This window comes from Sphingobium sp., assembly GCF_049304695.1.
Taxonomy (GTDB): domain Bacteria; phylum Pseudomonadota; class Alphaproteobacteria; order Sphingomonadales; family Sphingomonadaceae; genus Sphingobium.
In genome coordinates this window covers 56,931-114,601 of sequence record NZ_JBAQOK010000096.1, presented here as the reverse complement: position 1 = coordinate 114,601, position 57,671 = coordinate 56,931, and the positions used below count along the sequence as shown (strand labels likewise).

Below are 57,671 nucleotides of genomic sequence, written 5' to 3'. Positions count from 1 at the left end.
GTCCCCTTGCGCCCGGCGTGCCGCCTCGCCATCTGTCGGATCGATGTTCAACGACCTCTCCTCCCCGCTCGCCCTTCTCCAGACCCGCCGCTCGGGCAAGCCACGCGACCTGGTCGCACCCGGCCCGGACGACGCGCAGTTACGCCAGATATTGGAGGTCGCACTGCGCACCCCGGACCATGGCAAACTCGCTCCCTGGCGCTTCGTCATCGTGCCACAGGACAGGCGCGCTGCGCTGGCAGAACTGCTGACACATGCCTATCGCGCCGAAAAGCCGGATGCCGGGCGGCTGGAGATCGAGACGATGGAGCAGTTCGCCCATCAGGCGCCAACGCTGATCGTCGCCCTGTCCGCGCCGGTCGCGGGGAGCAAGATACCGGTCTGGGAACAGGAACTGTCAGTCGGCGCGGCGATCATGAACCTGCTGCATGCGACCCATGCACTGGGCTTTGCGGGCGGATGGCTGACTGGTTGGCCGACCTATAATTCCGATGTGCATGCGGCCTTTGGCGAGGAAGGCCAGAATCTGGCGGGATTCATTTTCATCGGAACGCCGGGACGTCCGCAGGACGAACGCCCACGGCCAGATTATGACGCAGTGGTTTCCATTTGGGACAGATAATTACGCAGACAAATGGTTAAACGTAACGTCGCTGCTTGACCCGCATAGCTGTATTATGGCACTGACGCACTATGTCCGATGAATCCAAACCTGTCTATCTCCGCCTGCGCGAGATTATCGCCGCCTCCATATTGGACGGGGCCTTTGCGGATGGCGACTTACTTCCATCCGTTCGGGCGTTTGCTGCGCAGCAGGGTGCCAACCCCTTGACGGTAGCAAAGGCGTATCAAAGTTTTCAGGATGACGGACTGGTACTGGTGAAGCGCGGCGTAGGCATGTTCGTTGCCCATGGCGCAGTCCGCAAATTGCGCATGGCCGAACGCGAACGCTTCATGGAAAGCGTCTGGCCGCCAGTCGCTGCCCAGATGCAGCGCCTTGGCATCCGGCTCGACGATCTGGACCTGCAAAAGGCCTGAGCGGCTATAGTCGGGCGAGTGCCTCGCGCGCGTCTTTCTGCCCGACAAAGCCCTGTATTGCCGCCGCCCGCCCTAGCGCGAGCTTCGCCTCTCCTTTGCGCCCAGCGGCAGCATAGGCTTGCCCCAGATGCAATTGCAGCAAGGGAATGCCCGGTGCCATCGCAACCGCCTTTTCCAGCATATCTACCGCTTTTGGCCCGGCCGCGCCGGTGCGCATCAAAATCCAGCCATAGATATCGGCCATCATAGGATTGCCCGGCATCAGGCGATAGGCGTGCGCGGCATAGGCCAGAGCGCGCGTCCGATCACCGCTTTCCAGCGCGGCGCGTGCGAGATCGCTCATCAATATAGCATCATTGTCTCCCACCTGCGCCCACACCGCCTGAAGCAGGCGTAGCGCCCCGCGCCAATCCTGCATGTCCAGCATGACGTTGGCGCACAGCCGTCGCGCATCGACATCATCGGGGTTTTGCGTCAGGAACAACTGCACCACCTGTCGCGCCCGTGCGCCATTACCCGCCCGCACCAATGCCCCCCCCAGACGCAGCGCTACGTTGCGGTCGAACCGAATATTGGCCGCCATCTCATAGGCACGCGCCGCTTCGCCAGTCTGTCCCGCCACCCCCAGCGCATCGCCGCGAATGATCCATGCGTCGGGCACGCCGGGATTGGCGCTGCTCAGCATCTCCGCACGGCGCACCGCCTCCTCCGCCTGCCCGGTACTGAGCAGTGCTCGGATATAGGGAATATTCTCCCGCGCCGTGGCGCTGTTGTCCGGCGGCGCGGCGACCAGCGTCCCATCGCGCGGGCTGGCGAAGGCGTCGGCGCGCGCGCACCGGCCATGCAGCGCGGATCAGCATATCGTCGGCCAAGGCCCGGTCGCCCAAACCTTCCTGCGCTCGCGCCGCCAGCGTCAGCACATAGGGGTCGGCATCCCGCTGGGCGACGATGGGCGCCAATATTGTCGCCGCAGACGCGAAATCGCCCGCCATATAATAGGCGCGCGCCAATAATGTCCTGGCGACGCGATTGTCCGGCTGATCCTCGACCAGAGGAACGAGCGCCTGTGCCGCCAGCACGCCATTGCCATCCTCGATATGCAGCACCCCGCGTAGCAACCGGGTGGCCGGTTCGCCATCCAGCCGCCCCTGAGTGCGCGCCAGCAATCGTCGGGCCAGGTCATAATCGTCTGCTCGCGCTGCCATCACCGCCTGCATCATCCACGCGCGCGCATTGCCCGGATCCAACCCCAGTATGCGGCGGGTCAGGCTCAACATGTGCTCTGCCTGCCCAGCATCAGCCAGCGTCGCAGCATATTGCTCCAGCGCGGGCACGGAATCAGGATTGGCCTTTAATACACGATCGAACCAGGGCAGCGACGCAGTCAGGCCATATTGCGACCGCACCAGTTCCGCGCGTAGCGTCAGCGCCTTTGCATCATTGGGCGACAGCGCGACCGCCCGTTCGGCCGCGCCGATCGCGCCTGCCTGATCTCCAGTTGCTAACCTCAGCCTGCCCAGATCGATCCAGCTTTCGGCATCATTCGGGTTGCGAGCCAGCGTATCGGCCAACATCGCCTGCGCCCGCCCGGTATCGCCCAAAGCCATCGCTGCGCGAGCCGCGATGCGCGCGGCGGGTAGCTTCTGCCCGTCAGCAATATCATTTGCCTGCGCTTCCTCCATCGCGGCCTGTCCATGCCCTTCCAGCAACAAGGCCTGTGCCATCACCGCGCGCGTCTGAGCCGGGCTGGCGCCCAAGGTCCGCGCACGCGCTACTTCCGTTTGCGCGCCTGCGCCATCGCCCAGTTCAGCCAACGCCCTAGCCTGCGCTACGCGCGCGGCGACTGATCGCGGATTGCCCTTGATCGCGTTCATCAACTCGATCCGCGCCGCGCGCGCATCACCCTTGTCCAGCGCAACGAGACCACGCTTCAACGCGGCGCGACCGTCCCGTTCATGCGCGCGCCATTGCCACAAGCCGGATACAGCAAGCAGCGCGAGCACGATTCCGCCAAGAATGATTAGCCGCAAACGGGTCATGGCCTCACGCCTGCATCTGATATTGTTTGAGCAGGTCGTAGAGCGTGGGCCGACTGATCCCCAATATCTTGGCCGCGCCGGAAATATTGCCGTCGGTGCGCGCGATCGCGTGGCGGATCGCCCGACGGTCTGCCATTTCGCGTGCAGCCTTCAGGTTCACCAGTTCGCCGCCCTGCCCACGCTCACCGTCCAGGTCGAGGTCGGCGGCCGTCACCAGCTTGCCGTCGGCCATGATAACCGCGCGCTTCACACGGTTTTCCAGCTCCCGCACATTGCCGGGCCAAGTCCACATGTCGAGCGACGCCAGCGCATCGGGGGCCAGCCCCTTGACCTGCGGGTTCATATCGCGCGCGAACCGCGTCAGGAAATGCCGTGCCAGCAAGGCAGGATCGCCCGGTCGGTCCTTGAGCGCCGGAATACGGATGACGATTTCGGCCAGCCGATAATAGAGATCCTCACGGAAAGTACCCGCCGCAATCATCTCCTCCAGATTTTGATGCGTGGCACACACGATCCGCGTATCGACCGCGATCGTCTGCCGCCCGCCGACGCGTTCGATCGTGCGTTCCTGAATGAACCGAAGCAGCTTGACCTGGAGCGCGAGCGGAATGTCGCCCACCTCATCCAGAAACAGCGTGCCGCCTTGCGCCTGCTCGATCTTCCCCGGCGTCGTCTTGATCGCGCCGGTGAAAGCGCCCTTTTCGTGGCCGAACAGCTCGGATTCGAGCAGCGTTTCTGGGATGGCGGCGCAATTGATGGCCACGAATGTGCCATCGCGTCGGGGGCTGGCGTCATGCAGCCCCTGCGCCAGCAATTCCTTACCCGTTCCGCTCGCGCCCAGCAGTAATACGGAAACCTCCGCGCTGGCTACTCTTTCGATAGTCCGCGCGACCTTGGTCATTTCCGGCGCGGCACTGATCAGCCTGCCCAACACCCGGCTATCTGGCGGCGCACCCTGCGCAAGACGGACATTTTCGAGTTCCAGACCATGAACGTGGAAGGCCCGGCGCACGATCAGGCCCAGTTCGTCTATGTCCACCGGTTTCTGATAGAAATCATAGGCTCCGCCGGAAATTGCGTCGAGCGCACTTTCACGTGCTCCGTGGCCTGATGCGACGATGACCTTGGTATCCGGTTTGATCCGCAATATTTCCGCCAGCGTGGCAAAACCCTCACTCGTACCGTCGGGATCGGGCGGCAGGCCAAGGTCCAGCGTGACGACATCGGGCGTCTCCGCGCGCAGCATCTCAATCGCCTCCTCACGATCGCCCGCAATGAAAAGCTGATAATCCTCATAGGCCCAGCGCAACTGCCTTTGCAGGCCCGGATCATCCTCGACGATCAGCAATTTTGGGCGGGTATCGCTCATCAGGCAGCCTTCTCTTCAGTACTTATATGCGGTGCATGGGGCAGGTACAGGATGAAGCGGCTGCCGACGCCGGGCCTGCTTTCCACGTCGATCCGGCCACCCATCGCTTGGGCGAGCGCGCGCGCCTCGAACGCGCCGATGCCGAACCCGCCCGCCTTGCTGGACGAAAATGGCTTGAAAAGGTCGCGGCGAATATATTCTGCGCTCATGCCCCTACCCCGATCGACAATCTCAACCATTATGTCGGTGGCGTCGGCGGACAGGCAAAGATCGACGGGACTGGATGGCGCACTGGCGTCGATCGCATTTTGCAGCAGATGCGTCAGTATCTGTTCGACCCGCGCGGGATCGGCAAGCGCGAGCGGCGCATCGCCCCTGACAACGATCGGATGCTGCCGGGCGCGGCTACGGGCGACCTGATCGATCACATCGCGCAGCGCAATCGGGTGCGGCTCTTCCGCGCGGCCCTTATTATGCTGCGACAGGCGCGCGAGCATGTCATTCATCTTGCCGACCGAATCCTTGAGCGTCAGCACCATGTCGGCCCGAAAGTCCGGGTTGTCGGCATGGCGTTCGGCATTGCGCGCGAGCAGCGACAACTGGCTGACCAGATTTTTGACGTCATGCATGATGAAGGCAAAGCGGCGGTTGAACTCGTCGAAGCGCTGCGCATCGTCCAAAGCCTGCTGACCCTGCGCTTCACTGATATAGGTCGCCGCCTGCCGCCCGGCCGCGCGCAACATGTCGAAATCTTCCCAGTCCAGTCGCCGGTCGATCGCCGGACGCGCCAGCAGGATTGCGCCGATCATCCGGCCATAATGATTGAGCGGCGCCAAAGCCCAGGCGCGCGCATCTGCGATCAACCATTCAGGCAAGCGCAGCGCTCCGTCGCCCATGCGCGGCCGACCCAGATCAATGATCCACCCCGTCTGCTCCAGCCGCGTAACGACGTCAGCGGATATTGTGCCGCCATCGGGTAAATCGCCGCCCCAGTTCCAGTGCGTTTCGACCATCAGATCGCCGCGATCAGTGCGCAGCAGCAGGATAGCAGCCGGGGAATCGGTAATGTCGGCTACCGCCTTGGCCACACGCTCAGCCAGAGGAGCGGGGTTTTCGCCTGGCCGGCCGATCGTCTCGCCAAAGCGCATCCATTCGGTGCGATAATCGTAGCGATGCTGAAAGAAATGCTTGGCGACCTGTACTTTCCAAAGCGCGCGCATCTGAGGCGAGGGCAGCAGCACTAAAGCAGTCACGGCTGTAAAAAAGACCGCGCCTATTTCCACCACGCGCGCGTAAGGACCGGCGATCAGTTCGATTAACACGGCCATCGCCGTCAAGACCACGACATAGAGCGCCAGAGCGACGACCGAGAGCGATTGGAACGTCAGAGTGCGCGACAATTGCACGCGACCCGACAGATCCTTGCGCATGCCAACCGCGATCACGGGCGCGAGCAGCGCCATAAGTGGGCCGCGCAAGGCGTAGAGTTCGCTTACCTGATCGGGCGTGAAATAGCATATCGCGTAGAGCGCAAGATCATAGGTCCACATCGCCGCCAGCGATCCCAGCAGCAGCGCAACCCCGCCCCGCTCGCGTGAAGGCCAGGCGGTATAGAGATGGTGGATCAGCAGCAGGCTGCCGATCGCAGTCATCATGCGCAAGATGGACGATATGACGACCAGCGCGTGATGCAACTCACTGAGCGGCGACAATTGCCGCCACAACAGGTCAGTCGACGTCTGAAGGAGAAGCAATCCGCCGAGCACTGCATAAATCGCGAATACGGCCATTGTCGGGGCCGCTCGGCCTACCGGGCCACGCCTTAGCATGACGAACATCGTTAAAAGCCATGCCGCATTACGGATGCTTTCGCCGATCCCGGTCAGCGGTTTCGAGACGCCGCCAAAAGACACATACAGCGCCCAGCAGGACGTTAGCAGCAGCGCGGCAGCCAGCATCCGAGGCTCGATCGCGTCGTTGCGCCGCCTCAGGATGAAGATGCCCAGTGCCGCGAACAGCACTGCCGCCAGGGCATGGCCCCAATCGCCGACAAATTGCAGGAGAGCGCCCATGCCCCCTAGCGCCTTAGCGCGCGCCTTCGGGCCACAGGACGACCCTCAGCGTCTGGATCAGGATCAGCAGATCCAGAAACGGCGTGTAATTTTTGGCGTAATAGAGGTCATATTCCAGCTTGTGCCGCGCATCCTCGATCGACGCGCCATAGGGATAGTTGATCTGCGCCCAGCCCGTGATGCCGGGCTTTACCATATGCCGTTCGGCATAATAGCGCAGATGCTGTTCCAGATCCTCGACGAACTGACGGCGTTCCGGTCTTGGCCCGACGAAGCTCATTTCCCCCTTCAACACGGTCCAGGTCTGGGGCAGTTCATCAATGCGCAGCTTGCGTAGCCAATAGCCAAGCCGGGTGATGCGCGGATCATCCTTTTCCGCCCAGACCGCCTGCCCCGCCACTTCTGCATCAAGCCGCATGGTGCGCAGCTTCACGATCCAGAACTCCTGCCCGAACAGGCCAACACGCTGTTGCCGGTAGAAGGCCGGGCCTTTGCTGTCGAACTTGACCATGATAGCGGCCAGCACGATCACCGGCCCGGTCAAAAGCAGCAGAATCAAGCTGGCGATGATGTCGAACAGGCGCTTGGCAAAGCTGGACAAGCGACGACCGGCGGAAAAGCCATCGGAAAAGATCAACCAGCTTGGATTGACGCTGGCCAAATCGACACGCCCTGTTTCGCGTTCCAGAAAGGTCGACAGGTCGTTGACATGGACGCCCGTCGTCTTGATGCGCAGCAGATCGGACATAGGGACGGCGTTACGCCGTTCCTCCAGCGCCAGGACGACTTCGCTGGCATTGAGCCGCACGACGAAATCGGACAGGTTGAAAATGGCGCTTCGATTGATCGCTTCCTGCACGACCTGCGGTCCGTCATTCATGGCGATGAAGCCGACGACAAGGAAGCCCGCACCCTTCTTGCTTTCCAAGTCGCGGATGCGCGCAGCCCGATTGCCTGCGCCCAGGACGACCAAGCGCCGCTTGAACGCTTCCCCGCCCAGCATGGACCCCAGCATCAGGCGCACCGCGACCAGCAGCCCCATTGCCATGCCCATGGCGTAAAGCGAATTGGAACGCCAAAGCGTCATGCCCGGCAGCAGAAAATAGAGGACGGAGAGGAAAATCACGCCGAGCGAAACAGCGACCAGCAATCGGGCAAAGGCGAAGCGGATCGACTGTAGCGCTTCTGTTCCATACACCCCGACTGCAATCATCGCCGTCTGGATCGACAGGGCAAAACTGAGCAATGGCCCAATACGCGTCGATACATGATCGATGTCCATGCCAATCTGACGCGCACGCAAAATCCAGCCACCCTCGGCGGCGCAGAGCAGGAGCGCGAAATCAAGCAGGCCCAACAACAGCACGGCATGCGGGACATAATGTTTGAACAGCCTGATCATCGTAGCTCTATCGATCCCACGGACCTGTCCAACCAGCGGACAGATAAAGCCGGACCAGCTTACAATTATATGTAAGAAAATCCGACAGGATCACACCCTGCCCGAAAATGGCAAAGAAATCCTGAATCGACTGTTATCGGAGATGACATGAAATCACCTCAAGGCTTCCGAGATCGGCTATATAGTCAAGCCGTGCATTTCCGGCTTGAAAGTGCAGAGATGATCAATCTTTATCGAGCAGCCTGTTGCCAGCTTTGCGCGCTGATTCACCGATATGCGCAGCCTGATCGCCCACAGCAGCTACTGCCTGTACCATCGCGTCGGCACGATTATCTTCCCGAACCTCTTTGGTCATATAGAAAAAAGCAATTGCCAGGACCAGCGATAGCGAGACCAAGAAAAAGACGATGCCGCTACCTTTGGACGCCCGAACAGTAGAAATATGGACGGGTGGGTCGCTTTGCCCGGTTGGATCATAACGCATGATTTTATCTCCATCCGCCTTAACCAGCGAACGGAGCAGATCGTTCCTTATTCCGACCTGCCGCCATGGTCCCGATTGCGGCTCAACCGATCGACATCGTCCATAATCTCGTCAAGTACCGCCGTATCTGTGGTGGCCTGAAGCCGACGCGACGGCAAATCGCCATTTTCCAATATTTGCTCAAGCGCAGCGCGACCGCGTGCGACACGGCTCTTGATGGTGCCGACAGCCACACCACAGATTTCAGCAGCTTCTTCATAGGCAAAGCCACCCGCACCCACGAGTATCAATGCTTCACGTTGAGGCTGTGGTAGCTGCAACAATGCCCGCTGCATGTCGCTCAATTCGACATGTTTGTCCTGCCCGGCAGGCGCAGCGAGGATGCGATCCGCCGTGAGGTCGTCCCACTCACCACGAAATCGCGAGCGGCGCATCTGCGACAGATAATGATTGCGCAGGATGATGAAGGTCCAGGCGCGCATGTTCGTACCTGCCTGAAAGCGCTGGCGTGCCGCCCATGCCTTAAGCAGAGTTTCCTGCACCAAATCGTCCGCGACATCGCGATTGCCTGACAAAGACCGGCCAAAGGCGCGAAGATGGGGAATGACGGCGGCAAGTTCCCGTTTGAAATCGCTGTCGGACAAAGCCGCGCGCTCTTCGGGATGGCCGATCTCGTCTACGCTCACTTCATCCATGGGAACGTCCCCCGTGCTGGCCGCCGCCTTCGCCGCATGAACCGACGTCATTGAAACCATAAATGCGCTCACATCCTAGAATGTTTATTATCAAATACCAAAATGTCGCACGAGGAAACATCGATACCAAATATATCAGAAAATCTCGCAATGATGACGAGCATCAAATGGCGCAACATACCTAATGCGCATGGATATGGTATCGATGCAAACGCGGTGGCCGTCATTACAGATATCGACCATTACCACCCTCCCGATCGTTACGCCTGTTCAACGCAAGGATCGACCGGGAGTTCCTTCATCCTTTTGAAGCCCTTCCAGGTCAGGCGGGCGCCGTCGCTTCATCGAAGAATAATGCCTGCGAAATCGCCGCTTTCACAGTCGATCGCTGGAACGGCTTTGTTATCAGAAAAGTCGGCTCAGGCCGTTCGCCAGTCAACAACCGTTCGGGGAAGGCAGTGATGAAAATCACGGGCACGGAAAATTCCGCAAGGATATCCTTGACAGCATCGATACCGCTGCTGTCATCCGCTAGCTGAATATCCGCCAGTACGAGACCAGGACGATCCGCCATTGCTTCACGCACCGCGTCTTCGCGCGTCACAGCGATCGCGGTCACATCATGACCAAGATCGCGCACGATGGTTTCGATATCCATCGCGATAATTGGCTCATCCTCAATTATCAACACCTTGGCTCGAGTCTGCGCCTCAATCTCTTCCAACGCTTCTTCGACAAGTGCTTCGACATCGATGCTATCCACATTGATCAGATAGCTTACATCGTCGATGGTAAAACCTTCCAGCGCCGTCAACAGCAGCGCCTGACGGGGCAGCGGAGTCAGCCGAGCAAGACGCGCCTGAGCTACGGCCTCACGGCTGCTATCGGAACTGACCGGAATATCCTCGAGATGCGACGAGGACCAGATGGCGTGAAACGTCCGATACAAGCCAAGCCGCGGATCGATTTCTGACGGAAACTCATCTGGCGCTGCGACGATCGCTTCCAGCGTGGCACGAACATAAGCGTCGCCGTGAGTTTGGCTGCCGGTCAGCGCACGGGCGTAACGCCGCAGAAACGGAAGATGGGGGTGCAGTTGCTGTCCAAGCGACATCGTCAGATCTTCTCCCTGCCCAACTGGGGCGTGCTATTCATAAACATCGGCGCCCTCACATGCTGGCGACGGAAAGATGGAATGTTGATGCGCTTATAGCAACCCCTATCCCCCAACTCCGTCATCAAAGACGGCCAAGCAAAAAAAGCATCGCCTGGGGGAACTATCAACCGCTCGATTTGTTTCGCTGCCATCGGGTTTTTTCGACATATGCATATTTTTATGCCGGTTTCAGCCATCGACGAATTGACCTTCGTTAAGAAAGTCGCAAAACGGGGCTGACTGGCGTATCATAATTGCTTCAGAGGGGCTGATTTTGGTTTCTTCATCTACGGAACAAATGGCGGCTGACGGGGGTGGGTTAGCTGGCATTGGTCAGGACGACATCGTGAAGGCACCCCCATCGCCTCGCAAGCGCAATACGGAAACGAAAGAAGAAACGCATGTGTCGCAAGCGCTGCGTACCGTATACCAGCGCGCCGTGGAGGAAGATATTCCATCTGAAATGCTGGACCTCCTGAGCAAATTAGGCTGATAATTAATCTAATCGGGGACGGTTTCCTTCGACAATCATATCGGAAACAACCGCTTCGTGCTTGATACCACCTCCAGCTTTTTTCGTTCTACCGGCGTCAAGATGTTCCTGATTCTGACGTTGGCCCTTCTACCGCTTGGATTGATCGCGCTCGTCGCATCGCTTCAGGCCATCCGCACCGCCGATCTTGAAAAGGAATCGTTGCTGCGTGTGGCCGTCATGCAAAGCGCCCGCAAACTCACTGCAGACCTGCAATCGGACCGCACCGCTCTGGAACTGGCGGTCAACACACTGGCTGGCTTGCGCGAGGGTGACGCTGGCATTTGTCACAGGTTAGGCCTGTTTCTGACCTCTCATGACAGCGATAGCGGCCATTTCTACATTTACGACCGCCAAGGAAAACGGCGCTGTGGATCGCCCGAGTCAGAACCGGCAGGCGTGGATAGGGTAAACCGCTTCGTGGGCAGGGGCGCCCAGATTCTGCCTCAATCCCAATATCTCCTGATCCGTGTGCGCAGTCGCGACGATAGCCTTGTCGCTCTCGCTTATTATTCCCGCGCGCATCTGGAAAGCGTAGCCGATCCCGCGACGGCACTGCAAAATCGGCAGTTGAGCCTGCGGCAGGGCAATGAACGCCTGATGATAGGACGCCCCGGCATGATGCCGATCACCGCCAACAGCGCCAGCCTGTCGGCCCGGCTCGACCCGCCCGACATCCTGTTGACGATGACCGTACGTGAGCCGCCCGCGACGATCGCGCGCATGCTGTCATTATTTCTGCCCCTCGTCATGTGGTTCGCCGCCGCGGCCATTGGGTGGTTCGTCGTCAACCGCCTACTGATCCGCCCGCTGGTGCTGCTGCGCCGCACGGTCGCCGCCTATCAGCCGGGCGAGGTGCTCCAACCCATGGAGCGGATACGTACCCCGGCACAGGAAATCGTCGCTTTGGGCGAAACATTTCGCGAAATCAGCGAAGATGTTGCCACGCATGAAGCTGAAATGGCCGAGGGGCTTGAAACCCAGCGGAAATTGACGCGCGAAGTGCATCATCGGGTCAAGAATAACCTCCAAATTATAGCCAGCCTGATCAGCCTGCATGCGCGATCGGCACAGGAGCCTGAAGCAATCGAGGCCTATTCCTCCATTCAGCGCAGGGTCGATGCCCTGTCGGTCGTCCATCGCAATCATTTTGCCGAGTTGGAGGAAAATCGCGGCGTGGGCGTGCGCCCATTAATCAGCGAACTGTCCGCCAGCCTGCGCGGAACAGCGCCTGCCGGGGCTAGGCGTTTCGCCATCCAGATCGACAGCGACAACCTGCATATCAGTCAGGACGTGGCCGTGCCGATCGCGTTCCTCCTCACAGAGCTGGTCGAACTGGCTATGATGCTGGCGCCGCAAAGCGCGATGCGAATTTCCGTGCAGTTGCAGTCCGATCGCGAAGACCGCGCGATCCTGAGCGTCGTTTCGGCCGGGTTGCGTGCATCGCCCGATATGACCTCCCTGCTGGAGGAACGCTATGGCCGGGTGCTCACTGGCCTGTCGCGCCAACTGCGTGCGCCACTGGATCATGACGGGGACGTCGGCAGCTATTCCATCGCCATCACCGTCATTCCCTAAAGCTCACACGCGCTGATAGTCCCGGCGAAAATCTGCCGCGAAAGTAGCGAATTCGCCGGCCGCGATGCTGTCGCGGACCTCCTGCATCAATTGCTGGTAAAAATAGATGTTATGCTGGGTCATCAACATCGCGCCCAACATTTCCCCTGCCTTGACCAGATGGTGAAGATAGGCCCGACCCCAAGTGGCGCACACCGGACAGCCACATCGCACATCAAGCGGCTCCATATCTTCGGCAAAACGGGCATTGCGGATGTTGAGTGGCCCCGCCCACGTGAATGCCTGACCGTTCCGACCACTTCGCGTAGGCAAGACACAATCAAACATGTCGATACCTCGCTCGACCGCGCCGACAATATCGTCGGGCTTGCCTACACCCATAAGATAGCGCGGCTTGTCCGTGGGCAACATGTCCGGCGCGAAATCCAGCGTCGCGAACATAGCTTCCTGTCCCTCTCCAACCGCCAGCCCGCCCACGGCATAACCATCGAAGCCGATGTCGATCAGCTTCTGCGCAGATTCCTGTCGCAATTCCCGGTTCAGCGACCCCTGCTGTATCCCGAACAGGGCAGCGCGCTCCGCATGATCGCCCCCAGCATCGAACCCGTCACGCGATCGTTTGGCCCAGCGCATTGATCGTTCCATGGACCGCGCCGCTTCGTCATGCGTGCAACCGTTCTTAGTGCATTCGTCGAACGCCATGACGATGTCGCTATCCAGCATACGCTGGATTTCCATTGATCGTTCCGGGGTCAGCATATGATTCGACCCATCGATATGGCTCGAAAAGGCAACGCCCTGCTCGCTCAGCTTCGTCAGCGCGGAAAGGCTCATCACCTGATATCCCCCGCTATCGGTCAGGATCGGCCGGTCCCATCCCATAAATCCATGCAGGCCGCCCAGTCGCGCCATGCGCTCTGCACTTGGGCGCAGCATTAGATGATAGGTGTTGCCCAAAATGATATCCGCGCCTGCTGCACGCACTTCCGCCGGGCGCATCGCCTTGACGGTCGCGGCCGTACCCACTGGCATGAACGCAGGAGTGCGAATATCACCGCGCTGCATCTCGATGGTGCCCGTGCGGGCTTTGCCGTCCGTCGCGGCGATGGAAAATGAAAATCTGGCTTTGGTCACGTTTCGCGCTCTAAGATCGAACGCGCGTGCATACAAGGGCTCAGCCTGAGCGCTTCGCGCCGTCAAACAAAGCCATTGCGTCGATGTTGAAACCTTCAACACGGCGATAGGCGCCGATAAAGCGCATACAGTCTGCTGACAGGCGCAGCGACCATGCCCGGCCTGCGCCGTCCTGAAGCGACAGTGTAACAATTTGAAAGTCTTGACGGCGTTCGATCATGTGACGGGGATAATGCACAAAGGTTAATAGGGGTTTTCCTCCTTCGCTCACGGACAGAAAAAGAGGGGCAATTGTTGCAATTGCGCAACGTTAATTCTCAACCGCACTGTTTTCGGGCGGCGCGTTTGCAACAGTCTCAAACAAAAATGGTTAACGCACTATTCATCCAGCGCCGGTTGATTGCATGCTGTCACCAAGCCTGATCTGTTCATTCCTAATAAGAAAAAGGGGTCGCATATGATTGATTCAGGACGGTTTAATCCGATTGCAGATGATATGGAGCCAGTGGAGGATGAAAGCTTCGCGCTGCATGGCGATGCGGTCGAGGTTTCACTGACGGATGCAGGGCGGTCATCCCTGTTCGATCTTGGCCAGATCGATGTTCGATGGGATGCCGACCTAGCTACCCTGTGGGCATTTATGACGCCGCACGAGCGGCCAAATTCCAACATGGGCCTGATCAGAGACACGATGACCTGGCAGCGAGAAAGCAGCCGGGTTTTCGGTGGCACAAATGGTGCGCTTAAATTCATGGTTTTGGGATCACGCTTTCCTGGCGTGTTCAATCTGGGCGGCGACTTGGAGATGTTTGCCGAATGTATCCAGCGACGGGATCGCGCGACTTTGTTGAAATATGGCGTGGCATGTTGCGAGATCGTGGATCGCATCTGGCATTGCAACGACATGAATATCATCAACATAGGACTGGCACAGGGCGACGCGCTTGGCGGCGGACTGGAAGCGTTGATGTGCTTCGATGTCATCATTGCGGAGCGGCAGGCACGGTTTGGGCTACCCGAAGTGCTGTTCGGTCTTTTCCCAGGTATGGGTGCTTATTCCATCCTGTCGCGGCGGGTCGGTCCGGTCATGGCACGTCAGATGATGACCGAAGGGCGCATCTACACCGCGCAGGAAATGTATGACATGGGCATCGTCACGCAGGTCGTTGAAACTGGCGAAGGGGAAACGGCCACGGCGGAATGGATCAGGGATCATAGTGCCCATCATGCTGGCTATGTCGGCATCAACCGGGCGGGGCGGCGGGTCAACCCGCTTACGTTAGAGGAGTTGACCGACGTCGTTGAGATATGGACCGACGCTGCGCTGACACTGTCCGATCGCGACCTGCGCATGATGCGGCGGCTGGCGAGCGCTCAGGCTCGCCTACGTTGAAAGCAACCGCTTTCCATCCTCAGGGACGTCGGCGGCGCACGTGCAACACGGAATCGGGCCGCTGCTCACCTTCGAGCGGGCCAGCGGCGATCATTTCAGCAATGCGTTCGCTTGGAACCGGCCTGCTGAATAGATAGCCCTGAACGCTGGTAAAGCCGGCTTCGCGCGCATGGTTGAGTTGGTCGCGTGTCTCTATGCCTTCAGCAACCGTGCTCATGGACAAATCCCGAGCAAGGTTGCCGATCGCGCGGACAATAGCCCGGTCTTCGACATGAGCGCTGACTCCGGCCATGAAGCTCTGGTCCACCTTGAGCGTATCGAAGCGATAGGAACGCAAATAGGATAGCGAGGAATAACCGGTCCCGAAATCGTCAAGCGCCAGCCGCAACCCGATACGCTGCAATTCCCGCAATATGGTGCTGGTCTGGCCGCTATCATCAAGGAAGATGGATTCGGTCACTTCGAGTTCCAGACGGCGGGCAGGCATCCCCGTTTCCAGCAAAGCCGCGATAACATGGCCGGGCAAGTCGTGCGACTTAAGCGATGCGGGGGAAATATTTATGGCAATCCGCACTTCAGCAGGCCAAGATGTCGCAGCGATGCAGGCCTGACGCAAAACCCACGCCGTCATTGGCTCGATCATGCCGATGCTTTCAGCGATCGGGATGAATTCCGACGGCGGGATTGGTCCCAGCACGGGATGATCCCAGCGCAACAGCGCTTCGCATGCTTCTATATACCCCGTGTCCAGCGCAACGATCGGCTGAAACAATAATTTAAGCTCATTGCCGTCTAGCGCACGACGGAGGCCCGTCTCGATTTCGTGCAGGCGATTGAACCGCTCCTTGAGCGACCAGTTAAAGCTGGACGCACGGTTCCGGCCATCGCGTTTGGCCTCATACAGCGCCAGATCGGCATGCTGCATCAATTCATCCATGTCGCGGCCATCCTGCGGCGCGATGGCGTAACCGATTGACGCGGTCACTTGCAGATGATTGTCAGCCAGATCGAAACCGTGGGCGAAATAGCTTATGATTTCCTGCGCGATCTCCGCCGCGGTTACCCGGTCGGTATCGGGGCAGACGATGACAAATTCATCGCCGCCGAACCTGGCGATACGTCCCCGCTCCTGCACGACCTCGCTCAACCGCTCTGCGACACTACGCAGTAGCTGGTCGCCGACCATATGCCCCAGCGAGTCGTTGATTTCCTTGAACCGGTCGATGTCCATCCACAGGATCGCAACAGCATCATTGCGCTTTTCGCTATGATCGAAAATCTCGCGCAGGCGCATTTGCATCGCCATGCGATTTTCCAGGCCCGTCAGGCTGTCAAAGCGTGCCAGCCGTTCGAACTTTTCCGCGAGCAGCGACTTGTCGCGCTTGCCGATGAGCGCCTGCACAACGATGCGGTGAGTAGTCGAACTGATTTCGGCCAAGCCCAGCACCATCATGACCATTGCGATCGACAGCACGCGATAGCCGGTCGATCCGTCCAGCCACAGGCCCGTCGCGGTTGGCAACAGCGCCAGGCACACCTGACCGATAGCGATCTGCACTCGGCCCGCGTTGCGCCCGGAAATGCCGCCTGCATAGCCAGTAGCCATCGATACGCTGAGCATATGGATGACAGGATTGGCAGATCCGATCAGCGTGACGAAACTCATAAGCCCCAGCAGCCCGGCATAAGCCCATGCGCCCAGTTCATAGGCCAGTTCCCAGCGGCGTGAGGCGACTGCAGTGCCACGCACCAGTTGCCGGTGAAAGAATATCGCGGATACCACACGCAGGGCAGCGACCAGGCATACGGCCACGACCACCCCATGAATGGCCCGGCCGTTCGTCATGCTGCTGATCACAATACCAACCGCTGCGCCGGTGATCGCTCCGATGGTCAGCGATGCAGGTGAAGCATAGAGCGATTCGATCAGGCTGCGGCGCACGTCTGCATCCTGCACGGACTGACCTGCTTTGCGTCTTTCCAGAAATGTCCTCAAATCACGCAAAATGGCGGGTCTCCGGTTCCCTATCCGGTCATCGCAGCTTTCATTTATTTTTCGGTTAATATTTTCCTGACTGGCATCAGGGTGCCTCAACGAAAAAGGGCCGACGCATTGCTGCGTCGACCCTCTTGCGTTTTGCGTCAGGTAGCTGGGACTTAGAAGTCCATGCCGCCCATGCCGCCCATGCCGCCGCCGGGCATGCCACCCATCGGCGACTTGTCGTCGGCGGGCAGTTCGGCGATCGTGGCTTCGGTGGTGATCAGCAGACCAGCAACCGAGGCAGCGTTCTGAAGCGCTGTACGCACGACCTTGGTCGGGTCGATAACGCCGGCAGCAACCAGATTTTCATAGGTATCGGTCGAAGCGTTGAAGCCGAACGACGTGTCGTCCTGATCCAGCAACTTGCCCGAAACGACGGCGCCATCCTGGCCCGCATTGCTGGCGATCTGGCGAACCAGAGCGGTCAGCGATTTGCGGACGATGTCGATGCCGCGCGTCTGGTCGTCGTTGATGCCCTTGAGGCCATCAAGCGCCTTGGTCGCATAAAGAAGCGCGGTGCCGCCACCGGGGACGATGCCTTCTTCGACGGCTGCACGGGTTGCGTGCAGAGCGTCGTCGACGCGGTCCTTGCGTTCCTTGACTTCGATCTCGGTCGCACCGCCAACCTTGATGACGGCAACGCCGCCAGCCAGCTTGGCCAGACGTTCCTGCAGCTTTTCCTTGTCATAGTCCGAGGTGGTGTGCTCGATCTGCTGACGGATCTGCTCGGTACGGCCCTTGATCGCATCATGAGCGCCAGCGCCATCAACGATGACGGTGTTGTCCTTGTCAATGGTAACGCGCTTGGCGGTGCCCAGCATGGACAGCGTAACGGTTTCCAGCTTGATGCCCAGGTCTTCCGAAATCACTTCGCCCTTGGTCAGGACGGCGATGTCTTCCAGCATCGCCTTGCGACGATCGCCAAAGCCCGGTGCCTTGACAGCCGCGACCTTCAGGCCGCCGCGCAGCTTGTTGACGACCAGAGTCGCCAGCGCTTCGCCTTCAATGTCTTCCGCGATGATGAGAAGCGGACGGCCCGACTGGACCACGGCTTCCAGGATCGGCAGGATCGACTGAAGGTTGCTGAGCTTCTTCTCGTGAATCAGGATATAAGGGTCAGCCAGTTCGACCGACATCTTTTCCGGGTTCGTGATGAAGTAAGGCGACAGATAGCCACGGTCGAACTGCATGCCTTCGACGACGTCCAGTTCGAAGTCGAGACCCTTGGCCTCTTCCACGGTGATGACGCCTTCCTTGCCGACCTTTTCCATGGCTTCGGCGATCTTTTCGCCGACTTCACGGTCGCCGTTGGCGGAGATGATGCCAACCTGAGCGATTTCAGCGGTGCCAGCGACTGGCTTCGAACGCGCCTTGATGTCCTCGACAACCTTGATCACGGCCAGATCGATGCCGCGCTTCAGATCCATCGGGTTCATGCCGGCGGCAACCGACTTCATGCCTTCACGCACGATCGCCTGCGCCAATACGGTCGCGGTGGTCGTGCCGTCACCGGCGATGTCGTTGGTCTTCGAGGCTACTTCGCGCACCATCTGGGCGCCCATATTCTCGAACTTGTCCTTCAGTTCGATTTCCTTGGCGACCGAAACACCGTCCTTGGTGATGCGGGGCGCGCCAAAGCTCTTGTCGATGACGACATTGCGGCCCTTTGGCCCCAAGGTCACCTTGACCGCATCGGCCAGGATGTCGACGCCGCGCATAATGCGCTCACGGGCGTCACGCGAAAACTTTACGTCCTTCGCTGCCATGATCTTTTACCTCTATCTAAAATTGGAAAATTGCGAAGTTCACACCGTCACTGAGCAGAAATCATCGGCTGAATAAATTCAGGCGATGACGCCCAGAATGTCCGATTCCTTCATGATCAGCAGCTCTTCACCATCGACCTTGACTTCTGTGCCGGACCATTTGCCGAACAGGATGCGATCGCCGGTCTTGACGTCGAGCGGCGTAACCTTGCCATCTTCAGCCTTGGTGCCGGTGCCGACGGAGACGATTTCGCCTTCCTGTGGCTTTTCCTTGGCGGTGTCGGGGATGATGATCCCGCCGGCTGTCTTCGCTTCCGCTTCAATGCGGCGAACGAGGACACGGTCGTGCAACGGACGAAATGCCATGTTGATTGCCTTTCCCTTACGCTTGGGAGGGAGTGCCGCATCGAGCCGGAGGGGTTTGCCCTCCACAAACGCCCGATCCGTTCACCCTGCTCCCGTGAACCTGTGTTTGTTAGCACTCCTTGTTGGAGAGTGCTAGCGCGCCTTCATATGGTCGAGATCGAATTGTGGTCAAGGGCGTCATGCAGAAAAATTGCCGCCGGTCGAACATAATGGGACAGACGGGTGAAGGGCAGCGCCCGGCTGCTGCTAACACAGGCTTGTTACGCTTCCGTGCCATGCCCATCTCTCGCCCGAACCCTGCTTCTTCATCATGAGGATTTCAATCATGACTGACACGCCAGCCTATGCTCCGCCCCGCGTCTGGACCTGGGAAAAGGGCAATGGCGGACAGTTCGCCAACATCAACCGGCCGACCGCCGGGCCAACCCATGACAAGGACCTGCCGATCGGTAAACATCTGCTCCAGCTCTATTCGCTCGCTACGCCCAACGGGCAGAAGGTCACGATCCTGCTGGAAGAATTGCTGGAAGCAGGCGTCAGCCAGGCCAGCTATGACGCATGGCTGATCAAAATCGGCGATGGCGATCAGTTTTCCAGCGGCTTCGTCGCCGTCAATCCCAACAGCAAAATCCCCGCACTGATGGACCATAGCGTGTCCCCGCCGCAGCGCGTGTTCGAATCTGGCGCAATCCTGCATTATTTGGCGGAAAAGTTCGGCGCATTCCTGCCAACCGACGCGGCCAAGCGCACGGCGGCGCTGAGTTGGCTATTCTGGCAAATGGGCAGCGCACCGCTGCTGGGTGGTGGCTTTGGCCATTTCTACGCCTACGCCCCGGAAAAATTCGAATATCCGATCAACCGCTACGCCATGGAAGTGAAGCGGCAGCTCGATGTGCTCGACCGGCATCTGGCGACCAATGAATTTATGGCGGGTGATGAATATTCGATCGCCGACATCGCAATCTGGCCCTGGTACGGCGGACTGGTATTAGGCCGCGCCTATGACGCGGCGGAGTTTCTCGATGCGGCCAGCTACACCAACGTCCTGCGCTGGGCCAAACAGATCGATGCGCGCCCCGCCGCGAGGCGCGGACGTATGGTCAACAAGGTGAACGGTCCATTGGAGGAGCAACTGCACGAACGCCACGACTCCGGCGATTTCGCGACGAAGACCCAGGACAAGGTCGAAGGAGTGGCCTGACCATTCACCTCTCCTGCAAAGGGCCGCTCGCGAAATGAGCGGCCCTTTGCAGGAGGAATTTATCCCGCCGCCCGCACGATCGCCGCCCAATCCTCTTCGCTGATGACCTCTATCCCCAACGCCGCAGCCTGCTTCAGCTTCGACCCCGCGCCTGGACCGGCGACGACCAGATCAGTCTTCGCACTGACCGATCCTGCCGCCTTCGCGCCCAGCCGTTCGGCCTGCGCCTTGGCCTCGTCGCGGCTCATGGTTTCCAGCTTGCCGGTAAAGACGACGGTCTTTCCGGTGACGGCGCTGGCGGTGGTTTCCACGACATAGGGGGGCGGGGATACTTGCGACAATAGATCGTCCCACGCCGTGACATTATGGGGTTCATGGAAGAAATCGGCGAGCGCGTGGCCGACGGCGGACCCGACATTTTCCACGCCGATATGTTCGGCAATTGCCTTATCCATCCGATTGCAGGCCTTGCTCTCCTCTTCACCCTCCTGGGTCACGGCTGCGTCGCGCAGCGCGATGATCTCCAGCGCCAGCGCGCGCACCCCCTTCAGCGTCGTATAGCGTTTGAGCAGGTCCCGTGCAGTCACCGCGCCGACATGACGAATGCCCAGGCCAAAGAGCAGGCGTGCGGCGTCAGGTTCCCGTTTCGCCTCGATCGCGGCGAACAGATTATCGACCGACTTTTCCTTCCACCCCTCCCGCTCCAACAGTTCGGTGCGATGGCGCTTGAGGCGGAAGATGTCGGCAGGTTCGGTAATCCAGCCCAAATCGATAAATTCCTGGATCGACTTTTCGCCCAGACCTTCGATATCCAGCGCGACCCGGCTGACGAAGTGGCGCAACCGTTCGAACCGCTGCGCCGGACAGATCAACCCGCCGGTGCAGCGATATTCGACTTCGCCTTCCTCCCGGACCGCTTCGCTGTGACAGATCGGGCATTGCGCCAGAAAGACGTAGGGTTTGCGATCCTCATCCCGCGTCAGATTGTCCACCACCTGCGGGATCACATCGCCCGCCCGCTGCACGACCACGCGGTCGCCGGGCCGCACGCCTAGCCGCGCGATCTCGTCGGCATTGTGCAGCGTGACGTTGGACACGACCACGCCGCCAACGGTGACAGGTGTCAGGCGACCAACGGGGGTCAGCTTGCCGGTGCGTCCGACCTGAATGTCGATCGCCTCCAGCGTGGTTTGCGCACGTTCGGCGGGGAATTTATGCGCGATGGCCCAACGCGGCGCCTTTGCCACGAAGCCCAGCCGCTGCTGCCAGCCCAGCCGATCAACCTTATACACCACGCCGTCGATATCGAACGGGAGATCGGCGCGCGCCGTTTCAATCCCGCGATAATGAGCGATCAGGGCGTCCAAGCTGTCGACGCAAGCCAGGATGTCCGACACTGGCAGCCCCCATGCAGCAATCGCCTGCATCACGCCCAGTTGGGTGTCGGCGGGCAGCGCGGAATGCGCGCCCCAGCCATGGGCCAGAAATCGCAACGGACGGCTGGCTGTCACGCTCGCATCCTTCTGCCGCAGCGATCCGGCGGCGGCGTTGCGCGGATTGGCGAACTGGCGCGCCTTGTCCGGCTCGTCCGCTTCGGCCAGCAGTCGGGCATTGAGGGCGGAGAAATCCGCCTTGGCCATATAGACTTCGCCCCGCACCTCGAACAGGTCGGGGATGTTCGCGCCCTTCAAACGCTGCGGGATATCGCTGATGGTGCGGACGTTGGCGGTCACATCTTCGCCCGTCGCCCCGTCCCCGCGCGTCGCGGCCAGCACCAGTTCGCCCTTTTCATAGCGGAGCGAACAGGACAGGCCGTCGATCTTGGGTTCGGCGGTCATCGCCACGGGCGCATCGACGGGCAGTGCCAGGAAGCGGCGCACGCGCGCAATAAATTCGGCAATGTCCGCATCGGCAAAGCCATTGTCCAGGCTCATCATGCGGACGGCGTGAGGGATTTTCTTCAGGGCCGACGTCGGCGCGGCCCCGACCTGGGCATTGGGCGAATCGGCGCGGGCCAGATGCGGAAAGGCTGCTTCCAGCGCGTTGTTTTCCGCGATTAGCGCATCGTAGGCCGCGTCGCTGATCTGCGGCGCATCCTCGTCATGGTAAAGGCGATTATGCTTGGCCACTTCCCGCGCCAGACGCATCAGGCGGTTGGCGGCTTCAGCGTCGGACAGGGGGGCAGGGTCGGTCATTGGGATGCTTTAGCGACAGTAGCATGGCTGGGAAAGCGCCTGCGACATGTGCGGCGTGTTCCCACGAAAGCGGGAACACGGATGGCGACATCACTGGTGTTAAACCGTCTCCAGCAATCGCTCCGCCTGCGCGCGCGCTTCCGCCGTGATTTCCGCGCCGGACAGCATCCGCGCGATTTCCTCGCGCCGCTCTGCCACATCCAGAGCATGCACGCCTGTGCGCGTGACCGTGCCGTCGCTCGACTTGGCTATCAGCAGATGGCCAGCACCGCGCGCCGCGACCTGCGGGCTGTGGGTGACGACGAGGATTTGATTCGCCTGTGCCAGCCGGGCAAGCCGATCCCCGATGGCAGACGCCACCGCGCCGCCCACGCCACGGTCGATCTCATCAAAAATGAGCGTATCCGCCCCGCCCTGCTCCGCCAACGCGACCTTCAGCGCCAGGATAAAGCGCGACAATTCGCCGCCTGATGCAATCTTGGTCAGAGGGGCAAAGGGAGCGCCGGTGTTGGTCGAGATTTCAAACTCCACCCGATCCATGCCCTGCCCCGTCCACTGCCCCTCATCCAGCGGCGCGACAACAGTGCGGAACCGCGCGGCATCCAGCTTTAATGGCGCGAGTTCAGCGGCCACCGCCGCATCCAGACGCCCGGCCGCCGCCGTGCGCGCGTTCGACAAGGCCTGCGCGGCCGCACGATAATGTGCCGCTTCCTGCGCGACCTTGCTCTGCAGCGCGGCGATATGCTCTTCACCGCCCTCGATCGCGGCGAGCCGATCAGCCATTTCGTCGCGCAGTGCAGCCAGATCGTCCGGCTGCACCTGATGCTTGCGTGCCAACCCGCGCAGGTCGAATAGCCGGGTCTCCATATTGTCCAAACGCGCCGGATCGAAACTGAGCGCATCGCCAGCCTCCGCCAGACGGTCCTCTGCCTCCCCCGCTTCCACTACGGCCCGGTCCAGTGCTTCCAGCACGGCAGTCAGTAGCGGCTCTTCGCTCGCTATGCGGTCCAGCCTTCGCGCCGCCTGTCGCAACTGCGCCAGCCCGCCATTCGATCCGGTCAGGCAATCGCTCACCGCCGTCAGGTCGTCGGCCAGCCGCGCGCCCTTCTGCATCGTGGCGCGCTCCTGTGCCAGCGTCGCCTCCTCTCCCGGTTCGGGCGCGAATGATGTCAGTTCCTCAACCGCGTGCGCCAGATAGTCGCGATCGCGCGCCGCGCTATCGACGCTCTCGCGCGCTTCGGCCAGCGTGGCCGCTGCCTTGCGCCATGCGCCATGCGCCGCCGCCACACCCCTGGACTCGCATCGGCCATAAGCGTCGAGCAACGCCCGATGCCCGCGCGCATTAAGCAACCCGCGATCGTCATGCTGGCCATGGATTTCCACCAGCGATCCGCCCAGTTCCCGCAGCAGCGCCGCCGAACAGGACTGGTCGTTGACGAATGCCCGGCTGCCGCCGTCCGCCTTCACCATACGCCGGATGATGAGCGGTTCGCCCGGTTCCAGTTCGATACCGTTGTCGATCAACAAGGCTGACGCACGATGGCCCGTCGATGGCGGATCGAAAGTCGCAGTGACGCTCGCCTGCGCCTCTCCATTGCGCACCAGTCCGCTGTCCGCGCGCGCGCCCAGCGCCAGTCCCAGCGAATCGAGCAGGATCGACTTTCCTGCCCCCGTCTCTCCGGTCAGCACGGAAAGCGCCGCGCCGAACTCCAGGTCCAGCGCCTCGATCAGGACGACATTGCGGATGGACAGCGAAGTCAGCATGACAGGCTTCTACCCCTCAATGTACATAAGGGGAACAAGTAAAGGGGTCGCGTTACGCTTTCGACCCATGTTGCTGCATCAGCTTGTAGGACCGCTCATACCATTTGGAGCCGGGATAGTTCGCACCCAACACGGCAGCGGCTTTGCGCGCTTCGTCGGGGATGCCCAGCGACAGGTAGGATTCGACCAGCCGCTCCAGCGCTTCAGGCGCGTGAGTCGTCGTTTGATATTTGTCGACCACCATGCGGAAACGCAGGGTCGCGGCCAGCCACTGGCCACGCCGCTGGTAGAAACGACCGACTTCCATTTCCTTGCCGGCCAGATGGTCGTTGACCAGATCGATCTTCAACCGCGCGTCGGCAGCGTAGCGCGTGTCGGGATAACGACGGATCAGTTCGCCTAGCGAATCCAGCGCCTGTTTCGTGATCTTCTGGTCGCGGGTGACGTCGGCAATCTGCTCATAATAGCAAAGCGCGATCAGATAATAAGCATAGGGCGCGTCTTTGTTGCCAGTGTGGATCGACAGGAAACGCTGCGACGCCGAAATCGATTCGGCATAGTCGGTGTTCATATAATAGCTGAATGCCGACATGAGCTGCGCCCGCCGCGCCCAGGGCGAATAGGGATGCTGACGCTCTACCTCGTCAAATAGCGCGGCGGCGAGCTTATACTGGCCGCGGTCCAGCCGCTCCTTGCCGCTGTTATACAGCGTCGATACGTCGCGGGCGACATATTGGGTGTCGGCCTTGTTCTTCGATGTCGCACACCCGCTCAGCAGCGCGGCGAGCAGAATCGGGGCGGTCACCGCGCCGATGCGCGTCATGGTTTTGGTCAGCATGGGCCGGGTCATAGCCGAGCGGATCGCCGCCGCCAAGCGGCAGAATAGCACGGCGATCAACAGGCCGTTCGTGCGGGCAGGTGAAGCGACGCAACGGCCCCCTGTTCCGCGCCCGGCGAAAGCGAAAAACTGCCCCCCAATTGCCCCGCCAGCGCGCTGGCGATCCGCAGGCCCAGCGACCCGCTCTCGCCCAACCTGAACCCTGGGGCCAGCCCACAGCCATCGTCAATCACGCGCAGTATCAGCGCGCCGGCATCCTGTTTCAGCGTTACCGCAATCGTGCCTGCACAATCGGGCAGCCCATGTTCGATGGCATTGCTCACTGCCTCCGCCACCACCAGCGCCAGCGGCACCACGATGTCCGATTCGATCACGACGCCGTCTGGCGCGGACACCTTCACCGTGACGTCGGTGCGCCCGCTCGCTTCGACCACATCGTGGGTCAGGCTTTTGAGGAAGATCGCAATGTCCTGCCCCGCGCCCGATGGATCATAGAGCGCGCGGCTGATCCGGCCGACCAGCGCCACGCGCGACGATGCGTCGTCCAGCGCTCGACGCGCATCATCATGATCGACATGGCGACGCTGGAGCGCCAGCATTGCGGCGACGACCTGAAGATTGTTCGACACACGATGCTGCAATTCGCTGAAAAGCAGTGCGCGATTGTCGGCTAGCGTCCGGTTGCGTTCGCGCTCGACCGCCAGATGGAAATTGGCGCGCTGCATATAATGGATGAGCAATATGTCGATGCACACGACCATCATGTAGAAAATCATCGCGACCGCCACGGCCGGGTTCATCGCCAAACTGCCATAGGGCGGAATGAAACAATACCACGACAGCGCGCCACACAGAATCGCGGCGAATATGCCGGGCCTGATTCCGAACAGGAACGACGCCAGGATCACCGCCGGGAAGAAGGTAACGAACGGATAACCGGACGGCAGAAGCGGTTCGGCCCCATAGCGCAGCGCCAAAGCAGCGCCGCAAAATGCCGCTGTCAGGAGATAGCTATACCACGAGCGATGCAGCACGAGCGGCAGGCGTTCGACAAAGCGCTCGTTCCCTCGCTGCATGATACCCCCTGAAACTATAATCGATACACTAGCAGAACTTTCGCCCAGCGCCTTGATTCAAATCAGTGGATGGAAAGCGCGTAACAAAAAAGGGCGCTCGGATCACCGGACGCCCCTTTTTTAATTGCTGGCGAGGACGATCAGTCCTGCGTCAGGAAGTCAGGCAGACCACCGGGTGCCGGGCCGTCGTCATTGCCGCCTTCGCTGCGTTCACGACGAGGACCACGGTCTCCGCCATCGCGGCGCGGACCACGACTGCGGTCGCCACCCTCGCGACGCGGGCCACGGCCTTCGCCGCCGCCACCATCACGGCGTGGACCACGATCGCCACGGTCGCTACGCGGTTCGCGTGCTTCACGGGCAGGACGGGTGTCCTCCAGTTCTTCGCCGGTTTCCTGATCGACGACGCGCATCGACAGGCGAACCTTGCCGCGCGGATCGATTTCCAGAACCTTGACCTTCACGTCCTGGCCTTCCGACACGACGTCGGTGGGCTTTTCCACGCGCTCATTCTTCATTTCGGACACGTGGACGAGGCCGTCCTTGCCACCCATGAAGTTCACGAAGGCACCGAAATCGACGATGTTGACGACCTTGCCGTCATAGACCTTACCGACTTCCGCTTCCTGCGTGATGCCCAAAATCCACTTGCGGGCCGCTTCGATCTGCGCCGGGTCGGACGAGCTGATCTTGATCAGACCTTCATCATCAATATCGACCTTCGCGCCGGTTTCGGCGACGATTTCACGAATGACCTTACCGCCGGTGCCGATGACTTCGCGAATTTTCGCCTTGTCTATCTGCAACGTTTCGATGCGCGGAGCATGAGCGGACAGTTCGCTGCGCGTGCTGTCCAGCGCCTTGGCCATTTCGCCAAGGATATGCGCGCGGCCTTCCTTCGCCTGGGTCAGGGCAGCTTCAAAGATTTCGCGCGTGATGCCCGCAATCTTGATGTCCATCTGCATCGTGGTGATGCCTTCGGACGTACCCGCGACCTTGAAGTCCATGTCGCCCAGATGATCTTCGTCACCCAATATGTCGGACAGGACGGCAAAGTCCTTGCCTTCCAGAATCAGGCCCATGGCGATGCCGGACACGGGGCGCTTCAACGGCACACCGGCGTCCATCATGGACAGCGAGCCGCCGCAGACGGTCGCCATCGATGAAGAACCGTTCGACTCGGTGATGTCCGACAGAACGCGGATCGTGTAGGGAAACTCGTCCTTGCTCGGCAGCACGGGGTGCAGCGCACGCCATGCGAGCTTGCCATGACCCACTTCACGACGACCCGGCGCGCCGAAACGACCGACTTCACCGACAGAATAGGGCGGGAAGTTATAATGCAGCATGAAGTTTTCATAATGCAGGCCGGTCAGGCCGTCGATCATCTGCTCAGCGTCCTTGGTGCCCAGCGTGGTGGTGCAGATGGACTGCGTTTCGCCACGCGTGAACAGCGCCGAACCATGGGTGCGGGGCAGGAAGCCGACCATCGCTTCGATCGGGCGGATCTGCGTGGTGGTGCGGCCGTCGATGCGCTTGCCGTCCTTAAGGATGGCGCCGCGCACGATTTCCGCTTCCAGCTTCTTGGTCAGCTTGATGCCGGCCATCACGGTCTGTGCGTCGAGGCCATCAGCGGTAAACTTAGCCTTCGCCTTGGCGCGGGCTTCGTTCAGTGCATTGGAACGGGCCGACTTGTCAGTCAGCTTGTAGGCGGCGGCAATATCCTTGCCGATCAGCTTCTTCAGCTTCGCCTTCAGGTCGCCCAGATCATCGCTCTTGGCCATGTCCCAAGGATCCTTGGCGGCTTTTTCTGCCAACTGGATGATCGCTCCGATGATCTTCTTGCTCGCGTCATGCGCGAACAGGACGGCGCCCAGCATGACCTCCTCCGACAGCTCCTTGGCTTCGGATTCGACCATCATAACTGCGTCGTAAGTTGCCGCGACGACCAGATCGAGTTCGCCGGTCTTCACTTCGTCCAGCGACGGGTTGAGCTGATATTCGCCATCCTTGTAGCCGACGCGCGCGGCGCCAACCGGACCCATGAAAGGCACGCCCGACAGCGTCAGCGCAGCCGACGCGGCGATCATCGCCACCATGTCAGGCTCGCTTTCGCCATCAAACGACAGCACCTGAGCGATGACGTTGATTTCGTTGTAGAAGCCTTCGGGGAACAGCGGACGGAGCGGACGGTCGATCAGGCGGGAAACCAGTGTTTCCTTTTCCGTCGCGCCGCGCTCACGCTTGAAAAAGCCACCGGGGATACGGCCAGCGGCAGAATATTTTTCCTGATAGTGAACGGTCAGCGGGAAAAAGTCCTGGCCTTCCTTCACCGACTTGGCGGCGGTCACGGCGCACAGCACCACGGTTTCGCCATAGGTGGCCAGCACGGCAGCATCAGCCTGACGCGCAATACGACCGGTTTCGAGGGTCAGCGTCTTGCCGGCCAGTTCTATCGAAACTTTTTTAACATCGAACATAAAGTTTTTTCCTTCGCCCGCATCGGCCCTATTGCCGGGCGGGGCCTTTGGTGGGTCGCATGACCCATGATTGGAGAGCGGTTCACTCTCCTCCGTTCGCCCTGAGCAAACGGCGTGGGGGAGTACCCCCCAAATGTCTGCCACCCCACCGAATTGTGGAGCAGCCAGATAACTGTTCCCCGATGAAGACCGGGGTCCAGTTTCATGGTTTGAACCGGCGCGATGCGCCCGTTCCGCTAGAACCCGACTTTCGTCGGGATAACCCAATACGTAATCGGCCCGCCGAAGCGGGCCGAACGATTGGCTTACTTACGCAGGCCCAGCTTGCCGATCAGGTCGACATAGCGTGCCTGATCCTTCTTCTTGAGATAGTCCAGCAGCGAACGACGCTTGTTGACCATCATCAGCAGACCACGACGGCTGTGATTATCCTTGTGGTGACCCTTGAAATGCTCGGTCAGGTTGACAATCCGTTCGGTCAGGATCGAAACTTGGACTTCCGGCGAACCGGTGTCACCCTCAGCGCGGGCATATTCCTTGATCAGCGCTTCCTTGCGCTCGGCAGTAATCGTCATCTAGTCGTCTTCCTTCGACATCAGGTTAAAACCGCGCACTACCCGGATTTCTCCGTCCTGAACTTCGACCAGCGCGACAGGCATTTGCCCGTCGATCGCCAGATGCAGGCCAGCGGCAGCAGCGATCCCGGTCAGCACTTTCCCCTGTCGGAGCATCAGTGCCTGATCGGGTGAGACGGGGAGAGCCGGGATGTCGTCCAGCCCCGCCGTCAACGGGAGCATCAACTCGCCGATGCCGCGCTCGTTAGCAGCATCGCGCAATTTGTCCAGCGAAATCGCGGTTTGCAGCGTGAACGGCCCCGCCTTCACTCGCCGCAACATGGTGACATGGCCCACCGTTCCCAGCGCCATCGCGATGTCGCGAGCGAGGGAGCGGATGTAGGTGCCTTTCGAGACGTGAGCAGTAAGGGTGACGGCATCCAAATCCTCCCCTGCAAGGAGAGGTGGCAGGGCGCAACCCTGACGGAGGGGTGTCCCGCTCTCGATAGGGTCGATCAGGTCGGTCATGCCCCCGGCATGACCTTCAACTGCCGGGGGCAGTTGAACCTGGTCGAACCCCTCCACCGGCTCCGCCGGTCCCCCTCCCCTTGCAGGGGAGGATTTCAGGGTAAGGCTATGAACCGTCACGTCGCGCATCTTCATCGCCACCTCCTCCCCCCCCTTGCGGGCAAGGTCATAGGCGCGCTGCCCGTCGATCAGGATCGCGCTATAGGCAGGCGGTGACTGCTCGATCGGGCCGACAAAGCGCGACAACACGGCCTCTACCTGCGCCAGCGTCGGACGCACGTCGCTCGTCGCGATCACCTTTCCTTCGAGGTCCAGCGTATCTGTCTGCGCACCGAATGCCACAGTGAAGTCGTAAATCTTGTCGCTGTCGAGCATCCGCCCGGCCAGCTTCGTAGCCTCCCCCACCGCGATCGGCAGGACACCGGTCGCCAGCGGATCAAGCGTGCCGCCATGGCCGACCTTGCACTTGCCAGCGCCGCTGTCGCGCAGCGCGCGCTTGACCGCAGCGACCGCCTGGGTCGAGCCAAGGCCATGGGGTTTGTCGAGGATGATCCAGCCGTGCATGGCGGCGGGCCTTAGCCCTCTCGCCCCGCGCTGTCAGCCCTTATCCGCACATGGGCTATTTCGCCACGACCCACGCCGCGTTACATGGCCTTACATGACGATCAAACTCATCTGCCTCGACGCTGACGATACGCTTTGGCACAACATGCGCCATTTCAACGCCACAGAGAATGCGCTGCTCGATATGCTGCGCCCATTTGCGCAGGAGGATGTGACGCGCGAGCGGTTGATCGCCTGCGAAACGCGCAACCTGCCGCTCTATGGCTATGGCGCGAAAGGGTTCACGCTGTCGATGATCGAAACAGCTGTGGAGCTCGCTGGCGATTCCCTGCCGACAGCGACCATCCGGGACATATTGGCGGCAGGTCGGGCGCTGCTAGGCCATCCAGTCGAGCTATTCGATGGAGTGGAGAATACGCTCCGCACACTGGCGGACATTGCGCCGCTCGTGCTGGTGACCAAGGGCGACCTGCTGCATCAGGAAAGCAAACTGGCGGCATCAGGCTTGGGTGACCTGTTTTCGGGCATCCAGATCGTCAGCGACAAGAACCCCGATATATTTCGCGCCCTCTTCGCGCGATTTGAAGTTGCTCCGCAAAACGCGGTGATGGCGGGCGATTCCATGCGATCGGATATTCTGCCCGCGCTGGCGGCCGGTGCCTGGGCCGCCTTCATTCCGCAGGATGGCGCATGGTCGCATGAAAGCGCGAACGCGCCGTCCGACCATCAGCGCTTCACCCAATTGGCAGCGCTGGCGGACCTGCCGACATGGATCAAAACTATCGCCTAAGTTGCCATGCCCATCTGCTCAGCGAAATGGCGGCGGCACAGGGCGACATAGCGGTCATTGCCGCCAATCTCCGTTTGTACGCCTTGCCTGATCGCTCGTCCCTGTGCATCGACGCGCAGGTTCATCGTCGCCTTGCGCCCGCAATCGCACACGGTCTTGATCTCGCTGAGCGTATCAGCCAGCCCCAGAAGATGCGCGCTACCCTCAAACAATTCGCCCTGAAAATCGGTGCGCAGTCCGTAGCATAGCACCGGCACGCCAATCCGATCGGCAACGCCCGCCAGTTGCCACACCTGACCCTTGGTCAAAAACTGCGCTTCGTCCACCAGCACGCAGGACAGGGGCGTGGCCGCATGCTGGCGCGCGACGGCGGCGAACAGATCGACCTGCGGATCGAACAGATGCGCCTCCGCCCCCAGCCCGATACGCGACACCACCCGGCCATGACCGTAGCGATCGTCGATCGCGGCGGTCCACAGCATCGTCGCCATGCCCCGTTCCTGATAATTGAAACTGGATTGCAGCAGCGTGGTCGATTTGCCCGCATTCATCGAGCTATAATAAAAATAGAGCTTGGCCATCTCCCGACCTCTTACCGGATGCTCGGCGCAACGCCGGACAGGAAGCGCACCAGCGCATCAGCCAACGCGATCCGCTTGTCGGAAAAGCTGTGATCGGTGGGCCAGACCATCAACCGCGCCGACGGATTGGCTGCCTGCGCATCGGCAGCGACCTTGCGCGCCTGCGCCCCGATGCCCTTTTCCGCGCCCAATATCGTCAGTGGTCGGCGACCATATCCTGCAAGCTGGCGGCCAAGATCGAACTTTTCGCTATTGCCCCTGATCTCCGCCGTCAGGCTATCGTAAGTCGCGCCCGATAGCGGCGGCAGGTCGCCCGCCACTTCCGCCTTCCAGTCGGCTTCCCCTGCCGGAGTCGCAAGAATCGCTGCAGTTTGCGAGGGATCCCATGGGTCGATCAGGAACAGGCCAGCGACGCGCGGTTCCGCAGCGGCCGCATCCGCCGCCATAAAGCCACCCATACTATGCCCGGCCACCACGATCGCGCTGGTATCGATGCGATATTTGGCCACCGTTGCGGGCGCTTGGAGAAATTGCAGCGCAGTAAAGGCATCCTGCGACGCATGTTCGAAGGAAAAACTGCCCGGACTGCCCCAAGAACCAAGATAATGCAGGGTCAGAACATGCCACCCAGCCCGCCGCGCGGCCTGCGCCAGGTCCAGATTCTGCTCGTTACCGGGGAAACCGTGGAGCAGCAGTAGAGCAGGATGTAGCCCTGCCCCCGCCGCCCGATACAGAACCGCATTCATCGCGCCACCTTCGGCCGGAATCACAAAAGCGTCCATCCCGGCAGGATAGGTCGCATCCGGTGCCGGATCGCTGATGACGGCGGGATGTATGGCGGGTTCCCGAGCGAAGGCTGGCGATAGACTGGCCAGAACTGCAGACGCACCCAACAGCCATATTTTCCGCATCATGCCACCCCCTTTTACACACACGGCCAAGAACGCCGTCAGTCCGCTGAACCCGTGCCCAACATGAAGGGAATAACAGCGTAAAAGCGGAGCATGGCGGATAAAAGAGCTTCCGCCAAGGACACTCGTTTTGACCGGGGCGGCCGGTCGAAGGCCAAGGCAATGCTCCGCCGATCAAGAGCGCCTGATGAAGTGAGCGTGATGACGCATCACCGTCATGCGGCAATTAATCTTCGCCTTGTTCATCCTTGATGAGATCCTGCGCAACCTTGGGCGCGCGCAGCAGCTTGTCGATGTGACTGCCTTCGTCGAAACTATCGTCGGCCAGGAATTTCAGCTTCGCAGCATATTTCATGCTAACCCGACCGGCGACTTCGCGCTGCAAATAGGCGGTGTTGGTGCGTAGCGCCTTGAGCACCGCTTCCTCGTCCTTGCCCAACAGCGGCTTGATGAAGGCGGTGGCGTGACGCAGGTCGGGCGACATCCGCACTTCCGTCACGCTCACGACATGGCTGGCCAGCACATCGTCATGCACGTCTCCGCGCGCCAGGATTTCCGACAAGATATGGCGCACCTGTTCACCCACGCGCAGCAGGCGGACGGTCTGACCTTCAGTTCGACTGGACATATATCATCCCCATGGCCCCGGCCAATGCCGGAGCCATGTCTTTCCTATCACAGCGTGCGCTGACGCTCTTCGACCTCGAACAGTTCCAGCATATCGCCGGACTTGATGTCGTTGGTGTCGAGCAGGACCGCGCCGCACTCCATGCCGGCCCGCACTTCGGACACATCGTCCTTGAAGCGCCGCAGCGAGGCGATGTTGGTTTGCGAAACGATGACGTCCGAACGGGTAAGCCGTGCCGACAGCCCCTTGCGGATGATGCCTTCCTGCACCAGCAGGCCGGCCGCCTTGTCTTTCTTGCCCGCAGGGAACACCTGAAGCACTTCGGCCCGACCAACGATCGTTTCGATGCGTTCGGGCGCCAACTGGCCCGCCATTTCACCACGGACTTCTTCCAGAAGGTCGTAGATCACGTCATAATAGCGCAGCGAGATTTTCTCCCGTACCGCCAGCGGCCGTGCCTTGGCATTGGGCCGCACGTTGAAGCCGATCAGCGGCGCACGGCTGGCCGCAGCCAGCGTCACGTCGCTTTCAGTGATCGCACCCACGCCGGAGCTTAGTATCCGCACCTTGATCTCGTCGGTCGAAATGCGGTTGAGCGCACTCACGATCGCTTCGACGGACCCCTGCACGTCACCACGGATGACGACCGGATATTCGATCATCGTGGTATTGAGCGCCGAGAACAGATGTTCAAAGCTGGTCGGCGCGCTGGTGGTGCGTTTGCGGGTGATCTGTTCCTGGCGATAGGCTGCCACTTCGCGGGCACGAGCTTCATTTTCCACGACCGTCATCTGGTCGCCTGCCATAGGCACGCCCGACAGGCCCAGAACCTCGACAGGCGTCGAAGGACCGGCGGACTTGACCTGCACGCCCTTGTCATTGACCAGCGCACGGACCTTGCCGCTTTCCGCGCCGATGACGAAGGTGTCGCCGACCTTGAGCGTGCCCTTGCGGACCAGCACGGTGGCAACAGCGCCACGGCCCTTGTCCAGCTGCGCCTCGATCACATTACCTTCTGCAGCGCGATCGGGGTTTGCGGTCAATTCCATCAGTTCGGCCTGAAGCAGGATTTTCTCGATCAGTTCGTCGAGGCCAGTCTTCTTGAGCGCGGAAACCTCCACATCCTGAACGTCGCCGCCCATATCTTCGACGACGATTTCCTCGCTCAACAACCGTTCACGCACCTTTTGCGGATTGGCGCCGGGCTTGTCGCACTTGTTGATCGCCACGATCATCGGCACGCCCGCAGCCTTGGTGTGGTTGATCGCCTCGATCGTCTGCGGCATCAGACCATCGTCGGCCGCTACCACCAGGATGACGATGTCGGTCACGTTCGCACCGCGCGCACGCATTTCGGAAAAGGCTTCATGGCCCGGCGTGTCGAGGAAGGTGATGAGATCGCCACTCTTCGTCTTCACCTGATAGGCGCCGATATGCTGGGTAATGCCGCCGCTTTCGCCTGCGACCACATCGGTCCCGCGCAGCGCGTCGAGCAGCGAGGTCTTGCCGTGATCGACATGGCCCATGATCGTGACGACAGGCGGACGAGACTGGAGCGTTTCGACCGCATCGGCCTCACCCTCTATCCCGATTTCCACGTCGGATTCGGACACGCGCTGGATGCGATGGCCGAATTCCTCGACCAGCAGTTCTGCCGTATCCTGATCGATCGGCTGGTTCAGCGTGACCGCCTGACCCATCTTGAACAGCGATTTGACCAGGTCCGCGCCCTTTTCGGCCATACGATTGGCCAATTCCTGCACGGTAATAACTTCAGGCACCACAACATCGCGGACCTGCTTGTCACGCGCCTTGTTCGCACCACCGGCATAATGGGCACGGCGTTCCTTTTCACGGGCGCGCTTGAGCGCGGCCAGACTGCGCGCACGGGCGCTATCGTCATCGGCCAATGCCTTGGTGACGGTCAGCTTGCCAGACTGGCGACGATCGTCGGCGCCCTTCTTGTTCCGATCCGGCTTGGCCGGTTCAGGACGCTTGACCGGCGTAACCGGGGTGAAGCGGCGCGGCGGCGGCGACGCGGCGGTCGTGGCGGCGGCGGGCGCTTCGTCCTGCGCTGGCGTTTCCGCAGCCACTGGCGCTACGTCTTGAGCCGCGACGGCTTCGACCACGGGAGCGGCAGGCGCAGACGGTTCGACTACAGTCTCAGCGGGCGCATTCTGGGCAGCTTCCGCGGCCAGACGGCTTTCCTCGATCCGGCGCTTTTCGTTTTCGGTGGCGGCCAGACGTGCTGCATCTTCACGACGGCGCGCATCTTCCTGCGCGTTCATGCGGGCTTCTTCAGCCTCCCGCAGCAACTTGGCCTGCAATTCCTGACGCGACATCAGGCTTTGTGGTGGCGCCTGACGCACGGGGGCAGGCTGCGGCGCGCGCTGCTGTGGCGGCGGTGCAGCGGGACGGGGCGCGGCGGCAGCAGGCGCAGCGACGGGATCGGCCTGCGGCGCGACAGCGGGCGCACCAGCGGTGGCTTCACCCGGCTTGCCCAGAACGCGGCGACGCTTCACTTCGACCACGACCGTATTCTTGCGGCCATGGCTGAACTGCTGCTGCACCTGGCCTGATTCCACGGTCCGCTTGATGCCCAAAGGCTTGCGACCCAGAACCGGCTTGTCTTCCTTGCTGTCACTCATACGACTGAACTTAACCCTTCACTTCATCTTCGACCGGCGCTGAGTCCGGCATATCATTCCATACGGTCTGGTGCGCCAGCGCGTGGGCGGAGCCTTGCTCCCCATGCGCGGGCGCCTCGACGGCGCAACCCAGATAGTGTTCCAAGCGGCCCAGCGCTGCGCGCAGGCGTAAAGCCGCGCGCGAGTCGGTTACCGCAATATGGACGACATTGTCGCGCCCCATTGCCATAGATAGGGCGTCCCGGTCCACAGGCAAGACGACACCGGCAAGATCCGTGCCTTCAGCATCCTGTCCCACGCGCAGCGCCTGATCCAATTTGCGGTTGCCGTCGGCCGCCGCGTCTGCAGCGTGGAGCAGCAATTTGACCAGCCCCTTGCGACAGGCGGTATCGATCTTTTCAGATCCCGTCAGCAACATGCCTCCGCGCGCTTCCAGCCCCAGCCGACTGAGCATATCCTGCCGCAGCGCCATCTCGATCCGTTCGGGCAAGTCGGCGTCGATTTGCAACGCGCCATCCTTGAACGAACGCGCGATGGCACCTTTCAGCTTGCCCTTGGCCAGCGCGGTTTCCAGGTCCGTGCGCGTGACGCCTATCCATGCCCCACGACCCGGTGCCTTGGCACGGACGTCGGGCAACACCTGGCCTTCCGGCCCGATCGCCAGACGGATCAGCGTGTCGGGGTCGGCGCGATCGCCGGTTAATATGCATTTGCGTTCGGTCATGACTGCCCCTCCGCGAAAACGGATGGTCTGGCAACCCCGACGCTGTGATGGGCGGCTAAAGGCTCATTGGGGAGAGACCGCAGCATTGGCGTCCTCCCTTGATGAGAGGGCAGCCGCCGGGCTGGGCGCGCGATCGGCGATCAACTGACCGCCAGCCCCGTAATTTTCCAAGCTAAGTTCCGTGATATTGATCTGCACGGCAGCCGCAGGCTTCCCCAGCCGCTCTACGAGCGACTGGGTGATGTCGGCGACCAGCGCAGCTTTCTGCTCACGGGTCGCACTTCCAGCCAGACGGATATCAACGAAAGGCATCTGGTCTTATGCTTCCTCGCCTTCAAACCAGTGCGCCCGCGCAGCCATGATGATCTCATTGCCCTGCTCATCCGACAGACCATAGGCCGAAAGGATGCCGCCCTTGTCCTCGGTCGTTTCGCTTTTGCGACGACGCTGATCGACGCGCTTCTTCTGTACCAGTTCGTCGGTAGCCAGATCAGCCAGATCGTCCAGCGTCTTGATGCCTGCCTTGCCCAGCGTCACCAGCATGGCTTCGGTTAGATGCGGGATTTCGGCCAGCGCATCCTCGACACCCAATGCCTGACGCTCTTCGCGCGAAGCCGCCTCACGGCGATCCAGCGCTTCCAGCGCCCGGCTCTGCAATTCGCCGGCCAGATCATCGTCAAAGCCTTCGATCGAGGCCAGTTCGTCGATGCTGACATAGGCGACTTCTTCCAGCTCGCCAAAGCCTTCGGCCACCAGCAGCTGCGACAGCGTTTCGTCCACGTCCAGTTCGTTCTGGAACAGTTCGGAACGGCTGACGAATTCCTTCTGGCGCTTCTCGCTTGCGTCGGCTTCGGTCATGATGTCGATCGCCTTGCCGGTCAACTGACTAGCGAGACGGACATTCTGGCCACGGCGGCCGATGGCGAGCGACAGTTGATCGTCGGGGACGACCACTTCGATACGCTCTTCTTCCTCATCGATGACGACGCGGCTGACCTGTGCGGGCTGCAGCGCATTGACGACGAAGGTCGCGGTATCTTCCGACCAAGGGATGATATCGATCTTTTCGCCCTGCATTTCCTGCACGACAGCCTGCACGCGGCTGCCCTTCATACCCACGCATGCACCGACCGGATCGATGCTCGAATCGCGACTGATGACGCCGATCTTGGCGCGGCTGCCCGGATCGCGAGCGGCGGCCATGATGGTGATGACACCGTCGTAGATTTCGGGGACTTCCTGCGCGAACAGCTTCTTCATGAAGTCGGGATGCGCGCGAGACAGGAAAATCTGCGGTCCGCGATTTTCGCGGCGCACGTTCAAAACGACCGACCGGATGCGATCGCCGACGCGAACGACTTCGCGAGGTATCTGCTGATCGCGGCGCACGACGCCTTCGGCGCGGCCCAGGTTCACGACCACGTGGCCAAACTCGACCGACTTGACGACGCCGGTGATGATTTCACCCACGCGATCTTTAAATTCCTCGAACTGGCGCTCGCGCTCTGCGTCGCGGACCTTCTGGAATATGACCTGCTTGGCCGACTGCGCGTCGATACGGCCCAAGTCGATCGGGGGCAGCGGATCTACGATGAAGTCGCCGACGACAGCGTCCTTTTGCAGCTTCTGCGCGGCCTTGATATCGACCTGCTTGAAATAATCCTCGACCAGATCGACCACTTCAACGACGCGCCACAGACGCAGATCGCCGGTATCCGGGTCCAGCTTGGCGCGAATATCGTTTTCCGCGCCATAACGTGCGCGCGCAGCGCGCTGGATGGCGTCTTCCATCGCCTCGATGACGATCGCTTTGTCGATCATCTTTTCGGACGCCACCGAATTGGCGATGGCGATCAGTTCGGCCCTGTTGGCGGAAATGGCGTTGGCCATGGAAAGAACCCTTATCCTTCGTTTTCGATTTCGTCCGCGCCTTCGGAAGACAGCGGCATGGTAGCAGAAATTAATGCGTCGGTCAGCACCAGCTTGGCACCGTCTATCAAAGCGAAAGGAATGACGACCTCACCGGCCTTCGTATCCTTGAACAATATGTCTTCGCCCTCGACCCCGCCAAGCATGCCCTTGAAAGTCTTGCGACCCTCCACGGCCTCAGTCACGGTGATGCGCGCTTCAAACCCGCCCCATTCGACAAAGTCGTGCAGGCGGGTGAGCGGACGGTCGATGCCGGGCGAACTGACCTCCAGCCGATAGGCTTCCTCGATCGGATCGACCTCATCGAACAGATCGGACAGGCGACGCGACAGGGCGGCGCAATCCTCGATCACCAACTGCTTGGTTTCGGGGCGCTCGGCCATGATCTGAAGCGTGCGATCGTCGCCCGACCCGAACAGCTTCACGCGCACAAGGTCGAAGCCCAGAGCCTTCGCCTCAGGTTCGATCAAAGCTGTCAGTGCGGCGATGTCCGCCATGCAATCTCCGTACAATATATGCGCTTAACCGTGCCGCAAGCGATCCGCTTGCGGCCCTGACATGTTTGACGATGTAAGGAAGCAATGCTGATATAGGCAGGAAGCGGGAAAGCTGCAACATTATTCGTCCTGCTGTATTCTAACGGTTCGGGCTGCGCGACGTCGAAGCCCTTAGCCCGAATGGAGTAACCCCAATGCGCGCCTTTATTGCCACCCTGCCCCTGATCCTCATCGCCTGCTCAGCCGACAACGCCACGGGGCAAGACGCCGCGTCCGCATCTGCCAAGCCATTCAAAACGTCGATCGTCGGCGATTTCGATTCGCCCTGGGCCATGACTTTCCTGCCCGATGGCCGCGCGCTCGTGACGGAAAAGAAGGGCGAGATGATATTGTTCGATCCCAAGAACGGCACGAAAATTCCTGTCGCGGGCATCCCGGCGGTCGATAGCGCGGGTCAAGGTGCGCTGATGGATGTCGTGCCATCGCCGAATTTTGCGCAGGATAAGGCCGTCTATTTCAGCTTTTCGGAAAGTCGGGACGGCGGCAAGGGCGTCGCGTTGGCCAAGGGCCTGTTCGCGCAGGCCAGCGACGGCACTACGAAACTAGACAAGGTGCAGGTCATCTTCCGCGCCACCCCCTATATCGAGGGCAACGGCCATTATTCCGGCCGCATCGCTTTCTCTCCCGATGGGAAATATCTCTTTTTCACAAATGGCGAGCGGCAGAAATTCGATCCCGCGCAGGATCCCAAATCGACGCTGGGCAAGGTGCTGCGCCTGAACCTTGACGGCACACCCGCCGCGGGTAATCCGCTGGCGGCCAAGGGGTTCAACCCCGCCATCTGGTCCTATGGCCATCGCAACCTACTCGGCATCGCCTTCGACAAGGACGGACGCTTGTGGGAGCAGGAAATGGGGCCAAAGGGCGGCGACGAGGTGAACCTTATCAAACCGGGCCTCAACTATGGCTGGCCCAAGGCGTCGAACGGCAGCCATTATGACGGCCGCGACATCCCCGACCATAAATCAGGCGATGGCTTCGAAGCGCCCAAAGTCAGTTGGAACCCGGTGATCTCGCCCGGCGGGCTGATCTATTATTCGGGCGACCTGTTCCCCGCGTGGAAGGGATCGCTGTTCATAGGTGGCCTGTCGAGCCAGAGCCTCGTGCGCGTCAAGCTGGACGGGGACAAGGCGGCCAAAGCCGACCAGTGGGACATGGGCGCGCGCATCCGCGAAGTCGAGCAAGGACCAGACGGCGCGCTCTGGGTGCTGGAAGATGGCGGAGACGGATCGCAGGGCCGTTTGTTGAAACTGACACCTGCGGGGTAATTGCCTTGGCCGGTGGAGAATAGCGTATCATCAATACGTCACCCCGGACTTGATCCGGGGTCTCGCTTCTTCTGCGACTTTTGAAAAGAAAAGCGGGATCCCGAATCAAGTCCGGGATGACGCACCTGTGATCGTCACCCCCCGAAAGCTGCGGTCTCAGGAGAGAAGACGCGCACGTCAACGCCAAATCCCGGCTTCTCCCGCAACGGATGTCTAAACCAACCGACTCTGCTTCACCGCAGCTTCGATAAAACTGGCGAACAAAGGATGCGGGTCGAATGGCTTGGATTTCAGTTCGGGGTGGAACTGCACGCCCACGAACCAGGGATGGTCGGGCCGCTCCACAATCTCGGGCAGCATCCCGTCAGGCGACATGCCCGAAAAGATCAGGCCGCCCTTTTCCAGTGGCTCGCGATAGCCCGCATTGACCTCATAGCGATGACGATGCCGTTCGCTGATGTTGTCCGTACCGTAAATGCCCGCGACCACGCTATTGCCGGTCAGCTTGGCGGGATAAGCGCCCAGACGCATCGTGCCGCCTAGATCGGTGTCGGCAGTGCGTTTCTGCAACCCTTCCTTGCCCATCCATTCGGTGATGAGACCGACGACCGGCTCGCTGGTTTCGCCAAATTCTGTGGTCGAAGCCTGCGCGATGCCTGCCGTATTCCGCGCACCCTCAATGCAGGCCATCTGCATACCCAAACATATACCAAAGAATGGAACGCCACGTTCACGCGCAAAACGGACCGAACTGATCTTGCCCTCTGATCCGCGCACGCCAAAGCCGCCGGGGACCAGAATTCCATGCATGGGTTCCAGGCCGGTGGCGATGTCCGCCCCCTCTTCCTCGAACAGTTCAGCGTCGATCCACTTGATGTTGACCTTCACCCGGTTGGCGAACCCGCCATGGTGCAGCGCTTCGTGCAGCGATTTATAGGCGTCGAGCAGGCCGACATATTTGCCCACGACACCAATCGTGACTTCGCCTTCGGGGTTCTGCTGCCGGTCCATGATGTCGGTCCAGCGGTCGAGCGCGAATGGGGCTTCATCAGCGATGCCGAACGCGCGCAACACTTCGCGGTCCAGTCCCTCGGCATGATATTGTACCGGCACGGCGTAAATGCTGCTCGCGTCGAGCGCAGGGATGACCGCTTCGGGCCGCACGTTACAGAATAGCGCGATCTTGCGCCGTTCGCTGTCGGGCAGCGGATGTTCGCAGCGGCACAGCAATATGTCGGGCTGTATGCCCAGCGATGTCAATTCGCGCACACTATGCTGCGTGGGCTTGGTCTTCAATTCGCCCGCAGCCGCGATATAAGGGACCAACGTCACATGAACGAAGATCGATTGCCCGCGATCCAGGTCGTTATGCAACTGACGGATCGCCTCCATGAAAGGCAGCGATTCGATGTCGCCCACCGTCCCGCCGATTTCACACAAGACGAAATCCAGGTCTTCGATGTCGGCCAGCGCGAACGCCTTGATCTCGTCGGTGACGTGCGGGATGACCTGCACCGTGGCGCCCAGATAATCGCCGCGCCGTTCGCGCTGGATGATCGTCTGATAGACGCGGCCCTGCGTCACATTGTCGCTTTGCCGCGCCGAAACGCCGGTAAAGCGTTCATAATGACCAAGGTCCAGGTCGGTTTCCGCGCCGTCGTCGGTCACATAGACTTCGCCATGTTGATAGGGCGACATCGTGCCCGGATCAACGTTGAGGTAAGGATCGAATTTCCGAATGCGGACGCGATAGCCACGCGCTTGCAGCAGCGCTGCAAGGGATGCGGCCATGAGGCCTTTTCCAAGCGAGGAGACCACGCCGCCGGTGATGAATATATACCGCGCCATGGGAGTGAAGGGTTAGCCTTTCGGAACAGCAAAGGGCAAGCGCGCGAATCCACGCACGCTTAAAAAAGATCGAAATAATCGGTGAGCGGTTTAGTTGGCGAGCGGAACCGCGCCGTTGGCCGCTGCGGCATTGCTCGCCGAATCAGCCGCGCCCGCCAGCGGGTCCGCATTGCCGGTCGCTGGCGCGCCCTGCGTCGCGGGCGCCTGTTTCACCAGCGACGTGTCGATGTCGCTGGGTGCATGCCGCACCGACGCGATCACTGCCATCACGATCGACAGGCTCACGAAAATGGTCGCCAGGATGGTGGTGGACCGGGTCAGAAAATCCGCCGCGCCGCGTGCCGACATGAAGCCCGCCGGGCTGCCGCCCACGCCCAGACCGCCGCCTTCCGACTTCTGCATCAGAATGACGGTGACCAGCAGGGCGGCCACGATGGCCTGCACGACGAGAAGAAATGTGAACATGCGAGCGGTTTTCTGTCCAGGACAAAGAGGTTGGTTGCGGCGCACATAGCGACGATGGAGCGCGGGGGCAACCGCGCCTTTCTTCCCCTCCCTTGAAAGGGAGGGGTTAATTTATTCAGGCCGCAGCAGCCGCCAGCGCGCCATCCGCAGCCTCGATGATCGGCGCGAATTTCGCCGCGCTCAGGCTCGCGCCACCGACCAGCCCGCCGTCCACGTCGGCGATTCTCATCAGGTCCGCCGCATTGTCGCCATTCATCGACCCGCCATAGAGGATGCGCACCGCGTCCGCTTCCGCGCCGATCCGGCTGGCCAGCGCCGCGCGCAGAGCCGCGTGCATAGACGCGACCGCCTCCATCGTGGGGATACGCCCCGTTCCGATCGCCCAGATCGGTTCATAGGCGACAGCCAGCCAGTCGGCCGACGCACCTTCGGGCAACGAAGCCAGCAACTGCGCGGACACCACATCCTCCGCCTGTCCGGCGTCCCGAATGTCAATGGTCTCCCCCACACACAGGATGACGTTGATCCCCGCCTCGTGCGCGGCGACCGACTTGGCGGCAATGTCGGCATCAGTTTCGCCGCGCGCTTCACGCCGTTCGCTATGACCGGTGATGACCCAGGTCGCCCCCGCTTCGGCCAGCATCTCCGCCGACAGCGAACCGGTATAGGCGCCGCTGATGTCCATGTGGCAATTCTGCCCGCCGATGAACGCCGCGCCGCGCCGTTCCGACCCCGCCATGATCAGCGTGGCGGGCAGGCAAAGGCCCACATCCACCGCCGGATGCGCCGCGGCCACTCGTCCGATCGCCTCCACTTCTTCCAGATGCGCGCGCATCCCGTTCATTTTCCAATTGCCGACAACCAGCTTGCGCCTGCCCATCAATCTATTCCCTTTTGACTATTATTGCTGCACGTCGCGCCCTCCCTTTTCGCGCCCGAACCATGGGTCCGAGGGATCTCCTCCAAAGAGAAGAGGGTGCTTGACGGATCGGATGGACGGCACTCACGCATTTGTCCAGCCCAAGCCTTGCCGCCGCGCGCTTCCGCGCTTACAGCGTGCCGCCATAACGCCTGTTGTTCGGACATATTCATGCTTGCTGTCTTTCGCCGCTTCATCAAATCCAAATTCGGCGCGATCTTCGCGATCCTGTTCCTGGGCGTTATTGCCGCCGCCTTCATCCTTGGCGACCTGACGGGCGGCCAGTTCGGCAATAGCCTGGGCGGTGGCGGCGGCACAGCGGCCAAGGCGAACGGTCAGCGCCTGACCCAGACCGAGTTTCAGGACCGGGTCCAGCGCGTGTTCGAAAATGCCCGCCGTTCCAATCCTGCACTGACAATTGCCGAATTTCTGGCGCAGGGCGGCGCAAGCCAGGTGTTCGACCAGCTCGTCGCATCACTGACGCTGCGCGCCTTTGCCGACGATCAGGGCGTGCATATCAGCAAGCGACTGGTCGATGCGCAGATCGCGCAGATTCCGGCATTTCAGGATGCGGCCGGCAATTTCAGCCAGGAAAGTTTCCGTGCGCTTCTGACGCGCGAACGATTGACCGAACAGGCGCTGCGTGACGACATCAGCCGCGAAATCCTGCAACGCCAGATGCTGGCGCCCGTCGGCCTGGGGGTCAAGCTATCCGACTCGATGGTCCTGCCCTATGCCTCGCTGCTGCTCGAAGCGCGTCAGGGCACCATTGCGGCCATCCCCGCCGTCGCCTTCCTGGACGACAAGCAGCCCAGCGATGCGCAGCTCGCCGATTTCTACAAGCGCAACGCTGAGCATTTTACCATCCCCGAACAGCGGCGCATCCGCTACGCCGTGATCGACGCAGCCCGCTTCGCGCAGGCGTCGCAACCGACCGACGCGGAAATTTCCGCCGCCTATAATCAAAATAAGGCGACCTACGCCGCCAAGCAGAACCGCAGCGTCGAACAGCTCGTGCTGCCCACGCAGGCCGCCGCCAACGCCATCGCCACGCAGGTGAAGGGTGGCAAATCCCTTGCGGAAGCCGCCAGGAGCGCGGGCCTTGCCGTTGCGACACTGTCCGACCAGAGCCAGTCCGCACTGACAGCTTCGACGGGCAAGGCAGTCGCTGACGCCGCCTTTACTGCTAAGCAGGGCGACCTGGCCGGGCCGGTGCGCGGATCGCTGGGCTGGGTCGTGTTGCGCGTCACCGCGATCAACACGACCGCCGCCAGATCACTGGACGCCGTGCGTGGCGAACTGGTCGAAACGCTGCGCGCGCAGAAAGAAAAAACGCTGCTGACCGAGTTCACCGGCAAGCTGGAAGACCAGATTGCGGACGGCGGCACGTTCGACGAAGTGATCAAGGATAACGGTCTGAAGCTGGAAACAAGCCCGTTGCTGGTGTCCAGCGGTAAGCAGGTTGAGGATCAGGCCTATGTCGCCCCGGCTGACGTACAGCCGCTGCTCGCTCCCGTATTCGGCATGAGCGCCGACGATGACGCGCAACTGGTGCCGATCACGCCAGATAAGCGCTATGCCCTTATAGCGCCGGGCGAAATCGTCTCCGCCGCGCCGCCGCCGCTGGCCAAGGTCAGGACGCTAGTCGTTGCGCAGTACAAGCTGAACGCAGGCAATGAGAAGGCGAAAAAGCTGGCCGAAGATATTCGCGCCAAGGTCGCCAAGGGAACGAAGTTGGCCGATGCCATAGCAGCAGCAGGCGTAAAGCTGCCCGCGCCGCAGGTGCTGGGCGGCCGCCGCGCCGACCTGATGCGTGGCGAACAACGCCCGCCAGCCGAAGTCGCCATCCTGTTCTCCATGGCGCAGGGCACGGTCAAGACCTTGCCCATCAGTCAAGGTCGCGGTTATTTCGTCGTGCAGCTGAATGCCATTCAGCGCGGCGACGCCAAGACCCAGCCGCAATTGCTGGGTCAGGTCCGCGATCAGCTCGCCGACGTGGTGGGTCAGGAATATGGCGAGCAATTCGGTCGTGCCGTCGAAAAGGAACTGGGCGTCACCCGCAATCCGCAGGCCATAACGCAATTGCGCGCGGCTCTGTCGGCTAACAATAGCGGCGGCCAGTAACATGGTCGCGACGGCGGGGAATGACGGCGTCACCGCTGCGCGTGACGCGCTGGCGCGGGGGGATTCCGCGCTGGTATGGCGGCGACAGATCGCCGACACCGACACACCCATTTCCGCCGCGCTCAAATTGTTCGAAGCCGATCGCGGCGACTTCCTGCTGGAATCGGTGGAGGGCGGCGCAGTGCGCGGGCGACATAGCCTGATCGGCCTCGCCCCCGATCTTGTCTTCCGCGCGCAAGGGCATGAGGCGCAGATCAACCGCCATTGGGCGACTGACCGTGACGCCTTCGTTACCCAGCCTGAAGACGCCCTCATGGCCCTGCGCGCACTCGTCGCTGAATGCCGGGCCGACATGGATCCCGCGCTACCCGCCGCGCTGGCGTGTCTGGTCGGCTATTTCGGTTATGAAACTGTTGGACTGGTCGAAAAATTGCCGCGTCCGGCTGACAACCCTATCGCGCTGCCCGACATGCTGTTCGTGCGGCCCACCGTCATTCTGGTGTTCGACCGGCTGGCCGACGCCCTGTATCTGGTCGCCCCGGTTTGGAAGGGCAGCTTTGCCGACGCAGATCAGGCCATCGATCAGGCACTGGAACGGATCGACGCGACAGCCGCGCGCCTCGCCGCGCCACTACCCGCAACGCCGGCCCCCGCCGACATCGCCGATGTCGCCGTGACGCCGGTGCTGGAGCCGGGCAGCTATGCCGCCATGGTCGATAGGGCAAAGGACTATATCGTCGCGGGCGACATTTTTCAGGTCGTGCTGGCCCAGCGCTTCACCAGCCCCTTTACCCTGCCGCCCATTGCTCTCTATCGCGCGTTGCGGCGGATCAACCCCTCGCCCTTCCTCTATTATCTCGACCTGCCCGGCTTCGCGCTGATCGGGTCCAGTCCGGAAATTCTGGTACGCGCGCGCGACGGCGAAGTCACGATCCGCCCGATCGCTGGTACGCGCCCACGCGGCAAGAACGCTGTGGAGGACGCCGCCAACCGCGAAAGCCTGCTCGCCGATCCCAAGGAACGCGCGGAACACCTCATGCTGCTCGACCTTGGCCGCAACGATGTAGGCCGGGTGGCGACCGCTGGCAGCGTGACCGTGACAGACAGCTACAGCGTCGAATTTTATAGCCACGTCATGCACATCGTGTCCAACGTCGTGGGCCGCCTGTCGCCCGACAAGGACGCGATCGACGCGCTGTTCGCTGGCTTCCCGGCTGGCACCGTATCCGGGGCGCCCAAGGTCCGCGCGTGTCAGATCATCGCTGAACTCGAACCCGAAACGCGCGGTGCCTATGCCGGGGGCGTGGGCTATTTCGGGCCGGACGGCAATATGGACAGTTGCATCGTCCTGCGCACTGCCGTGCTGAAAGACGGCGTCATGCATGTGCAGGCGGGCGCAGGCATCGTCGCCGACTCCACCGCCGAATATGAACAGCGCGAATGCGAGGCCAAGAGCGGCGCCCTCCTGGCTGCCGCTCGCGAGGCCGTGACATTGGCGCGGGAAAGCGGCTTCGGCCAGTAATATCCTCCCTGTCGCGCAGCCACCTCCCCATCGCTACGCGACAGGGAGAATCTTACTACCGGCATGCCCGTCCACCCATCGCCCCCCGCTCCGCCTGATCCAGATGAAAATGGTCCCGATGCGCCTTGTTATAATCGGGCGACAGGACAGTCGAAAACAGACCGCACGCCCCGTCCCGCACCGCGCGCAGGAAATCAGCGTCCTTACCCGTTCCCTTCCAGTCTTTCAGCACGCTGACCTGCCGCCCGTCCGCCAGCACGAAGGCGGCAACGTCCAGCGCATCCGCCGTCGCATGTTCGCTGAAATCGCCCTGGCTACGACCATAGATGCGGCGGCAACTATAGCTGCCGAAATGGCGGATGCGCGCGATCGGCTGGCCATAGATGCGCTGCGCAGCAGGCTGCACCACTTGCCATTCCCACAGCTTGAGCGCAGCGACCACCGGGCAGGACGGCGCGACCGATACAGGCGACAGCGCGATGGCGTCCGCATCGCCCCGCAACCGCACAGCGTCGGCATAGGTGCATTGCCCGCTTCCGCCCGGCTTCATCGCGACATAGTCCACGCCCGCCCGGTCCAGCAGCGCCTTGCACAGAGTGCTATCCTCCGTCAGCGCCGCCAGCTTACGCCCGGTGAACAGGCCGATCGGCTGGTTCAGATCCAGATCGGTCCATGGCAAATCCTGCGGCCTCTGGCGCAGAACGGCATAGGCCAACAGTGCAAAAGCAATGATGCTGCCCCACACAAGGAAACGGCGTATGATCAGGTGAAGGGCGCGCATCCCCTAACCACGCCGGACCCGTTCGAAAGGTTCCGATGTGACCGGATATCCCAGATGCGCCGGGATGCACAAATGCGTCTCACCGTCGCGCTCCTCCTTCCACGGGCGGATCGTTTCCACCGGATGCGCGGCGGCATGGGCAACCAGTTCAGCATAGCTGACATGTCGCGCCAGCCGTTCCAGATTGCGCCGGGTCGGGAAAATGATCTTTCCCTCGCCCGCGTCACACCGCGCCAGCGTCGCTATCGCGCTGCTCCAGAACAGATGCACATTCTCGGTCGTATCAACGCTGGCGGCCTGCCCATCGGGCGCACGCGTCAGATAAAAGCGCGTGTCATAGACACGGCGCACCTTATCCCAAACCGCCGGATGCCAGCGCGCGAAGGGTATGATCCGATCCAGCGCCAGGGCGACGCCATGCGCTTCCATCAGGTCGCCCAGCGTCCGCCCCTCATCCAGTCCAGCCCGGATCGCCGCCACCATCGCCGCATCGACCAGCCCCGCCAGCCCGATGCCCAGTCCGCTTTCCTCGATCGTCTCGCGGATCGCCGCAATGCGTGCAGCCGCTTCGTCCGCGTCCAGGCCATGGTCGATCCGCGCGGCCAGCGCATGATCGGACGGATCGACCGCGCCACCGGGAAACACCAGCGCCCCAGCAGCAAAGGCCATGGTCGACGCGCGTTCCATCATCAAAAATTCCGGCGGCCTATCAAGCCTCTCGCGCACGATCACCACGGTCGCGGCGGGCCGACCCGCCTCTTGTCCAATATCATCCATCGGCAAGACCTGTAAGCGTTTCAATCCGCATCGGCAAAGGGCGCATCAACTGGACCGGGTGGGATCGGTCATCCCATCGCCCATTTCGCGTGGATCAGGTCCACGACTGATCGGCAGCGATCCGGTCTGCCGCTCCAGCAACCGGTGAACGACGGGCGGGTTGGGACTGTCATGCAAGGCATGGATCGCCTCGCTATTGGCGATGTCGGCCACCGTGCGCCGCTGGTTATGCCGGACATAGTCCAGCCAGGTCGATACATGATAGCGTTCCACCCACAGGTCCGGTTCGCCGACATCGCGCATCAACGACCATCCATGTGCTCCATCGCGTCGCCGGATACGCCGCCTCTCGCTCATCGCGGAAAGGAACGGAACGACCGACCCTGCCGGAATGCGATATTCGATGGTCACGACAACCGGCCCGCTGCGTGGTTCCACCGGCACCTGCGTATCGGGTTCGCGCCAGCTGTTCTGTAGGTCCAGATTATCGTCACCCGTCTGCCGCAAGGGTCGCCACAGGCCGATCAGGGCCGCGACCAATTGCACGGCAGCCGACGCATGAAGGGCATCTACGACACCGTAAGTTTCAGCGATCCACCCGAATGTCCACGCGCCAACCGCCATGCCGCCGAACGCCGACATCTGGTACAGCGACACCGCCCGCGCCACGACCCATCGCGGCGCGGACATCTGCACCGACACGTTGAAGGTCGACAGCGCCATGACCCATCCTGCCCCTGCCAGCAGGTAACCTGCCAGCGCGATCGGCAACGCACTGCTCAACCCCGTAACCGACGTGCCAAGTGCCAGCACCAGCGCCGCCGATCGCACGATCGTTTCGATCGAATAGCGTGCGCGCAGGGGTCGGGTGGACAGCGCGCCTGCCACGGCGCCGACGCCAAACGCCCCGCTGGTCATGCCGAACGTCAGCGCCCCGCCCTGAAGCAGATCGCGCGCGACCAGCGGCATCAGCGCCGACACAGCGCTGGCCCCCACGCCAAAGGCGGCGCTGCGCAACAGCACCAGCTGGATATTGGGCGACATCGCGACATAGCGCACCCCTGCCCCCATCGCGACGCCCAGCCGTTCGCGCGGCAACAGCTTGGGCGGCAGGTCCGGTCGCCAGCGCGCCAGCACGGCCAGCAGCCCGATATAGGACACCGCGTTGGTCACGAACGCCGCAGCCGCGCCCGCCACAGCGACGATCACACCGCCCAGTGCCGGGCCAACGCTGCGCGCGATGTTGAACCCCATGGAATTGAGCGCCACTGCGTTGGGCAGCACTGAACGCGGCACCATGTCACCGACCGACGCCTGCCAGGCCGGGCCGTTGACCGCAGTCGCGCACCCCAGCACGAATGTGAAAGCCAGCAGCAGCCATGGCGTGATCGCCCCGGCCCAGGCCGCGACCGCCAGCGCCGCCGACACCAGCAGCATCGTCATCTGGCAGATGATCATCACCTTGCGCCGGTCCAGATTGTCGGCGACCGCGCCCGCCCACAGGGACAATAGCATGATCGGCAGCGTCGTGGCGGCGGGGACCAGCGCGATCAGTTGCGGCGACGCGCCCAGCGACGTCATCATCCACGCCGCACCGACCGACTGGATCAGCCCGCCGAAATTGGACGCCAGACTGGCTATCCAGATCGAACGAAAGATCGGGATGGACAAAGGCGACGGCGGCGGTGCGGACTGGAATTCTGACTCTGGCACGGCCCCCATGAAGCCGAATATGGCACGGGCGTCAAACCCCCGACTCAGCTCTTTTCATATCCTTACCGTGCGTCCAGATACGAACACCCGGTCGCGACTTCCTGAGTGAGGACCACAGCTCATCGCACTGTTGAACATATGCCCTTCCGCTACGGCGGGGGGATGCGCATGGGTTTGGCGGCATTTCCGCTTGCACTTTACGTAAACGTAAATACATTCATGCCCGTATCCGGCGCGCCTGACAGGGCGGCCCACGGAGAGGATTGTACGGACATGGAAGCCTATATCTACGATGCGGTCAGGACGCCGCGCGGCCGGGGCAAGGCCGACGGCTCGTTGCACGAAATAACCCCGATCCAGCTCGCGACGCAGGTGCTCGAAGCGATCCGCGATCGTAGCGCCATCGACACCGCCGACGTGGATGACGTCATCCTGGGCTGCGTCAGCCCCGTGGGCGAACAGGGCGCGGACATCGCCCGCGTCGCGGTGCTGAACGCCGATTATGCCCAGACCGTGCCGGGCGTGCAGGTCAACCGCTTCTGCGCTTCGGGGCTGGAGGCAGTGAACATCGCGGCCGCCAAGGTCTATTCAGGCGAAGCGCAGTTCGCAATCGGCGGCGGCGTGGAATCCATGAGCCGCGTGCCCATGGCGTCGGACGGCGGCGCATGGGCGATGGACCCGGCGGTCGCCTACAAGACCTATTTCGCGCCGCAGGGGATTGGCGCAGACGTGATCGCCACCAAATTCGGCATCAGCCGTGATGACGTCGATGCCTATGCCGTGGAAAGTCAGCGCCGGGCCAAGGCCGCGTGGGACGCGGGCCGCTTCGCCAAGTCGATCGTCCCGGTGAAGGATGTGATCGGCCAGATCGTCCTGGACCATGACGAACATATGCGCCCTGACGCGACGATGCAGTCGCTCGGCAGCCTCAAGCCCGCTTTCACCGCGCTGGGCGAAGACATGCCCGGTTTCGATACCGTCGCGCTGCTGCGCTATCCCGAACTGGAGCGGGTCAATCATGTCCATCATGCCGGGAACAGCAGCGGCATCGTCGATGGCGCTGCCGCCGTGCTGGTCGGCAGCAAGGATATCGGCGACAAATATGGCCTCAAACCCCGCGCCCGCATCCGGGCGATGGCGTCTGTCGGGTCCGAACCGCTCATCATGCTCACTGGCCCGGAGTTCGTCGCGGGCAAGCTGTTGTCGCGTGCGGGCATGACCACCGCCGACATCGACCTGTGGGAACTCAACGAAGCCTTCGCCAGCGTCGTGCTGCGCTACATGCAGGCGATGAACCTCGACCACGACCGGATCAACGTCAATGGCGGCGCGATCGCCATGGGCCATCCGCTCGGCGCGACCGGCGCGATGGTGCTGGGCACCGCGCTCGACGAACTGGAACGGACGGGCAAGGGCACCGCGCTCATCAACCTGTGCGTGGGCGCAGGCATGGGCACCGGCATCATCATCGAACGTATCTGACCCCCTTTCCCGTTCGCCCTGAGCCTGTCGAAGGGCCTTTCTTTCTTCAAGAAAAGTAGAAGGCTTCGACAAGCTCAGCCCGAACGGATTTTCAAGAGGCAGCATCATCATGCAGACCATCAATTTCGACATCGACGCCGACGGCATCGCCACCCTGACCATCGACGTGCCGGGCCAGTCGATGAACGTTATCGGCCCCGACTTTCTGGCCGACCTGGATACCGCCATCACCCGCATCGCTTCCGAGGACGGGATCAAGGGCGCGGTGATCGCGTCGGGCAAGGACAGCGGTTTCATGGCGGGCATGGACCTGAAATATTTCGGGTCGATGCTGGCCAATGAGGGCGGTTCCGCCCCAGCCCCCGCCGCCATCTTCGACAAGGTGTTCGTGCTCAACCAGCTGTTCCGACGCCTCGAAACCTGTGGCAAGCCGGTCGCCTGCGCGATCGAGGGGACGTGCGTGGGTGGCGGCTTCGAACTCGCGCTCGCCTGCCATCGCCGGATCGTGGGCGACAGCCCGAAGACGCAGCTTGGCCTGCCCGAAATCCTGATCGGCCTGTTCCCCGGCGGCGGCGGATCGCAGCGCCTGCCGCGGATCATGGGCGTGCAGGCGTCGCTGATGTACATGCTGCAGGGCAAGATGTTCCGCCCCGCCGACGCCGCGATGATGAAGGTCGTTGATCAGGTCGTGCCACAGGGCACGGCGGTGCAGGCCGCGCGCGATTGGGTGAAGGCCAACCCGACCGCCACGACCCAGCCGTGGGACGTCAAGGGTTTCAAGGTTCCGGGTGGCGCAGGCGGCTTCAACCCCGGCTTCGTGCAGACGATGGCGGGCGCACTGCCGATGACGCTCAAGCAGACGCAGCGCAACATGAACGCCCCCATCGCGCTGCTGTCGGCGGTCTATGAAGGCATCACCCTGCCATTCGACCGGGCGATCCGCATCGAAAGCAAATATTTCGCGAAGGTCGCCGCCGATCCGCAGGCCAGCAACATGATCCGCAGCCTGTTCGTCAACAAGAACGCCGCCGAACGCGGCGCGCGCCGCCCCAAGGACCAGCCCAAGGCACCGACGACCAAGCTCGCCATGCTGGGCGCAGGCATGATGGGTGCGGGCATCGCCACCGTCGCCGCGCAGGCGGGCATGGACGTCGTCCTGTTCGACCGCGACATTGCCTATGCGCAAAAGGGCAAGGCCCATGTCGAGGCCGTGCTGACCAAGCGTCTGGGCCGTGGCATGACGCCCGAAAAGCTGGCTGCGACGCTGGCTCGCGTCACGCCGACCGCCGATTATGCCGACCTCGCCGGAGCCGACTTCGTGATCGAAGCCGTGTTCGAAGATGTCGCGATCAAGGCGGAGGTCACGAAACAGGTCGAGGCGGTGCTGGGACCGGACGTCATCTTTGGTTCCAACACTTCCACCCTGCCCATCACGAAGCTGGCGCAGGCGTGGAGCAAGCCGGCCAATTTTATCGGCGTCCATTTCTTCTCGCCGGTCGAAAAAATGCCGCTGGTGGAAATCATCCTGGGCAAGGACACCGGCCCCGCCGCCATTGCCAAGGCGCTGGATTTCGTCGCGCAGATCAAGAAAACGCCGATCGTCGTCAATGACTCGCGCGGTTTCTACACATCCCGCTGTTTCGGCACCTATGTGCAGGAAGGCGCGGAGCTGGTCGCCGAAGGGATCAACCCGGCACTGATCGAAAATGCGGGCAAGCAGCTTGGCATGCCGGTCGGCCCGCTCGCCGTCAGCGACGAAGTGTCGATCGAACTGGGCTATAAGGTCATGACCGCCGCCAGGAAGGAACTGGGCGACGCCTATGTCGTGCAGCGTTCCGACGACGTGATGACGAAGATGGTCGAGATGGACCGGCTGGGCCGCAAAAATGGCAAGGGCTGGTACGACTATCCCGAAGGCGGCAAGAAAATGCTGTGGCCGGGCATTGCCGACAGCTTCCCCCGCGCCACCGAACAGCCCAATGTGGAGGCGGTGAAGGAACGCCTCCTCTACCGCCAGTTGGTCGAATGCGCTCGCTGTTTCGAGGAGGGCGTGCTGGAAACGCCCGAAGATGGCGACATCGGTGCGATCTTCGGCTGGGGCTTTGCGCCCTACACGGGCGGGCCGTTTGCGCATATGGACACGGTCGGTATCGCCCATGTCGTTGACGTGCTGGATCGCCTGACCGCCGCCCATGGCGACCGCTTTGCACCTACCCAGCAACTGCGCGACATGGCAGCGAGCGGCACGACATTCTACCGTCCCGTCCCCGCTGCAAAGGCGGCATGAAAAGACTGTAAATCGTAACGCCCCTCGTTTAGGTCTTGCCCGACATCATGTTCCCGCGCAGGCGGAAACCCAGCTCCAACGTCCGGACTGGGTTCCCGCCTGCGCGGGAACAGGCAGGTTTATGGGGTGAGCATATGACGACCAAACCAACCGTCCTCGTCACTGGCGGCGCAGGCTATATCGGCAGCCATGCCGTGCTGGCGCTGAAAGACGCGGGCTATGGCGTGGTCGTCATCGACAATCTGGTCACTGGCTTCGACTGGGCCGTGCCTGCCGACGTGCCGCTGGTGCGTGGCGACATCGCCGACCAGCCGCTGGTAGAAGCGACCCTGCGCGACCATGATATCAAGGCGATCATGCACTTCGCCGGCTCTGTCGTCGTGCCAGAGTCCGTCGAGAACCCTCTGAAATATTATCATAATAACAGCGCCAAGACCCGCGACCTGATCGACAGTGCGGTCAGGGTCGGCGTCCCCCACTTCATCTTCTCTTCCACCGCTGCGACTTATGGCACGCCGGAGGAAAGCCCGGTGAAAGAGACTACGGCGCAACGGCCGATCAATCCTTACGGCATGTCCAAACTCATGACCGAATATATGCTGCGTGACGTCGCGGCGGCGCATCCGATGAACTTTTGCGCGCTGCGTTACTTCAACGTCGCGGGCGCGGACCCGCAGGGGCGCAGCGGCCAATCGACCGCAGGCGCGACCCACCTTATCAAGGTCGCGGTCGAAGCAGCGCTGGGCAAGCGCACCAGCGTCGGCGTGTTCGGCACCGATTTCGACACGCCCGACGGCACCGGGGTGCGCGACTATATCCACGTCAGCGATCTCGCCGCCGCCCACGTCCTCGCGCTCGAAGCCCTGATCGCCGACCCCAAGCGCAGCCATCTGCTCAACTGCGGCTATGGCCGGGGTTTTTCCGTGCTCGAAGTGCTGGATGCGGTCGATCGCGTCACCAACATGACAATCGAACGCGTCATGCAGCCGCGCCGCGCGGGCGACCCCCCCGCCCTCATCTCCGACAACAGCGCGATTCTCGCGACCTTCCCCTGGGAACCGCGCTATGCGGACCTGGACCTGATCGTGAATCATGCGCTGGCATGGGAGCGGAAGCTGAGCGAAAGATAACCATCCCAACTCCGTTCGGGCTGAGCTTGTCGAAGCCTCTCTCTTTTCTGAAATAAGAAAAGCCCTTCGACAGGCTCAGGGCGAACGGATTTAGGTCTAAATATGAGCCATCACTCATGAGCGAAGCCTCCGTCCGCGCCTTCCTTGCCACCCACGCGCCCGATGTCGCGATCATCGATCAGGGCGTCAGCACCGCGACCGTGCTGGAGGCGGCACAGGCGCTGGGCGTCGAACCCGCCCGCATTGCCAAGACGCTGTCGCTGCGTGTCGGCGACGGCGTGGCGCTGGTCTGCACTCGCGGCGACGCACGGCTGAACAATGGCAAGGCGAAGGCCGCGCTCGGCGCAAAGCCCCGTATGCTGGGCGCGGATGAGGTGGAGGCGATCACGGGCCACCCGATCGGTGGCGTCTGCCCCTTCGGCCTGCCGACTGCCCTGCCCGTCTATTGCGACATATCCCTGCGTGATTTCGCCACCGTCTTTCCGGCCGCAGGGTCACGCACGGCATCAGTCGAACTCAGCCCCGCCCGGCTCGCGGACCTGACCGGCGCGCAATGGATCGACATCTGCACCCTGCCCGAACTCACCCCAGCCGCCCCCACACCAGCCGACAGCGCGGAGTAACCCCATGCCCATCGAACATGCCTTCATCGACGCAGAGGGCGCCGCCGCGAACCTGGCTGCCCGCATCGCCGATGTGCTGGCCGCCGCCATCGCCACGCGCGGAGCCGCCGCCATCGCCCTGTCCGGGGGCCGATCGCCCAAGCCTGTGCTCGCGGCGCTGGCCCTGACCCCGCTCGACTGGGACAAGGTCGTCGTCACGCTGGTCGATGAACGCTGGGTCGCGCCGGACCATGCCGACAGCAACGAACGACTGCTGCGCGAAACCCTGCTGACCGGCGCGGCGGCCGCTGCCCGTTTCGTGCCGATGAAGAATGCTGCCGCCGATGCCTATGCCGGACAGGCGGCGGTGGAGGAGGCTTTCACCACCCTGCCCTGGCCGCTCGATATCGTTTTGCTGGGCATGGGCGAAGACGGCCACACTGCCTCGCTTTTCCCGCAGGCAAAGGAACTGGCCGACGGCCTGAGCAGCCAAGCGCGCACCATCGCCGTTACGCCTCCGGCTGCCCCGCACCAGCGCCTGTCCCTTACCGCCAGCGCGATCCTGAGCGCCCGCCACATCTTCCTGCAAATCGGCGGCGACGCGAAGAAAACCGTCTATGACCGCGCGCTGTCAGACGGCCCGATAGAAGAACTCCCCATCCGGCTCGCGCTTAAGCAGAGCGCGACGCCGGTAGAAGTGTGGATCAGCGAGACATGAAATCCTGATTGTATAGGCGAAGGAATTTCGCCAGGCACGCTAACCTCTAAACATCGCTTTTGTCGCCAAGTCCCACGGGCCGCCGCGATAATGCCAGGCAGCGAGGCCCGCGATCGCGAACGGGCGGGGTTGGAACTCTACACGCAGCGCATCCGCCAGCGCTTTCGCCTCAGCGGGCTTGACCTTATTCTGCACCGTCACATGCAGGCGGGGCCGTGCCTGATCCTGCGGGGTGAGCAGGCCGGTAAAGGCGTCGGCCAGATCGTCGCGGATCGCCATGAGTTCCGGACTGTCGATGCGATAGGCGACCCCCTGCCCCAACATCATGACGTCAGCCAGCCGCGCGCCCGGTGCAGGACCGCGGCAAAAGGCCTTCAACCTGCGCGCCACTTCATCCAGCGCCGATGGCGGCAAATGGTGGAACAGCGTGATATGGGCGGACAGGACATTGCGATCGGGCGGGAAATGCGCGCGGCGCAGGGCGTCCGCCCATGCAAAGTCCGCCGCGCCCATCAACGCGGTCACGATGATGGGCGCGGGGCGGACGATGGAGGCCGGTTCGTCAGGCAGCCGCGCGCGCCTTTAACCAGTCCAGCACTGGTTCGGGACGGGTTTCGCCATAGGGGTCATCATCTTCGCCGATGTCGTTGATCCCCGGTTCCTCGAACCAGGCGACGATCTTGCCGTCATCGACCACCATTGCGTAGCGCCAGCTGCGATCGCCAAAGCCCAGATGATCCTTCTTGATCAACATGCCCATGCGGCGGGTGAAATCACCCGATCCATCGGGCAGCAGCTTCACATTCCTGACGCCCAGATGCTTGCCCCACTGGTACATGACGAAACTGTCATTGACGGAAATGCAGTAGACATCGTCCACGCCCTGCGCCTTGAAATCATCGTAGAACCGCTCGAACGCGGGGCATTGTTCGGTCGAGCAGGTCGGCGTGAAGGCGCCGGGGAGCGAAAACACCACCACCCGCTTGCCCGCGAACAAATCGC

General features: G+C 61.7%; 51 protein-coding genes (1 of these 51 only partly in view). 15 read left to right on the top strand and 36 right to left on the bottom strand.

Going from position 1 to position 57,671, the window contains the following annotated elements; all coding sequences use genetic code 11:
- Window positions 1-43: 43 nt before the first annotated feature.
- Together WA070_RS19905 and WA070_RS19900 are read left to right on the top strand one after the other, a co-directional pair.
- Entirely contained in the window at window positions 44-622 is a 579-nt protein-coding gene (locus WA070_RS19905) for a nitroreductase family protein (RefSeq protein ID WP_422635647.1), read from the top strand.
- A gap of 71 nt (window positions 623-693) precedes the next feature.
- The gene (locus WA070_RS19900; protein ID WP_422635646.1) at window positions 694-1,038 is read left to right on the top strand and encodes a GntR family transcriptional regulator; all 345 of its coding nucleotides are present in this window, start codon (window positions 694-696) and stop codon (window positions 1,036-1,038) included.
- Window positions 1,039-1,042: 4 nt separating this feature from the next.
- Here the strand turns inward: WA070_RS19900 and WA070_RS19895 are convergent, their stop codons facing one another.
- The 8 genes from WA070_RS19895 to WA070_RS19860 all read right to left on the bottom strand — a co-directional run bounded on the left by WA070_RS19895 (window position 1,043) and on the right by WA070_RS19860 (window position 10,213).
- Complete coding sequence (locus WA070_RS19895) at window positions 1,043-1,738, bottom strand: tetratricopeptide repeat protein (RefSeq protein ID WP_422635645.1); 696 nt, start codon at window positions 1,736-1,738, stop codon at window positions 1,043-1,045.
- Window positions 1,623-3,077, bottom strand: a complete 1,455-nt coding sequence (locus WA070_RS19890) for a tetratricopeptide repeat protein (RefSeq protein WP_422635644.1) — start codon at window positions 3,075-3,077, stop codon at window positions 1,623-1,625. The genes WA070_RS19895 and WA070_RS19890 overlap by 116 nt, the downstream gene beginning before the upstream one ends.
- Before the next feature lie 4 nt (window positions 3,078-3,081).
- A complete protein-coding gene (gene prsR / locus WA070_RS19885; protein ID WP_422635643.1) occupies window positions 3,082-4,446 on the bottom strand; it encodes a PEP-CTERM-box response regulator transcription factor in 1,365 nt (454 codons plus the stop codon).
- A complete protein-coding gene (gene prsK / locus WA070_RS19880; RefSeq protein ID WP_422635642.1) occupies window positions 4,446-6,518 on the bottom strand; it encodes an XrtA/PEP-CTERM system histidine kinase PrsK in 2,073 nt (690 codons plus the stop codon). Before prsK ends, prsR begins: the two co-directional genes overlap by 1 nt.
- A 13-nt stretch (window positions 6,519-6,531) precedes the next feature.
- Window positions 6,532-7,920, bottom strand: coding sequence for a TIGR03013 family XrtA/PEP-CTERM system glycosyltransferase (locus WA070_RS19875; protein ID WP_422635641.1), 1,389 nt, complete (start codon window positions 7,918-7,920; stop codon window positions 6,532-6,534).
- Between the two features lie 223 nt (window positions 7,921-8,143).
- Window positions 8,144-8,404 carry a hypothetical protein gene (locus WA070_RS19870; RefSeq protein ID WP_422635640.1) on the bottom strand — a complete coding sequence of 87 codons (261 nt, stop codon included), beginning with the start codon at window positions 8,402-8,404 and terminating at the stop codon, window positions 8,144-8,146.
- A gap of 47 nt (window positions 8,405-8,451) precedes the next feature.
- Entirely contained in the window at window positions 8,452-9,099 is a 648-nt protein-coding gene (locus WA070_RS19865) for a sigma-70 family RNA polymerase sigma factor (protein ID WP_422635663.1), read from the bottom strand.
- 322 nt (window positions 9,100-9,421) lie between these two features.
- On the bottom strand, window positions 9,422-10,213 hold the full coding sequence (locus WA070_RS19860) for a response regulator (RefSeq protein ID WP_422635639.1): 792 nt from the start codon (window positions 10,211-10,213) through the stop codon (window positions 9,422-9,424).
- 316 nt (window positions 10,214-10,529) lie between these two features.
- Between WA070_RS19860 and WA070_RS19855 the strand changes: the two genes are divergently transcribed.
- Complete coding sequence (locus WA070_RS19855) at window positions 10,530-10,748, top strand: NepR family anti-sigma factor (RefSeq protein ID WP_422635638.1); 219 nt, start codon at window positions 10,530-10,532, stop codon at window positions 10,746-10,748.
- A gap of 102 nt (window positions 10,749-10,850) precedes the next feature.
- Window positions 10,851-12,365 carry a sensor histidine kinase gene (locus tag WA070_RS19850; RefSeq protein ID WP_422635662.1) on the top strand — a complete coding sequence of 505 codons (1,515 nt, stop codon included), beginning with the start codon at window positions 10,851-10,853 and terminating at the stop codon, window positions 12,363-12,365.
- Between the two features lie 3 nt (window positions 12,366-12,368).
- Here the strand turns inward: WA070_RS19850 and tgt are convergent, their stop codons facing one another.
- Window positions 12,369-13,499, bottom strand: a complete 1,131-nt coding sequence (tgt, locus tag WA070_RS19845; RefSeq protein WP_422635637.1) for a tRNA guanosine(34) transglycosylase Tgt — start codon at window positions 13,497-13,499, stop codon at window positions 12,369-12,371.
- Window positions 13,500-13,539: 40 nt separating this feature from the next.
- Window positions 13,540-13,719, bottom strand: a complete 180-nt coding sequence (locus tag WA070_RS19840; protein ID WP_422635636.1) for a hypothetical protein — start codon at window positions 13,717-13,719, stop codon at window positions 13,540-13,542.
- Between the two features lie 237 nt (window positions 13,720-13,956).
- Here WA070_RS19840 and WA070_RS19835 point away from each other — a divergent pair, with 237 nt between their 5' ends.
- Window positions 13,957-14,892, top strand: a complete 936-nt coding sequence (locus tag WA070_RS19835) for a crotonase/enoyl-CoA hydratase family protein (protein WP_422635635.1) — start codon at window positions 13,957-13,959, stop codon at window positions 14,890-14,892.
- Between the two features lie 19 nt (window positions 14,893-14,911).
- Here WA070_RS19835 and WA070_RS19830 read toward each other — a convergent pair whose 3' ends face one another.
- From WA070_RS19830 to groES, 3 genes are all read right to left on the bottom strand, one after another.
- Window positions 14,912-16,849, bottom strand: a complete 1,938-nt coding sequence (locus WA070_RS19830) for a putative bifunctional diguanylate cyclase/phosphodiesterase (RefSeq protein WP_422635634.1) — start codon at window positions 16,847-16,849, stop codon at window positions 14,912-14,914.
- Between the two features lie 200 nt (window positions 16,850-17,049).
- Window positions 17,050-18,699 carry a chaperonin GroEL gene (gene groL, locus WA070_RS19825; protein WP_422635633.1) on the bottom strand — a complete coding sequence of 550 codons (1,650 nt, stop codon included), beginning with the start codon at window positions 18,697-18,699 and terminating at the stop codon, window positions 17,050-17,052.
- 78 nt (window positions 18,700-18,777) lie between these two features.
- Window positions 18,778-19,065, bottom strand: a complete 288-nt coding sequence (gene groES / locus WA070_RS19820) for a co-chaperone GroES (protein ID WP_422635632.1) — start codon at window positions 19,063-19,065, stop codon at window positions 18,778-18,780.
- Between the two features lie 325 nt (window positions 19,066-19,390).
- Here groES and yghU point away from each other — a divergent pair, with 325 nt between their 5' ends.
- Window positions 19,391-20,266 carry a glutathione-dependent disulfide-bond oxidoreductase gene (gene yghU / locus WA070_RS19815; RefSeq protein WP_422635631.1) on the top strand — a complete coding sequence of 292 codons (876 nt, stop codon included), beginning with the start codon at window positions 19,391-19,393 and terminating at the stop codon, window positions 20,264-20,266.
- Between the two features lie 59 nt (window positions 20,267-20,325).
- Here yghU and ligA read toward each other — a convergent pair whose 3' ends face one another.
- From ligA to truB, 7 genes are all read right to left on the bottom strand, one after another.
- Window positions 20,326-22,461 carry an NAD-dependent DNA ligase LigA gene (ligA, locus tag WA070_RS19810; RefSeq protein ID WP_422635630.1) on the bottom strand — a complete coding sequence of 712 codons (2,136 nt, stop codon included), beginning with the start codon at window positions 22,459-22,461 and terminating at the stop codon, window positions 20,326-20,328.
- 99 nt (window positions 22,462-22,560) lie between these two features.
- Window positions 22,561-24,225, bottom strand: coding sequence for a DNA repair protein RecN (gene recN / locus WA070_RS19805; protein WP_422635629.1), 1,665 nt, complete (start codon window positions 24,223-24,225; stop codon window positions 22,561-22,563).
- A 52-nt stretch (window positions 24,226-24,277) separates the two neighbouring features.
- Window positions 24,278-25,063 carry an outer membrane protein assembly factor BamD gene (locus WA070_RS19800; RefSeq protein WP_422635628.1) on the bottom strand — a complete coding sequence of 262 codons (786 nt, stop codon included), beginning with the start codon at window positions 25,061-25,063 and terminating at the stop codon, window positions 24,278-24,280.
- 56 nt (window positions 25,064-25,119) lie between these two features.
- Window positions 25,120-26,139, bottom strand: coding sequence for a sensor histidine kinase (locus WA070_RS19795; protein ID WP_422635627.1), 1,020 nt, complete (start codon window positions 26,137-26,139; stop codon window positions 25,120-25,122).
- Between the two features lie 140 nt (window positions 26,140-26,279).
- Window positions 26,280-28,619 (bottom strand): polyribonucleotide nucleotidyltransferase, encoded by a 2,340-nt coding sequence (gene pnp / locus WA070_RS19790; protein ID WP_422635626.1) that lies wholly within the window; start codon window positions 28,617-28,619, stop codon window positions 26,280-26,282.
- Between the two features lie 305 nt (window positions 28,620-28,924).
- Window positions 28,925-29,194, bottom strand: coding sequence for a 30S ribosomal protein S15 (gene rpsO / locus WA070_RS19785; RefSeq protein WP_188064922.1), 270 nt, complete (start codon window positions 29,192-29,194; stop codon window positions 28,925-28,927).
- Window positions 29,195-30,265 carry a tRNA pseudouridine(55) synthase TruB gene (truB, locus tag WA070_RS19780; RefSeq protein ID WP_422635625.1) on the bottom strand — a complete coding sequence of 357 codons (1,071 nt, stop codon included), beginning with the start codon at window positions 30,263-30,265 and terminating at the stop codon, window positions 29,195-29,197.
- A gap of 94 nt (window positions 30,266-30,359) precedes the next feature.
- On the opposite strand from truB, the gene WA070_RS19775 reads away from it, so the two are divergent.
- The gene (locus tag WA070_RS19775) at window positions 30,360-31,055 is read left to right on the top strand and encodes an HAD family hydrolase (protein WP_422635624.1); all 696 of its coding nucleotides are present in this window, start codon (window positions 30,360-30,362) and stop codon (window positions 31,053-31,055) included.
- On the opposite strand, the gene WA070_RS19770 is transcribed toward WA070_RS19775, so the two are convergent.
- The 8 genes from WA070_RS19770 to rimP all read right to left on the bottom strand — a co-directional run bounded on the left by WA070_RS19770 (window position 31,052) and on the right by rimP (window position 38,973).
- Entirely contained in the window at window positions 31,052-31,636 is a 585-nt protein-coding gene (locus WA070_RS19770) for a thymidine kinase (RefSeq protein WP_422635623.1), read from the bottom strand. The genes WA070_RS19775 and WA070_RS19770 overlap by 4 nt on opposite strands.
- Window positions 31,637-31,647: 11 nt before the next feature.
- Window positions 31,648-32,547 (bottom strand): alpha/beta hydrolase family protein, encoded by a 900-nt coding sequence (locus tag WA070_RS19765; RefSeq protein WP_422635661.1) that lies wholly within the window; start codon window positions 32,545-32,547, stop codon window positions 31,648-31,650.
- A 226-nt stretch (window positions 32,548-32,773) separates the two neighbouring features.
- Window positions 32,774-33,175: a 30S ribosome-binding factor RbfA gene (gene rbfA / locus WA070_RS19760; RefSeq protein WP_422635622.1), complete on the bottom strand. Its 402-nt coding sequence runs from the start codon at window positions 33,173-33,175 to the stop codon at window positions 32,774-32,776.
- A 47-nt stretch (window positions 33,176-33,222) separates the two neighbouring features.
- Window positions 33,223-35,823, bottom strand: coding sequence for a translation initiation factor IF-2 (gene infB, locus WA070_RS19755; RefSeq protein ID WP_422635621.1), 2,601 nt, complete (start codon window positions 35,821-35,823; stop codon window positions 33,223-33,225).
- A 10-nt stretch (window positions 35,824-35,833) separates the two neighbouring features.
- On the bottom strand, window positions 35,834-36,547 hold the full coding sequence (locus WA070_RS19750) for a DUF448 domain-containing protein (protein WP_422635620.1): 714 nt from the start codon (window positions 36,545-36,547) through the stop codon (window positions 35,834-35,836).
- 63 nt (window positions 36,548-36,610) lie between these two features.
- Window positions 36,611-36,859 (bottom strand): tautomerase family protein, encoded by a 249-nt coding sequence (locus WA070_RS19745; RefSeq protein ID WP_422635619.1) that lies wholly within the window; start codon window positions 36,857-36,859, stop codon window positions 36,611-36,613.
- A 6-nt stretch (window positions 36,860-36,865) separates the two neighbouring features.
- A complete protein-coding gene (nusA, locus tag WA070_RS19740) occupies window positions 36,866-38,437 on the bottom strand; it encodes a transcription termination factor NusA (protein WP_422635618.1) in 1,572 nt (523 codons plus the stop codon).
- An 11-nt stretch (window positions 38,438-38,448) separates the two neighbouring features.
- The gene (gene rimP / locus WA070_RS19735; RefSeq protein ID WP_422635617.1) at window positions 38,449-38,973 is read right to left on the bottom strand and encodes a ribosome maturation protein RimP; all 525 of its coding nucleotides are present in this window, start codon (window positions 38,971-38,973) and stop codon (window positions 38,449-38,451) included.
- Between the two features lie 194 nt (window positions 38,974-39,167).
- On the opposite strand from rimP, the gene WA070_RS19730 reads away from it, so the two are divergent.
- On the top strand, window positions 39,168-40,301 hold the full coding sequence (locus WA070_RS19730) for a PQQ-dependent sugar dehydrogenase (RefSeq protein ID WP_422635616.1): 1,134 nt from the start codon (window positions 39,168-39,170) through the stop codon (window positions 40,299-40,301).
- A gap of 213 nt (window positions 40,302-40,514) precedes the next feature.
- On the opposite strand, the gene WA070_RS19725 is transcribed toward WA070_RS19730, so the two are convergent.
- The 3 genes from WA070_RS19725 to tpiA form a co-directional block, all read right to left on the bottom strand.
- Window positions 40,515-42,149 (bottom strand): CTP synthase, encoded by a 1,635-nt coding sequence (locus WA070_RS19725; RefSeq protein ID WP_422635615.1) that lies wholly within the window; start codon window positions 42,147-42,149, stop codon window positions 40,515-40,517.
- A 90-nt stretch (window positions 42,150-42,239) separates the two neighbouring features.
- Window positions 42,240-42,614, bottom strand: a complete 375-nt coding sequence (gene secG, locus WA070_RS19720; protein WP_422635614.1) for a preprotein translocase subunit SecG — start codon at window positions 42,612-42,614, stop codon at window positions 42,240-42,242.
- Window positions 42,615-42,729: 115 nt separating this feature from the next.
- The gene (gene tpiA, locus WA070_RS19715; protein WP_422635613.1) at window positions 42,730-43,494 is read right to left on the bottom strand and encodes a triose-phosphate isomerase; all 765 of its coding nucleotides are present in this window, start codon (window positions 43,492-43,494) and stop codon (window positions 42,730-42,732) included.
- A 210-nt stretch (window positions 43,495-43,704) separates the two neighbouring features.
- Between tpiA and WA070_RS19710 the strand changes: the two genes are divergently transcribed.
- Together WA070_RS19710 and trpE are read left to right on the top strand one after the other, a co-directional pair.
- A complete protein-coding gene (locus WA070_RS19710; RefSeq protein ID WP_422635612.1) occupies window positions 43,705-45,657 on the top strand; it encodes a SurA N-terminal domain-containing protein in 1,953 nt (650 codons plus the stop codon).
- 1 nt (window position 45,658) lies between these two features.
- The gene (trpE, locus tag WA070_RS19705) at window positions 45,659-47,179 is read left to right on the top strand and encodes an anthranilate synthase component I (RefSeq protein WP_422635611.1); all 1,521 of its coding nucleotides are present in this window, start codon (window positions 45,659-45,661) and stop codon (window positions 47,177-47,179) included.
- Window positions 47,180-47,234: 55 nt separating this feature from the next.
- Here the strand turns inward: trpE and WA070_RS19700 are convergent, their stop codons facing one another.
- Genes WA070_RS19700 through WA070_RS19690 form a run of 3 tightly spaced genes read right to left on the bottom strand, consistent with a single transcriptional unit; the run spans window position 47,235 to window position 50,459 of the window.
- Window positions 47,235-47,960 carry an extensin family protein gene (locus tag WA070_RS19700; RefSeq protein ID WP_422635610.1) on the bottom strand — a complete coding sequence of 242 codons (726 nt, stop codon included), beginning with the start codon at window positions 47,958-47,960 and terminating at the stop codon, window positions 47,235-47,237.
- 3 nt (window positions 47,961-47,963) lie between these two features.
- On the bottom strand, window positions 47,964-48,737 hold the full coding sequence (locus WA070_RS19695) for an NUDIX hydrolase (RefSeq protein ID WP_422635609.1): 774 nt from the start codon (window positions 48,735-48,737) through the stop codon (window positions 47,964-47,966).
- A gap of 45 nt (window positions 48,738-48,782) precedes the next feature.
- Window positions 48,783-50,459: an MFS transporter gene (locus tag WA070_RS19690; protein WP_422635608.1), complete on the bottom strand. Its 1,677-nt coding sequence runs from the start codon at window positions 50,457-50,459 to the stop codon at window positions 48,783-48,785.
- 264 nt (window positions 50,460-50,723) lie between these two features.
- Here WA070_RS19690 and WA070_RS19685 point away from each other — a divergent pair, with 264 nt between their 5' ends.
- The 5 genes from WA070_RS19685 to pgl all read left to right on the top strand — a co-directional run bounded on the left by WA070_RS19685 (window position 50,724) and on the right by pgl (window position 56,669).
- A complete protein-coding gene (locus WA070_RS19685; protein WP_422635607.1) occupies window positions 50,724-51,932 on the top strand; it encodes an acetyl-CoA C-acetyltransferase in 1,209 nt (402 codons plus the stop codon).
- A gap of 109 nt (window positions 51,933-52,041) precedes the next feature.
- Window positions 52,042-54,219, top strand: a complete 2,178-nt coding sequence (locus tag WA070_RS19680; protein ID WP_422635606.1) for a 3-hydroxyacyl-CoA dehydrogenase NAD-binding domain-containing protein — start codon at window positions 52,042-52,044, stop codon at window positions 54,217-54,219.
- A 134-nt stretch (window positions 54,220-54,353) separates the two neighbouring features.
- Window positions 54,354-55,349: a UDP-glucose 4-epimerase GalE gene (galE, locus tag WA070_RS19675; protein WP_422635605.1), complete on the top strand. Its 996-nt coding sequence runs from the start codon at window positions 54,354-54,356 to the stop codon at window positions 55,347-55,349.
- A gap of 116 nt (window positions 55,350-55,465) precedes the next feature.
- Window positions 55,466-55,972, top strand: coding sequence for a YbaK/EbsC family protein (locus WA070_RS19670; RefSeq protein ID WP_422635604.1), 507 nt, complete (start codon window positions 55,466-55,468; stop codon window positions 55,970-55,972).
- A 4-nt stretch (window positions 55,973-55,976) separates the two neighbouring features.
- Window positions 55,977-56,669, top strand: coding sequence for a 6-phosphogluconolactonase (pgl, locus tag WA070_RS19665; RefSeq protein WP_422635603.1), 693 nt, complete (start codon window positions 55,977-55,979; stop codon window positions 56,667-56,669).
- Between the two features lie 39 nt (window positions 56,670-56,708).
- On the opposite strand, the gene WA070_RS19660 is transcribed toward pgl, so the two are convergent.
- Together WA070_RS19660 and WA070_RS19655 are read right to left on the bottom strand one after the other, a co-directional pair.
- A complete protein-coding gene (locus tag WA070_RS19660) occupies window positions 56,709-57,182 on the bottom strand; it encodes a 2'-5' RNA ligase family protein (RefSeq protein WP_422635660.1) in 474 nt (157 codons plus the stop codon).
- Between the two features lie 49 nt (window positions 57,183-57,231).
- Window positions 57,232-57,671 carry the 3' portion of a peroxiredoxin gene (locus WA070_RS19655; RefSeq protein ID WP_422635602.1) on the bottom strand. Its footprint extends 100 nt past the window's final position, so only the last 440 of its 540 coding nucleotides appear in the window; its start codon lies off the right edge, out of view — the gene reads right to left on this strand; the stop codon is at window positions 57,232-57,234.

What these genes read in the sequence shown, in the direction of transcription:
- trpE (WP_422635611.1), top strand. Translation starts at nt 45,659, where the DNA reads ATGGTCGCGACGGCGGGGAATGACGGCGTCACCGCTGCGCGTGACGCG.
- WA070_RS19680 (WP_422635606.1), top strand. Translation starts at nt 52,042, where the DNA reads ATGCAGACCATCAATTTCGACATCGACGCCGACGGCATCGCCACCCTG.
- WA070_RS19900 (WP_422635646.1), top strand. Translation starts at nt 694, where the DNA reads ATGTCCGATGAATCCAAACCTGTCTATCTCCGCCTGCGCGAGATTATC.
- prsK (WP_422635642.1), bottom strand. Translation starts at nt 6,518, where the DNA reads ATGGGCGCTCTCCTGCAATTTGTCGGCGATTGGGGCCATGCCCTGGCG.
- rbfA (WP_422635622.1), bottom strand. Translation starts at nt 33,175, where the DNA reads ATGTCCAGTCGAACTGAAGGTCAGACCGTCCGCCTGCTGCGCGTGGGT.
- WA070_RS19765 (WP_422635661.1), bottom strand. Translation starts at nt 32,547, where the DNA reads ATGCGGAAAATATGGCTGTTGGGTGCGTCTGCAGTTCTGGCCAGTCTA.
- WA070_RS19690 (WP_422635608.1), bottom strand. Translation starts at nt 50,459, where the DNA reads ATGGGGGCCGTGCCAGAGTCAGAATTCCAGTCCGCACCGCCGCCGTCG.
- recN (WP_422635629.1), bottom strand. Translation starts at nt 24,225, where the DNA reads ATGCTGACTTCGCTGTCCATCCGCAATGTCGTCCTGATCGAGGCGCTG.
- ligA (WP_422635630.1), bottom strand. Translation starts at nt 22,461, where the DNA reads ATGACCGACCCTGCCCCCCTGTCCGACGCTGAAGCCGCCAACCGCCTG.
- WA070_RS19725 (WP_422635615.1), bottom strand. Translation starts at nt 42,149, where the DNA reads ATGGCGCGGTATATATTCATCACCGGCGGCGTGGTCTCCTCGCTTGGA.
- WA070_RS19770 (WP_422635623.1), bottom strand. Translation starts at nt 31,636, where the DNA reads ATGGCCAAGCTCTATTTTTATTATAGCTCGATGAATGCGGGCAAATCG.
- rpsO (WP_188064922.1), bottom strand. Translation starts at nt 29,194, where the DNA reads ATGACGATTACTGCCGAGCGCAAGGAAGCGCTGATCAAGGAATATGCC.
- infB (WP_422635621.1), bottom strand. Translation starts at nt 35,823, where the DNA reads ATGAGTGACAGCAAGGAAGACAAGCCGGTTCTGGGTCGCAAGCCTTTG.
- WA070_RS19670 (WP_422635604.1), top strand. Translation starts at nt 55,466, where the DNA reads ATGAGCGAAGCCTCCGTCCGCGCCTTCCTTGCCACCCACGCGCCCGAT.
- WA070_RS19685 (WP_422635607.1), top strand. Translation starts at nt 50,724, where the DNA reads ATGGAAGCCTATATCTACGATGCGGTCAGGACGCCGCGCGGCCGGGGC.
- WA070_RS19730 (WP_422635616.1), top strand. Translation starts at nt 39,168, where the DNA reads ATGCGCGCCTTTATTGCCACCCTGCCCCTGATCCTCATCGCCTGCTCA.
- WA070_RS19775 (WP_422635624.1), top strand. Translation starts at nt 30,360, where the DNA reads ATGACGATCAAACTCATCTGCCTCGACGCTGACGATACGCTTTGGCAC.
- WA070_RS19840 (WP_422635636.1), bottom strand. Translation starts at nt 13,719, where the DNA reads ATGATCGAACGCCGTCAAGACTTTCAAATTGTTACACTGTCGCTTCAG.
- WA070_RS19710 (WP_422635612.1), top strand. Translation starts at nt 43,705, where the DNA reads ATGCTTGCTGTCTTTCGCCGCTTCATCAAATCCAAATTCGGCGCGATC.
- WA070_RS19875 (WP_422635641.1), bottom strand. Translation starts at nt 7,920, where the DNA reads ATGATCAGGCTGTTCAAACATTATGTCCCGCATGCCGTGCTGTTGTTG.
- WA070_RS19660 (WP_422635660.1), bottom strand. Translation starts at nt 57,182, where the DNA reads ATGGGCGCGGCGGACTTTGCATGGGCGGACGCCCTGCGCCGCGCGCAT.
- WA070_RS19890 (WP_422635644.1), bottom strand. Translation starts at nt 3,077, where the DNA reads ATGACCCGTTTGCGGCTAATCATTCTTGGCGGAATCGTGCTCGCGCTG.
- WA070_RS19700 (WP_422635610.1), bottom strand. Translation starts at nt 47,960, where the DNA reads ATGCGCGCCCTTCACCTGATCATACGCCGTTTCCTTGTGTGGGGCAGC.
- WA070_RS19795 (WP_422635627.1), bottom strand. Translation starts at nt 26,139, where the DNA reads ATGCAGCGAGGGAACGAGCGCTTTGTCGAACGCCTGCCGCTCGTGCTG.
- groL (WP_422635633.1), bottom strand. Translation starts at nt 18,699, where the DNA reads ATGGCAGCGAAGGACGTAAAGTTTTCGCGTGACGCCCGTGAGCGCATT.
- WA070_RS19865 (WP_422635663.1), bottom strand. Translation starts at nt 9,099, where the DNA reads ATGGATGAAGTGAGCGTAGACGAGATCGGCCATCCCGAAGAGCGCGCG.
- tpiA (WP_422635613.1), bottom strand. Translation starts at nt 43,494, where the DNA reads ATGGGCAGGCGCAAGCTGGTTGTCGGCAATTGGAAAATGAACGGGATG.
- WA070_RS19850 (WP_422635662.1), top strand. Translation starts at nt 10,851, where the DNA reads ATGTTCCTGATTCTGACGTTGGCCCTTCTACCGCTTGGATTGATCGCG.
- rimP (WP_422635617.1), bottom strand. Translation starts at nt 38,973, where the DNA reads ATGGCGGACATCGCCGCACTGACAGCTTTGATCGAACCTGAGGCGAAG.
- groES (WP_422635632.1), bottom strand. Translation starts at nt 19,065, where the DNA reads ATGGCATTTCGTCCGTTGCACGACCGTGTCCTCGTTCGCCGCATTGAA.
- WA070_RS19800 (WP_422635628.1), bottom strand. Translation starts at nt 25,063, where the DNA reads ATGCTGACCAAAACCATGACGCGCATCGGCGCGGTGACCGCCCCGATT.
- WA070_RS19750 (WP_422635620.1), bottom strand. Translation starts at nt 36,547, where the DNA reads ATGACCGAACGCAAATGCATATTAACCGGCGATCGCGCCGACCCCGAC.
- WA070_RS19860 (WP_422635639.1), bottom strand. Translation starts at nt 10,213, where the DNA reads ATGTCGCTTGGACAGCAACTGCACCCCCATCTTCCGTTTCTGCGGCGT.
- prsR (WP_422635643.1), bottom strand. Translation starts at nt 4,446, where the DNA reads ATGAGCGATACCCGCCCAAAATTGCTGATCGTCGAGGATGATCCGGGC.
- WA070_RS19745 (WP_422635619.1), bottom strand. Translation starts at nt 36,859, where the DNA reads ATGCCTTTCGTTGATATCCGTCTGGCTGGAAGTGCGACCCGTGAGCAG.
- yghU (WP_422635631.1), top strand. Translation starts at nt 19,391, where the DNA reads ATGACTGACACGCCAGCCTATGCTCCGCCCCGCGTCTGGACCTGGGAA.
- pgl (WP_422635603.1), top strand. Translation starts at nt 55,977, where the DNA reads ATGCCCATCGAACATGCCTTCATCGACGCAGAGGGCGCCGCCGCGAAC.
- pnp (WP_422635626.1), bottom strand. Translation starts at nt 28,619, where the DNA reads ATGTTCGATGTTAAAAAAGTTTCGATAGAACTGGCCGGCAAGACGCTG.
- WA070_RS19905 (WP_422635647.1), top strand. Translation starts at nt 44, where the DNA reads ATGTTCAACGACCTCTCCTCCCCGCTCGCCCTTCTCCAGACCCGCCGC.
- secG (WP_422635614.1), bottom strand. Translation starts at nt 42,614, where the DNA reads ATGTTCACATTTCTTCTCGTCGTGCAGGCCATCGTGGCCGCCCTGCTG.
- WA070_RS19835 (WP_422635635.1), top strand. Translation starts at nt 13,957, where the DNA reads ATGATTGATTCAGGACGGTTTAATCCGATTGCAGATGATATGGAGCCA.
- WA070_RS19695 (WP_422635609.1), bottom strand. Translation starts at nt 48,737, where the DNA reads ATGGATGATATTGGACAAGAGGCGGGTCGGCCCGCCGCGACCGTGGTG.
- nusA (WP_422635618.1), bottom strand. Translation starts at nt 38,437, where the DNA reads ATGGCCAACGCCATTTCCGCCAACAGGGCCGAACTGATCGCCATCGCC.
- WA070_RS19870 (WP_422635640.1), bottom strand. Translation starts at nt 8,404, where the DNA reads ATGCGTTATGATCCAACCGGGCAAAGCGACCCACCCGTCCATATTTCT.
- galE (WP_422635605.1), top strand. Translation starts at nt 54,354, where the DNA reads ATGACGACCAAACCAACCGTCCTCGTCACTGGCGGCGCAGGCTATATC.
- truB (WP_422635625.1), bottom strand. Translation starts at nt 30,265, where the DNA reads ATGCACGGCTGGATCATCCTCGACAAACCCCATGGCCTTGGCTCGACC.